Source organism: Microvirga alba, from assembly GCF_015694465.1.
Taxonomy (GTDB): domain Bacteria; phylum Pseudomonadota; class Alphaproteobacteria; order Rhizobiales; family Beijerinckiaceae; genus Microvirga; species Microvirga alba.
Genome location: NZ_JADQDO010000001.1, coordinates 461374 through 519044, shown reverse-complemented (window position 1 = coordinate 519044; position 57671 = coordinate 461374). Strand labels below are relative to the sequence as shown.

At 61.2% G+C, this 57671-nt stretch carries 47 protein-coding genes and 1 riboswitch (2 of these 48 only partly in view); of the genes, 19 read left to right on the top strand and 28 right to left on the bottom strand.

Annotated elements, in window-relative coordinates; all coding sequences use genetic code 11:
• A protein-coding gene (locus I2H38_RS02385) for an autotransporter outer membrane beta-barrel domain-containing protein (RefSeq protein WP_210324645.1) crosses the window boundary here: on the bottom strand, positions 1 to 981 show its 5' end (the start). 1860 nt of this gene lie to the left of the window's left edge; only the first 981 of its 2841 coding nucleotides appear in the window; its start codon is at positions 979 to 981; its stop codon lies off the left edge, out of view.
• Between the two features lie 449 nt (positions 982 to 1430).
• On the opposite strand from I2H38_RS02385, the gene I2H38_RS02380 reads away from it, so the two are divergent.
• A complete protein-coding gene (locus tag I2H38_RS02380; protein WP_196270186.1) occupies positions 1431 to 2021 on the top strand; it encodes a flavin reductase family protein in 591 nt (196 codons plus the stop codon).
• 14 nt (positions 2022 to 2035) lie between these two features.
• Here the strand turns inward: I2H38_RS02380 and I2H38_RS02375 are convergent, their stop codons facing one another.
• Positions 2036 to 2497, bottom strand: a complete 462-nt coding sequence (locus I2H38_RS02375) for an Lrp/AsnC family transcriptional regulator (RefSeq protein ID WP_196270185.1) — start codon at positions 2495 to 2497, stop codon at positions 2036 to 2038.
• A 166-nt stretch (positions 2498 to 2663) separates the two neighbouring features.
• Between I2H38_RS02375 and I2H38_RS02370 the strand changes: the two genes are divergently transcribed.
• Genes I2H38_RS02370 through I2H38_RS02360 form a run of 3 tightly spaced genes read left to right on the top strand, consistent with a single transcriptional unit; the run spans position 2664 to position 5198 of the window.
• Positions 2664 to 3689 carry an ABC transporter substrate-binding protein gene (locus I2H38_RS02370; protein ID WP_196270184.1) on the top strand — a complete coding sequence of 342 codons (1026 nt, stop codon included), beginning with the start codon at positions 2664 to 2666 and terminating at the stop codon, positions 3687 to 3689.
• Positions 3690 to 3699: 10 nt separating this feature from the next.
• Positions 3700 to 4443 (top strand): ABC transporter permease, encoded by a 744-nt coding sequence (locus tag I2H38_RS02365; RefSeq protein WP_196270183.1) that lies wholly within the window; start codon positions 3700 to 3702, stop codon positions 4441 to 4443.
• The gene (locus I2H38_RS02360) at positions 4431 to 5198 is read left to right on the top strand and encodes an ABC transporter ATP-binding protein (RefSeq protein ID WP_196270182.1); all 768 of its coding nucleotides are present in this window, start codon (positions 4431 to 4433) and stop codon (positions 5196 to 5198) included. The genes I2H38_RS02365 and I2H38_RS02360 overlap by 13 nt, the downstream gene beginning before the upstream one ends.
• On the opposite strand, the gene I2H38_RS02355 is transcribed toward I2H38_RS02360, so the two are convergent.
• The 7 genes from I2H38_RS02355 to I2H38_RS02325 all read right to left on the bottom strand — a co-directional run bounded on the left by I2H38_RS02355 (position 5195) and on the right by I2H38_RS02325 (position 9917).
• Entirely contained in the window at positions 5195 to 6049 is an 855-nt protein-coding gene (locus I2H38_RS02355) for a sulfurtransferase (protein ID WP_196270181.1), read from the bottom strand. The two genes, I2H38_RS02360 and I2H38_RS02355, sit on opposite strands and share 4 nt — an antisense overlap.
• Complete coding sequence (locus I2H38_RS02350) at positions 6046 to 6486, bottom strand: OsmC family protein (RefSeq protein WP_196270180.1); 441 nt, start codon at positions 6484 to 6486, stop codon at positions 6046 to 6048. The genes I2H38_RS02355 and I2H38_RS02350 overlap by 4 nt, the downstream gene beginning before the upstream one ends.
• 74 nt (positions 6487 to 6560) lie before the next feature.
• Complete coding sequence (locus I2H38_RS02345; RefSeq protein WP_196270179.1) at positions 6561 to 7382, bottom strand: alpha/beta fold hydrolase; 822 nt, start codon at positions 7380 to 7382, stop codon at positions 6561 to 6563.
• A gap of 237 nt (positions 7383 to 7619) precedes the next feature.
• A complete protein-coding gene (locus tag I2H38_RS02340) occupies positions 7620 to 7961 on the bottom strand; it encodes a DUF779 domain-containing protein (protein ID WP_196270178.1) in 342 nt (113 codons plus the stop codon).
• A gap of 48 nt (positions 7962 to 8009) precedes the next feature.
• Positions 8010 to 9527: an aldehyde dehydrogenase gene (adh, locus tag I2H38_RS02335; RefSeq protein ID WP_196270177.1), complete on the bottom strand. Its 1518-nt coding sequence runs from the start codon at positions 9525 to 9527 to the stop codon at positions 8010 to 8012.
• A gap of 118 nt (positions 9528 to 9645) precedes the next feature.
• Positions 9646 to 9765 (bottom strand): helix-turn-helix domain-containing protein, encoded by a 120-nt coding sequence (locus I2H38_RS02330; RefSeq protein WP_196270176.1) that lies wholly within the window; start codon positions 9763 to 9765, stop codon positions 9646 to 9648.
• Positions 9762 to 9917, bottom strand: a complete 156-nt coding sequence (locus tag I2H38_RS02325; RefSeq protein ID WP_196270175.1) for a hypothetical protein — start codon at positions 9915 to 9917, stop codon at positions 9762 to 9764. The genes I2H38_RS02330 and I2H38_RS02325 overlap by 4 nt, the downstream gene beginning before the upstream one ends.
• 291 nt (positions 9918 to 10208) lie before the next feature.
• Here I2H38_RS02325 and I2H38_RS02320 point away from each other — a divergent pair, with 291 nt between their 5' ends.
• A complete protein-coding gene (locus I2H38_RS02320) occupies positions 10209 to 10808 on the top strand; it encodes a hypothetical protein (RefSeq protein ID WP_196270174.1) in 600 nt (199 codons plus the stop codon).
• Between the two features lie 92 nt (positions 10809 to 10900).
• On the opposite strand, the gene I2H38_RS02315 is transcribed toward I2H38_RS02320, so the two are convergent.
• The gene (locus I2H38_RS02315; protein ID WP_196270173.1) at positions 10901 to 11266 is read right to left on the bottom strand and encodes a hypothetical protein; all 366 of its coding nucleotides are present in this window, start codon (positions 11264 to 11266) and stop codon (positions 10901 to 10903) included.
• Positions 11267 to 11305: 39 nt separating this feature from the next.
• Positions 11306 to 11413, bottom strand: a riboswitch (SAM-I-IV-variant riboswitch).
• A 218-nt stretch (positions 11414 to 11631) separates the two neighbouring features.
• Here I2H38_RS02315 and I2H38_RS02310 point away from each other — a divergent pair.
• A complete protein-coding gene (locus I2H38_RS02310; protein WP_196270172.1) occupies positions 11632 to 11991 on the top strand; it encodes a hypothetical protein in 360 nt (119 codons plus the stop codon).
• 32 nt (positions 11992 to 12023) lie between these two features.
• On the opposite strand, the gene I2H38_RS02305 is transcribed toward I2H38_RS02310, so the two are convergent.
• From I2H38_RS02305 to I2H38_RS02290, 4 genes are read right to left on the bottom strand one after another with little or no spacing between them, the layout of a single operon-like run.
• Complete coding sequence (locus I2H38_RS02305; RefSeq protein ID WP_324617331.1) at positions 12024 to 13457, bottom strand: efflux transporter outer membrane subunit; 1434 nt, start codon at positions 13455 to 13457, stop codon at positions 12024 to 12026.
• A gap of 45 nt (positions 13458 to 13502) precedes the next feature.
• Positions 13503 to 16766, bottom strand: coding sequence for an efflux RND transporter permease subunit (locus I2H38_RS02300; protein ID WP_196270171.1), 3264 nt, complete (start codon positions 16764 to 16766; stop codon positions 13503 to 13505).
• Positions 16763 to 19873: an MdtB/MuxB family multidrug efflux RND transporter permease subunit gene (locus I2H38_RS02295; protein ID WP_196270170.1), complete on the bottom strand. Its 3111-nt coding sequence runs from the start codon at positions 19871 to 19873 to the stop codon at positions 16763 to 16765. The genes I2H38_RS02300 and I2H38_RS02295 overlap by 4 nt, the downstream gene beginning before the upstream one ends.
• A complete protein-coding gene (locus I2H38_RS02290) occupies positions 19870 to 21180 on the bottom strand; it encodes an MdtA/MuxA family multidrug efflux RND transporter periplasmic adaptor subunit (protein WP_196270169.1) in 1311 nt (436 codons plus the stop codon). Before I2H38_RS02290 ends, I2H38_RS02295 begins: the two co-directional genes overlap by 4 nt.
• A gap of 411 nt (positions 21181 to 21591) precedes the next feature.
• On the opposite strand from I2H38_RS02290, the gene I2H38_RS02285 reads away from it, so the two are divergent.
• Positions 21592 to 23013, top strand: a complete 1422-nt coding sequence (locus tag I2H38_RS02285; protein ID WP_196270168.1) for a carbohydrate porin — start codon at positions 21592 to 21594, stop codon at positions 23011 to 23013.
• Positions 23014 to 23096: 83 nt separating this feature from the next.
• On the opposite strand, the gene I2H38_RS02280 is transcribed toward I2H38_RS02285, so the two are convergent.
• The 12 genes from I2H38_RS02280 to I2H38_RS02225 all read right to left on the bottom strand — a co-directional run bounded on the left by I2H38_RS02280 (position 23097) and on the right by I2H38_RS02225 (position 38226).
• Positions 23097 to 23411, bottom strand: coding sequence for a DUF4387 domain-containing protein (locus I2H38_RS02280; RefSeq protein WP_210324644.1), 315 nt, complete (start codon positions 23409 to 23411; stop codon positions 23097 to 23099).
• A gap of 10 nt (positions 23412 to 23421) precedes the next feature.
• Positions 23422 to 24780 carry an acyclic terpene utilization AtuA family protein gene (locus I2H38_RS02275; RefSeq protein WP_196270167.1) on the bottom strand — a complete coding sequence of 453 codons (1359 nt, stop codon included), beginning with the start codon at positions 24778 to 24780 and terminating at the stop codon, positions 23422 to 23424.
• Positions 24781 to 25066: 286 nt separating this feature from the next.
• Positions 25067 to 26050, bottom strand: a complete 984-nt coding sequence (locus I2H38_RS02270; protein WP_196270166.1) for a sigma-54 interaction domain-containing protein — start codon at positions 26048 to 26050, stop codon at positions 25067 to 25069.
• Positions 26051 to 26065: 15 nt separating this feature from the next.
• Positions 26066 to 27139, bottom strand: a complete 1074-nt coding sequence (locus tag I2H38_RS02265; RefSeq protein WP_196270165.1) for a C45 family autoproteolytic acyltransferase/hydolase — start codon at positions 27137 to 27139, stop codon at positions 26066 to 26068.
• The gene (locus I2H38_RS02260; RefSeq protein ID WP_196270164.1) at positions 27139 to 28131 is read right to left on the bottom strand and encodes an ABC transporter ATP-binding protein; all 993 of its coding nucleotides are present in this window, start codon (positions 28129 to 28131) and stop codon (positions 27139 to 27141) included. Before I2H38_RS02260 ends, I2H38_RS02265 begins: the two co-directional genes overlap by 1 nt.
• Positions 28128 to 29117 (bottom strand): ABC transporter ATP-binding protein, encoded by a 990-nt coding sequence (locus I2H38_RS02255; protein WP_229426497.1) that lies wholly within the window; start codon positions 29115 to 29117, stop codon positions 28128 to 28130. Before I2H38_RS02255 ends, I2H38_RS02260 begins: the two co-directional genes overlap by 4 nt.
• 1 nt (position 29118) lies before the next feature.
• Complete coding sequence (locus I2H38_RS02250) at positions 29119 to 30021, bottom strand: ABC transporter permease (RefSeq protein ID WP_196270162.1); 903 nt, start codon at positions 30019 to 30021, stop codon at positions 29119 to 29121.
• The gene (locus I2H38_RS02245) at positions 30018 to 31025 is read right to left on the bottom strand and encodes an ABC transporter permease (protein WP_196270161.1); all 1008 of its coding nucleotides are present in this window, start codon (positions 31023 to 31025) and stop codon (positions 30018 to 30020) included. The genes I2H38_RS02250 and I2H38_RS02245 overlap by 4 nt, the downstream gene beginning before the upstream one ends.
• Positions 31026 to 31062: 37 nt before the next feature.
• Positions 31063 to 32592 (bottom strand): ABC transporter substrate-binding protein, encoded by a 1530-nt coding sequence (locus I2H38_RS02240; protein ID WP_196270160.1) that lies wholly within the window; start codon positions 32590 to 32592, stop codon positions 31063 to 31065.
• A gap of 228 nt (positions 32593 to 32820) precedes the next feature.
• On the bottom strand, positions 32821 to 36075 hold the full coding sequence (locus I2H38_RS02235) for an error-prone DNA polymerase (protein ID WP_196270159.1): 3255 nt from the start codon (positions 36073 to 36075) through the stop codon (positions 32821 to 32823).
• Entirely contained in the window at positions 36072 to 37577 is a 1506-nt protein-coding gene (locus I2H38_RS02230; RefSeq protein WP_196270158.1) for a Y-family DNA polymerase, read from the bottom strand. The genes I2H38_RS02235 and I2H38_RS02230 overlap by 4 nt, the downstream gene beginning before the upstream one ends.
• Complete coding sequence (locus I2H38_RS02225; RefSeq protein ID WP_229426496.1) at positions 37495 to 38226, bottom strand: ImuA family protein; 732 nt, start codon at positions 38224 to 38226, stop codon at positions 37495 to 37497. The genes I2H38_RS02230 and I2H38_RS02225 overlap by 83 nt, the downstream gene beginning before the upstream one ends.
• Positions 38227 to 38715: 489 nt before the next feature.
• Here I2H38_RS02225 and I2H38_RS02220 point away from each other — a divergent pair, with 489 nt between their 5' ends.
• The 7 genes from I2H38_RS02220 (at position 38716) to I2H38_RS02190 (ending at position 46337) form a co-directional block, all read left to right on the top strand.
• Complete coding sequence (locus tag I2H38_RS02220) at positions 38716 to 40287, top strand: TIGR04028 family ABC transporter substrate-binding protein (protein ID WP_324617342.1); 1572 nt, start codon at positions 38716 to 38718, stop codon at positions 40285 to 40287.
• Between the two features lie 86 nt (positions 40288 to 40373).
• Positions 40374 to 41318 (top strand): ABC transporter permease, encoded by a 945-nt coding sequence (locus tag I2H38_RS02215; RefSeq protein WP_196270156.1) that lies wholly within the window; start codon positions 40374 to 40376, stop codon positions 41316 to 41318.
• A complete protein-coding gene (locus I2H38_RS02210; protein ID WP_196270155.1) occupies positions 41315 to 42232 on the top strand; it encodes an ABC transporter permease in 918 nt (305 codons plus the stop codon). Before I2H38_RS02215 ends, I2H38_RS02210 begins: the two co-directional genes overlap by 4 nt.
• Positions 42229 to 43893, top strand: a complete 1665-nt coding sequence (locus tag I2H38_RS02205) for a dipeptide ABC transporter ATP-binding protein (protein WP_196270154.1) — start codon at positions 42229 to 42231, stop codon at positions 43891 to 43893. The genes I2H38_RS02210 and I2H38_RS02205 overlap by 4 nt, the downstream gene beginning before the upstream one ends.
• 30 nt (positions 43894 to 43923) lie before the next feature.
• Positions 43924 to 44970 carry a putative FMN-dependent luciferase-like monooxygenase gene (locus I2H38_RS02200; protein WP_196270153.1) on the top strand — a complete coding sequence of 349 codons (1047 nt, stop codon included), beginning with the start codon at positions 43924 to 43926 and terminating at the stop codon, positions 44968 to 44970.
• 76 nt (positions 44971 to 45046) lie between these two features.
• Complete coding sequence (locus I2H38_RS02195; RefSeq protein WP_196270152.1) at positions 45047 to 45712, top strand: CMD domain protein; 666 nt, start codon at positions 45047 to 45049, stop codon at positions 45710 to 45712.
• Between the two features lie 16 nt (positions 45713 to 45728).
• Entirely contained in the window at positions 45729 to 46337 is a 609-nt protein-coding gene (locus I2H38_RS02190) for an alkylhydroperoxidase domain protein (protein WP_196270151.1), read from the top strand.
• A gap of 321 nt (positions 46338 to 46658) precedes the next feature.
• Here the strand turns inward: I2H38_RS02190 and I2H38_RS02185 are convergent, their stop codons facing one another.
• On the bottom strand, positions 46659 to 47267 hold the full coding sequence (locus I2H38_RS02185) for an IMPACT family protein (protein WP_196270150.1): 609 nt from the start codon (positions 47265 to 47267) through the stop codon (positions 46659 to 46661).
• Between the two features lie 187 nt (positions 47268 to 47454).
• On the opposite strand from I2H38_RS02185, the gene pepT reads away from it, so the two are divergent.
• From pepT to aspT (I2H38_RS02160), 5 genes are all read left to right on the top strand, one after another.
• On the top strand, positions 47455 to 48690 hold the full coding sequence (gene pepT, locus I2H38_RS02180; RefSeq protein ID WP_196270149.1) for a peptidase T: 1236 nt from the start codon (positions 47455 to 47457) through the stop codon (positions 48688 to 48690).
• 412 nt (positions 48691 to 49102) lie between these two features.
• Positions 49103 to 51871 carry an aminotransferase class I/II-fold pyridoxal phosphate-dependent enzyme gene (locus I2H38_RS02175; protein WP_196270148.1) on the top strand — a complete coding sequence of 923 codons (2769 nt, stop codon included), beginning with the start codon at positions 49103 to 49105 and terminating at the stop codon, positions 51869 to 51871.
• A 52-nt stretch (positions 51872 to 51923) separates the two neighbouring features.
• The gene (gene aspT / locus I2H38_RS02170; RefSeq protein WP_196270147.1) at positions 51924 to 53615 is read left to right on the top strand and encodes an aspartate-alanine antiporter; all 1692 of its coding nucleotides are present in this window, start codon (positions 51924 to 51926) and stop codon (positions 53613 to 53615) included.
• A 25-nt stretch (positions 53616 to 53640) separates the two neighbouring features.
• Positions 53641 to 55266 carry a bifunctional aspartate transaminase/aspartate 4-decarboxylase gene (locus tag I2H38_RS02165; RefSeq protein WP_196270146.1) on the top strand — a complete coding sequence of 542 codons (1626 nt, stop codon included), beginning with the start codon at positions 53641 to 53643 and terminating at the stop codon, positions 55264 to 55266.
• A gap of 129 nt (positions 55267 to 55395) precedes the next feature.
• Positions 55396 to 57081: an aspartate-alanine antiporter gene (gene aspT, locus I2H38_RS02160; RefSeq protein ID WP_196270145.1), complete on the top strand. Its 1686-nt coding sequence runs from the start codon at positions 55396 to 55398 to the stop codon at positions 57079 to 57081.
• Between the two features lie 330 nt (positions 57082 to 57411).
• On the opposite strand, the gene I2H38_RS02155 is transcribed toward aspT (I2H38_RS02160), so the two are convergent.
• A protein-coding gene (locus I2H38_RS02155; protein ID WP_229426495.1) for an AraC family transcriptional regulator crosses the window boundary here: on the bottom strand, positions 57412 to 57671 show its 3' portion. Its footprint extends 853 nt past the window's final position; the window shows 260 of its 1113 coding nt (coding positions 854–1113); its start codon lies off the right edge, out of view — the gene reads right to left on this strand; the stop codon is at positions 57412 to 57414.

Here is a 57671-nt window from a genome sequence, read left to right as displayed (position 1 = left end):
GACCTGCGCGGAGGACCAGCGCAGCGGATTATTGGCATCGATCCAGCCGAGATAATCCAGCACGGGAGTCCAGAAATCGACAGCGCCATATCCATTGCCGCCGCCGATGACCGTTCCGATCTGCACCAAGCCATTGGGCGTTGCGATGAAGAGTGGGCCGCCGCTGTCTCCCGGTCCGGGCTGCGCCTGCAGATAGGGCACGGCGATGCCGTTTTGGCTCAAGTCGAACTCGTCGGGGCTCGACGGCGATAAAGGATCGCGAAACTGCGCAGCGATGGAATCGGGCGCGTCCGTGCTGGCCGGTCTGTAGCCGCCGATATGGGTCCGCCCGATGCGCCGCAACGCATCATCATTCGCGTTCGGCTGCGAGCCGGTTCCTGACGCGCCATAGCCCGACATCACCACGAGCGTGCCGGCGCCCGGGAGCGGATCGCCCGCCTTGATCAACGTGACAGGCTTGATTCCGGCCACGGGGCGATCAAGAGACAGAAGCGCGATGTCGTTGATGCCCAGTTCGTCCGAGTTGTAGGCCGCATGCGCGAGCGCGCCGCTCAGGCCCCTGTCGTGAACGCTCGACAGCCTCGCATTTGGATCGAATTGAATTCGCATGCCGCCAAAGGCCGGGGTTGTGTATATCTGTCCTGTATTCTCATCGATCAGGCAGTGCGATGCCGTGAGGATCGTGCGCGAGTTGATAAGCGTACCGGTGCACCAATTACCCTTGCTTCGATCGAAGATCGAAACGACGTTGTTCATGGTATTGGCGGAATCCCAGTAATTGCCGATGCCGCCGGCATCCATCACAGCGGAATCGTTGAGATTGATCGCCCGGACCTCGGGCGCAGCCGCCAAAGCCGCGATGGCCGTCGTCACCGCCAGGCCATACCTGCCGGCAGTCGCGAGCGTTTTCGATGTGAGAGAGCCCTCATTGGGCCGTTTGAGGATTTCGCGCTTGTCAAGCCGCGCAGCACTGTTCGACAAACTCAATTCGCCCCACCATTCCCTTACGTAAGATAATATTCATTAGAAAATCGGTGCGGGAGGGTAAAGCTGTTATAGTGTTGGTTTTGCGGGACAAAGCTGCAAAAAGCGCGCGGTACATTTCACTCGCTGCGCCGCATTCTTTTTTGGCCAGGCGACAGCGAAATCGCCCTCCTCCGCGCACTCGGCGTGTACGTTCTGAAGAACAAGCCACGTAAGCGAGGGAGGCGCTGGGCTAGGGAATTTCGCAGAAACGAACATCCATTCCGCGACACGGCCTACTCAAGGGATATTCATCTTCCTTTTTCTGTTCTTTAAAAAGAACATTCTCGTTGACGTCGAGAAATCTCCCGCGCAGTCTAGCCATGGCCGCCAAGCGACGTTTTCCCATGCGAAGACGCCGGAACGGCATGATCGTAAGTCCTCCTTTCAATGAAAGACGAACGCGGATGACTGCGCAGCATCGCTTGGTTCCGCACGAGGGCCAGGACGGGACTTTTGCAAGGGAGTCGGCGAACTCGAATGCCGGGTTCCAATCCATCTCTCTGCAGAGCGATCAGGTCGAGACGCACGGCCCCGATGCTTTTCGAATAGGGATGCGCCGGCTTGCCTCGGGCGTCACCATTGTCACAGCGGCGGCCGAGGATGGCCTGTCCGGACTTGTCGCGACCTCTGTCGCATCGGTCTCGGTCCATCCTCCCGCCATCCTCGTTTGCGTGAACCGTTTCGGCACAAGCCATGAGGCGATCAAGCAATCCGGCCATTTCTGCATCAACGTACTGGGACAAGCAGACCGTGAGGTTGCCTATCTCTTCAGCCGGCCCAACAACCATGCGACCCGCTTCCAGAGTAGCCGCTGGTCCTCTCTGAGGACGGGAGCCCCCGCTCTCGTCGACTGCCTCGCCAGCTTCGACTGCCGTATATCGGAGACCGCCGATGCCGGGACTCACACGGTCTTCTTCGGTCAGGTCCTTGAGACCAGACTCTGGGCCGACAGCATCAAACCCCTGCTCTATTGGGACGGCGCGTACCGCGAGTAGGACAGGCGCACCTGTCATCGAGCGCCCGGCAAGGCATAGGCCGTCGTTGACTTGATGCGCTGCATCGCGAAGCGCGAGGTCACATTCTTCAAAGGGATCTCGTCGATCAGCCGCTTATAAAACAGATCGTAGGCCCCCATGTCCGCGACGACGACGCGCAGCATATAATCCACATCCCCGGCCATGCGGTAGAACTCCATCACCTCCGGCATGGCGGCGACAAATTCCGCGAAGCGAGAGAGCCACGCTCCCGAGTGATCGGACGTCTCGATGGACACGAACACTGTCAGGCCCAACCCGATTTTCTCCGGATTGACGATTGCAACCCGCTTTTCGATGACGCCGCTCGCCTCGAGGCGTTGGATGCGCTTCCAGCACGGAGTCTGGGACAAACCGACACGCTCGGCGAGTTCAGCGATCGAGATGCTCGCGTCAGCCTGCAACGACCCGAGGATTCTATAGTCGATAGCATCCATTTATCTTATTCCTCGTATTTTTGGCATAATTTTCTATTATACAGCGAAACAGTAGAATTTTTTTTCTTGGCCGCAAAATAACTTGCCACAACATAGAATTTTATTTTCTAACTGCGTCAAGAGGCATGTGATGCCTTTCGCTCAGGCAATCATTCGGAGACGGAACATGAATCGGCGGCACTTTCTCGCACAGACCGGAGCTCTCGCGGTGGCCACTGCGTTTGGCTCTCGCTCTTATGCGCAGGGGGCGGTTCAGGCTCGCGTCGGCGTGATTCCGGTTATCGGCGCGGCGCCGATCTTCGTCGCGGACAAGGAAGGTTTCCTGAGGGAACGCGGTGTCGAGCTGTCGTTCACGACCTTCGAATCCGGCCCGAACATGATTCAAGCGCTCGCCTCGGGCACCATCGACATCTACGTCGCGGGCGTCGCGCCGCTTGCCGTGGCGCGGTCCAAGGGGATCGACGTGCGCGTCGTGGCGGCGACGGCGACCGAGGAAAATGTCTTCGTCGCGACGCCGAAACTCGCGAGGTATTTTACGCCGGGAACGCCCCCCGCCGCCGCCCTCAAGGCATACCGGGCCAAGGAAGGAAAGCCCGCGCGGCTTGCCACCCAGCCTGCCGGCTCCGTTCCCAACACGACCTTGCAATATTGGCTCTGGGAAGTCGCGAAGGCCGACAAGGCGGATGTCGAGATCGTGACCATGGGCATCGACGCGACACAGCAGGCGGTGCTTGCGGGCGCAGTCGAAGGCGCCTCGATCCGTGAACCGGCCGTGACCATCGTTCAAGGACGCAACCCTGAGATCAAGCTGATCGCGCTCGGCGACGAGATGTTTCCCGGCCAACCGGGCACGGTGATCGCCGTCTCGGGCGCGTTCGTGACGAAAAATCCCGATGCGGTGCAAGCCGTCGTCAGCGGCCTCGTGCGCGCCGCCGATCTTCTTGTCAAAACACCGGATCGGACCGTGCCCGCCATCGAAGCGGCGCTCGGCAAGGGCATCGTCGAAAGCGCGACGATCCGCAAGGCGCTGTCGTCACCGGCGACGAAGTTCCTCATCGATCCCCGCGCCATCATCGAACCGGCTCGTGCCATGCAGGCCTATCAGGTGAAGCTCGGCTCGCTCGACAAGGAGCTGCCGTTCGACGGCCTGTTCGAACCGCGCTTCTTCGAACGCGCCTCGCAGGGCGGTTGATCGTCCGCTCATGCGTGCCGTTCTTCTCAGTCTCGCCGGGCTCCTCGCGTTCCTCGGGCTATGGGAGGTCGTGCCACGGCTCGGCCTCGTGAATGCGGCGCTGCTGCCCGCGCCGAGTGTCATCCCCAAAGCCTTCATCAAGGAGGTCGCGAGCGGCGCGTGGCTGCAGGCGGTCTCGAGCAGCCTCAGCCACTACCTGATCGGTCTTGCCGTCGGCGCCGGGTTGGGCGTCGCCCTGGGAATCCTCACGGGCATGTATCGCGGGGCGGAATCCTTCACCGCCTGGGTCGTGCGCGTGCTGCGTCCCGTACCGGGACTTGCCTGGGTGCCGTTCGCAATCCTGTGGTTCGGCGTTGATTCATCCGCGGCCGTGTTCATCATCGCCATCGGCGTGTTCTGGATCGTCTATTTCGCGGCGCACGGCGCGGTGCGCGCCGTCGACCGCGATCTGATTGAAGTCGCGGACGCGTTCGGATTCCATTCCGGCCTGCAGAGGCTCGCCAAGATCCTTTTGCCTGCCGCGACACCCGGCATTCTCGTCGGCCTGCGCACGGCTTTGGGCCAGGCCTGGATGGCGGTCGTCGCCGCGGAGATTTTCGGCGTGTCCGGTTTGGGGCAACGGATGATGCAGGCATCCAGCCTGCTCGCGACCGATGTGGTGGTGGTCTACATGCTGACCATGGCTGCCCTCTATGGACTTCTCGATACGGCTTTCGTGGCCCTGCAAGGATGGCTTTTGCGATGGAAAGCGTAATCGAGATCGGGGACCTTTCCCTCACCTTCGCGCGCGACGGCGAACGCACGACGGTTCTCGACCGTTTGAGCCTCGACGTGGCGCGTGGCGAATTTCTCGCCATCGTCGGCCCGTCGGGCGTCGGCAAATCGACCCTGCTGCGCGTCTTGGCCGGGCTCGCCAAGCCAAGCTCCGGGACAGCGCGCATCCGGGCCGCCAATCCGGGTCGGCGCGCGGTGGCGCTGGTGTTCCAGGACTCCCGCCTTCTCCCCTGGCGGCGAGTGATCTCCAACGTCGCCTTCGGCCTCGAGAACAGCAGCCTGTCACGGCGCGAACGCAGAGAGAAGGCGCAACGGGCTCTTGATCTCGTGGGCCTCGGACATCTTGCCGAACGCTGGCCTCACCAGCTTTCAGGCGGTCAACGCCAGCGCGTGTCGCTCGCGCGGGCGCTCGCTGTGGAGCCGGAGGTTCTGTTGATGGACGAGCCCTTCTCCGCGCTCGACGCCATCACCCGCGAGGGACTGCAAGACGAACTCGTCCGCATCTGGCAGGCGACGGGCAAGACGGTTCTTTTCGTGACGCACGATATCGACGAGGCGACTTATCTTGCCGACCGGGTCGTCGTGCTCTCCGGCTCGCCCGGCCGCATCGTTGCCGAGCATCGCATCGGCAACGCGAGGCCGCGTCGCCGGCAGGATGTATCCCTATCGGCGACAGCGAAGGCCCTGCGTCAGGGCCTGTCCTCCGACCTCGCGGCCGATGGCGGCATGATCTAGCTTTTCGGACCCGTCGCAACCGGGCGCGATGGGTCCTGCGTCCATTGAGTCATGGAGCCATCGAAGAGGCGGACATCGTCGCGTCCGAGAATTTCGGACAGAACGAACCAATTGAGCGCCGCCGTGTGGCCCGTGTTGCAATAGTTGATCACAGGCCCCTCCCCGATCCGCGCGAATTGCTCCGCGAGCTTCTCTTTCGGGAACAGGCGCAAGGTCTCGGGATCGACAACGCGGGTGTAGTCATAGGCCGATGCGCCGGGAATATGCCCCGCGACCTTGGCGCTCGGCGCCTTTTCGCGCCCTTCGAAGTAACTGGCAGAGCGCGCATCGATGAAGGTGGCGGATTTTCCGCGCCATGATGAGAGCGTCTGTTCGAGGTCGCTCCGCACGCCGTCGTCATACGACACCGGATAAGACGTCGCCGCCTTCACGATTCCAGGCCCGGTTTCGACCGCGCGGGACGGATCGGCGGCCCATGTCCTGTAGCCGCCGTCGAGAACTGCGACGCGAGGGTGACGCGCAGCCTTCAAGGTCCAATAAACCCGCGCCGCCGCCGCGAGATCCGATGCGCCGCGACCGGCCGAGACAATGACAATCGCATCATCCGGCCTCAAGCCCAAGCGCCCAAAGAGATCCGACAGGCGATCGGCCGGGGGCAGCAACCCCGCCGCGCCATCGGCCGCGACACGCCAACCGCCGGTCTCGTAATCGCTGTGACCGCTGCCAGGAATATGCCCTGCCTCGAATGCCTGCCGACCGCCTTCGCTCGTCGAGCGAATGTCAAGAACGAAGAGATCCGAAGCGCCCAGGCGAGTTTCAAGAGCATCGGGCGCGATCAGCGGCCCGATCACGCGGCTGCCTCGGCATCGGTGATTGCGTCGATCACGGTCCAGGAATGGGTGATCTTGGCAACCGCGCCGAGCATGATCGACGCCGAACAGTATTTCTCCTTCGACAGCTCGATGGCGCGCTCGACCTTCGCTGGCGCGAGGTTGCGGCCGCTGACGCGATATTCAAGATGGATCGCGGTGAAGACCTTGGGATCGGTCTCGGCCCGTTCGGCGCTGACCTGAATGTCGCAATCGGTCACGTCCTCGCGTCCGCGACGGAGAATCTGCACCACGTCGAAGGCGGTGCATCCGCCGAGGCCGATGAGAAGCATTTCCATCGGGCGAATGCCGATATTGCGGCCGCCGTATTCAGGCGCACCGTCCATCACCACCGCGTGCCCGCTGCCGGATTCTCCAAGAAACGCCATTCCATCGATCAGTTTTACGCGCGCCTTCATGTCCTGTCCTCCATTGGCTTTCGCCTATGTAAGGCATAATGGCGCGTCTTGCCCAGGCGTTCGCCGCAGGCGTGTCATGCCTTTATGAAAGACAGGAGCTCCGCGTTCACCTGGTCCTTGAGTGTGGAACACATGCCGTGCGGCGCTCCCTTATAGACCTTCAACTGTGCGTTCTTGATCAGCTTGGAGGAGAGCATGGCCGCCGTCCCGATAGGGACAATCTGATCGTCATCGCCATGGAGAATGAGCGTCGGCACGTCGAATTTCTTCAGGTCCTCGGTGAAGTCCGTCTCGGAAAAGGCCTTGATGCAATCGAACACGGCATTGAACCCTGCCACCATGCCTTGAAGCCAGAATGAATCCCGCAAGCCCTGCGACACCTTGGCGCCCGGCCTGTTCGCGCCATAGAAGGGCGCGCTGAGGTCCTTGAAGAACTGGGAGCGGTCGGCCAGAACATTAGCGCGAATATCGTCGAACACTTCCATCGGCACGCCGTCAGGATTGGTCGCCGATTTCAGCATGACCGGCGGCACGGCGCTAATCAGAACCGCCTTTGCGACGCGCTTCGCGCCGTGACGGCCGATATAGCGCGCCACTTCACCGCCACCGGTGGAATGCCCCACATGGATCGCGTTCTTCAGGTCGAGCGCCTCGACGAGCGCCGCGAGGTCGTCCGCATAGGTGTCCATGTCATTGCCGTTCCAGGGCTGGCCCGAGCGGCCATGGCCACGGCGATCATGCGCGATGCAACGGTATCCGCGCGCGCCGAGAAACAGCATCTGGTCTTCCCAGGCATCCGCGCTCAACGGCCAGCCGTGGCTGAAGACGACGGGCTGCCCCGTGCCCCAATCCTTATAATAGATCTTCGTCCCATCCTTCGTCTTGATGTTCGGCATGTCGCGCGCTCCTCGGGGCCCTGACGAATGGAATCGCGGGAGGCTCATCCGAGATCGCCGTTACGGCGCGCGCTCCTGCGGCTGTCGAACGGCTTCGCCACGTTCGAGGCCACAGCCGCTCGTTGACAGTGGACTATCTGGAGCGAGCGCTGTTTGCGGCAACAACTCTGCGGTGGCAATGGAGGAGGAGGAGAGCGGCGAGCAGGTCCTTCGACGCGCGGCGAAAGCTGCCGCGCATCAGGTCTTCGGCATGAGGCGGGATCTCGTGAGGAAACGCCGTTCGCGGCCATTGTCGAGGGAAAACATGCCGCCGCGTCCTGGCACGACGTCCAGGATCAACTGGGTATGTCGCCAAGCCTCGAACTGGGACTCGCTGATATAGACCGGGACATCGGAGATCGTGCCAAGCAGCACGTCCCGGTCGCCGACGATGAAGTCACCTTGTGGGTAGCACATCGGAGAGGAGCCGTCGCAGCATCCTCCCGATTGGTGGAACAGGATCGGGCCGTGATCGGCCTTGATCTCCTCGATCAACGCCAATGCCGCCGGTGTCGCCTCGACCCGCACAGGTTCCGTCATGGTGCTGCTCCGGTTTAAGGCGCGGGCCGGAGCCCGCGCCGTAAATCATTAGAAGAAGCCGAGTTTCTTCGGGCTGTAGCTGACCAGCATGTTCTTGGTCTGCTGGTAATGGTCGAGCATCATGCGATGGTTCTCACGGCCGATTCCTGATTGCTTGTAGCCGCCGAACGCCGCATGCGCGGGATAGGCGTGGTAGCAATTGGTCCAGACGCGCCCCGCCTTGATCGCACGGCCAAAGCGATAGCACCGGTTCGCCTCGCGGCTCCACACGCCGGCGCCGAGGCCGTAGAGCGTGTCGTTGGCGATGTGCAACGCCTCGTCATCATCCTTGAAGGTCGTGACCGAGACCACGGGGCCGAAGATCTCCTCCTGGAACACGCGCATCTTGTTGTGCCCACGCAGGACGGTCGGCTTCACATAGTACCCTCCGGCGAGATCGCCCGGCAGATTATTACGCTCGCCACCGGTGAGCACTTCCGCACCTTCCTGACGGCCGATATCGAAATAGCTCAGGATCTTTTCGAGCTGCTCGGAAGATGCCTGCGCACCGATCATGGTAGCGGGGTTGAGCGGATCGCCTTGGACGATTGCGTCGACACGCTTGAGCGCCCGCTCCATGAAGCGGTCGTAGATGCTCTCATGAATCAGCGCGCGGCTGGGACACGTGCAGACCTCACCCTGATTGAGCGCGAACATGACGAAGCCTTCGATAGCCTTGTCGAAATAGTCGTCATCCTCGTTGGCCACGTCCTTGAAGAAGATGTTCGGCGATTTGCCACCGAGTTCAAGAGTGACGGGGATCAGGTTCTGGCTGGCATATTGCATGATCAGGCGGCCAGTCGTGGTCTCGCCCGTGAACGCGATCTTCGCGATGCGCGGGCTCGATGCCAGAGGCTTGCCTGCCTCGAGACCGAAACCGTTGACGATGTTGAGAACGCCCGGCGGCAGAAGATCACCGATCAACTCTGCCCAGACGAGGATCGAGGCGGGTGTCTGCTCGGCCGGCTTGATCACGACGCAATTGCCGGCGGCCAACGCGGGAGCGAGCTTCCAACAGGCCATCAGCAGCGGGAAGTTCCAGGGGATGATCTGACCCACGACCCCGAGCGGTTCATGGAAATGGTAAGCGATGGTGTCGTGGTCGATCTCCGAAATTCCACCTTCCTGTGCGCGGATGCAGCCTGCGAAATAGCGGAAATGGTCGATGGCGAGCGGCACGTCGGCGGCGGTCGTCTCGCGGATCGGCTTGCCATTGTCCCAGGTCTCGGCCTCGGCAAGCATCGCGAGATTGTCTTCCATGCGCTGCGCGATGGCGTTCAGGATCACGCCGCGCTCGGCCGGGCTGGTGCGCCCCCAGGCATCCTTGGCGGCGTGCGCCGCATCGAGGGCGCGCTCCACGTCAGCGGCTTCGGAACGAGCGATCTCGCAAAGAACCTGACCATTGACGGGGGAAGTGTTCTCAAAATACCGGCCGCTGGCGGGTTCGACCCATTGCCCGCCGATATAGTTGCCGTACTTGGCCTTGAATTTCGGCTGCACGACCCGCGTAAATTCCGGCTTGTTCATCGTTTCCTCCTGATCGCGCCGTCAAGCGGCGTCTCAGGAGCAGAATTGGCGCGGCATCGGCACTTGTCATCGCCTGCCCATGTGGGAACTTCGAGAAAGTGTCTCAGATCTGTGACACTTACTTGCGCCGAATGCCCAGGCGCTTCATTTTGCGGTGCAGCGTGGCGCGGCTGACATGGAGCGCCGCAGCCGCCTCGGACACATTGCCCCTGGCGCGAACCAGCGCCCGGCCGCTCAAGGTCCGAGGTGGACGGGATTCGAGGGGGGGGCGAGCCCGTACCGCGTGAGAGACCGCTGCGAGGAAGCGGCAACGACCGAGCGCGCCGGCATGGACCGTTCCAGCACTTGCGCGATGCGCGCGGCGTGACCGTCTCCGAGGGACAAACCCATGGCAATTTCCTCGCCGTCGTCCTCATTGCTTGAACAAATGATGCACAAATCGGGGGCCCACCCAACCTCTCCTTTGGGGGCATCCTCCCTGAGGCGGCTTGGCGCGACCGAGCTGAAGCACCTGCACGAGCGCCTCTTAGACTTGATGATCGCCGTTCACCGGGTCTAAAGGACGCAAGAACTCTGCCGCATCCGTCGGCGTAAGGATATGGATCGACCGCGCCATCTTGCGTGGCGCATGGACGGATAGGCTGTCAGGTGACGATGACCCCTCTTAACAGGAAGAGGCCCATGGAATCGGGCGGCTCCGAAATTTCATCACTGAGGATAACGACACCTCCCGATGTCGAAGCCTTGATCCGCGAACTGAGCGCCCGCATCGCCCACGCCAGAACAGCAACCGCGACGCTTCAGGTCTGGTGTGAGGAACACGGTCTCTCGCAGGGACCGATCACAGCCAAGCGCCTTCACGAGGACCGAACGTCAACCATCGGCGACGAACAGCTCCCGGAACTCGGCGCTCTGCCTGACGAGTCTATCTGCCATCGGCGCGTTCAACTCGTCCGTGGTGGCCTGCCTCTCGTCGAGGCGGACAACTGGTTCATGCCCAGCCGCCTGCCGCCCGAAATGAGAGGCATCCTGGAGACGACCGATCTTCCTTTCGGGGTGGTTATCGCGCCGCTCAACCCCTCTCGCCGCACCTGTTCTATTCGCTTCCGCGCTCCGGGTGACGGTCGACGCGGTGAAACATCTCTCGCGGCGCACGGCGATGAGCCATGGAGTCCTGAAACGATCCTGGAGCACCGGGCTGTCGTCATCAGCGGACGAGGCATCCCGCTGGCGGTGGTGCGAGAGTACTTTCGGGCGGAGCTGGTCTCATTCGCTCATTAGACCGCGCCGCTGCGAATGCTGGCTGGCGGCCTGAGCGGCCTTCACGCCCGTCATGCCCCCCCGGGAGAGGCAGTCCTCCCCGATTCTGACGTTTACGCCGCCGTCCTGCTGAGGACCTGCGCAACGCTGGAGAGCCCATCGCCTCGTTGATGTCGCATTTGGTCGTCGAGCATCCGTAGGGCCTTGTCCCGGCCCTTATCCACACATGCCCCCTCGAGCGTCGCTTCGAGATACACAAGAGCGCGACGGGAGGACGGATCTTGGGCGACCCGGTAAATGTGCGTCCAGGGTTCCGGCGAAAGCCCTGGGCGAGGCGGGCGTCCACGATGGACGACGACATAGAGTGAGGATGGCTCGGCTCGACCGAAGCGGCTCTTCCAGGCGCAGTTGCCAACAAAGAGAACTTGGTTGTCGGATCCCACGATCAGCGGCAGATAGGGCTCGCTGCCTTCCGGCATCAGTCGACTCCTTCAAGATGAGCAGACTGGCGCAGTGGCAGGATACCGTTTGGTTGCCGGTTCGGCCACATCCTCCCTCGCGGAAGCACCACCTTGCTCGGTAAGCAGGTTGGCGTTGGACCAAAGGCCCAACTCTTGATGTGCTGTCAGTCATAGCGCGACGGTTGGCGTTCTTCAACCCGGAAACGTCGACAATCACCGCATCGCGATCAGACCTCGCTTTACCAAGCGTGCCTGCGGGCAGTCCTCCTGTCTTTCCCTTTGACCATGCTCGGGGCGTCCTTGTGCCGCTATACCGGTGCTTGCGGCGCCGTTTTCACACCTCACGTTATGGCAAGAGAGGGTTTTGTGAACGGAGACTGGCCATGAAACTGAGCCTGTTGCGGATCGGTTTCGTCATGATCGGCTTGAGCGTTTTATCAGGAATCGCACTCGCTCACGGTGGCGGGGGCGGTGGCGGGGGCGGTGGTGGAGGCGGCGGCGGCCATTCAGGCGGGGGTGGGGGTGGGGGTTCCCATTCAGGCGGTGGCGGCGGGGGCTCCCATTCAGGCGGCGGCTTTGGACGCGGCGGTCCCGAACACGGGGAATTCTCCGGTGGAGAGCGCCATGACCGGGTATCCCATTTCCGTGGGGAGTTTCTGCAAAATGCCGAGCCGGGCGACCAATGCTACGCGGTTACACCGTATTACTACGGCTATTACTGGACCTATCAATGTGACCGATAGGTTGGGGAAAAGCCTCTTGATCGTGTCGCGGATCAGCTTCTCAAATTTGGGCCTGCACGCTCCGGCCAACCGCCGCCGAGCGCCTGATAGAGGCTGATGATCGCCTGCAGGCGCGCCAGCTTTACTTGAACGAGGGTGCTCTCCGCGGTGAAGAGCGTCTGCTGTGTCTGCAGCGTCGTGATGAGATTGACCGTGCCGGCACGAAGCTGCGCTTCCGACAGCGCGAAGGCCTGACGCGAAGCTCTGACAACCTCCTGCTGCAGGCGCTCCTGTATGGAGGTCTGCTCGATGGCGATAAGCGCTTTCTCGACATCTGAAAAAGCCGAGATCACAGCTTTGCGATAGCTCTGCAGAAATTGGAGTTGCACGCCCCGCGCTTGATCGAGTTGTCCTTGCAGGAGAAAGCCGTCGAAGATCGGCTGAGTCAGGTTGGCGGCGAGCGTGTAGTACCAAGCCCCCGGTGTAAAAAGCGTCTTCAGGGCGCTGCTCTGGAACCCGCCGAGGCCGGTGAGCTGAATCGTTGGAAAGAACGCGGCGCGGGCGCTCTCGACGCTGAAATTCGAGGAAGCCAGTTGCACCTCGGCCTGCCGGACGTCAGGACGCCGCACCAGCAATTCCGAGGGCAGGCCTGGCGTCACGCGCGGGATCGCGAGACCTGACAGGCTCCCGCCCTTGAGTTTGAACCGCTCTGGTGGAAGTCCGAGGAGAACTCCCAGAGCCACCGTGTTCTGGCGCAGCGTGATCTCCAGCGGAGGGATCGTCGCGCGCTGGATTCCGACAAGGCTCTCCTGCTGGGATACCTCGAGCTGCGACGTGGTTCCGGCGTTGAATTGCTGTTTGACCAGATCGAGAATGCGCTCGGCTGAGGCCACGTTTTGACGCGCGATGCGCAGGCTGTCCTGGGCGGCGAGAACTTGAAAATAAGTGTTGGCGACAGTGCTCGCGGTGGTCAGGGCAACCACGTCCCTGTTGTATCGGCTGGCGACGGCGGTTTCCGTCGCGGCCAGCGTCGCCGACTGGTTCTTACCCCAGAAGTCGAGCGTATAGCTGGCATTGATCGCGACGTTGTAGACCGATGATACCGGCGAGATGGTTGAACCGACCGTTCTGGAACCTCTGACGGCTACGGATTGCCGCATTTCCTCGGCATCCCCGGCAAAGCCGATGCTCGGAAAGAGCGGAGCGCCCGCAATTCGAACTTGCGCATCGGCCTGCAGAATCTGGGCAACCGCCACCGCGATGTCGAGATTGGCGTTCTGCGCCTCCTCCATCAGGGCGGAGAGTTCGGACGATCGGAAACCGCGCCACCAGCCGAAGACCGGAAGCGCGGCCTCCGGATCGCCGCGCGCAGCGCTATACTTGGCAGGGACATCAAGAGCGGGATCTGGATGTTCGGACCCGACGAGGCAGCCGGACAGCATGAGTGTCAGGCCAGAGCCCACAATGGCACGAACCAGACTATGCACTCACAGGCCTCCCCCGCCCTCCGCGTGGAGGCATTAGTCGAAGACTCAGGCGTACGCCCCCGTTAGGCGCCGCCAGACCGAGATATACCACGCCCCCAGACGGTCAAGATAAACATAAATCACGGGGGTCGTGTAGAGCGTCAGCATCTGGCTGACGATCAATCCCCCGACAATGGCGATTCCGAGGGGCTGCCGCAGTTCCCCACCCTCTCCGAGCCCCAGTGCGAGGGGCAAAGCGCCGAGCATGGCCGCCATCGTGGTCATCATGATGGGCCTGAAACGGAGCCGGCAGGCTTCGTAGATGGCGTCCTGGGCCGACAAGGCCCGCTGGCGCTGAGCGTCGAGGGCGAAATCGATCATCATGATCGCATTCTTCTTGACGATGCCGATCAGGAGAATCACCCCGATCAGGGCCATGATGTTGAACTCCATGCGGAAGACCAGCAGGGCCAGGACCGCCCCCAACCCTGCTGAGGGCAAGGTCGAGAGAATCGTGATCGGGTGGATGTAGCTCTCGTACAGGATGCCAAGGACGATATAGACGGCGATAATCGCCGCCAGGATCAGATAGGGCTCGTTGGCGACGGATTCCTCGAAGACCCTGGCGGTGCCCTGAAAACTGCCGTGGATGGACGCGGGCACGCCGATGCGGGACATGGCCGCGCCAATGGCGGCCGTCGCATTGCTGAGCGACACGCCCGGCGCCAGGTTGAACGAGATCGTCGTTGCCACGAAGAGCCCCTGGTGGTTGACCGCCAACGGCGTATGTCCCGGCCCGAAATGGGTGAACGCGCTCAACGGCACCATGGTCTCCGGGCTCGTGCTCACGGCGGAACCGGTCGATGCGAAACCACGGCCCGTGTTGGCGAGCTCGTTCGTGGCCTGGTTGCGCGCCGCGTCCGAGGCGACGGCTGCAGCGCCGGTTGGCTTTCCTTTTCCCTGGACCGTCCCCGCCACGGCATTCGTGCCCTGCACACCGCCGACCGATCCTCCGGAGGTGCTGACGTAGATATTCTTGAGTGTCTCCGGGCTCTGCCAAAATTCGGGCGCGACCTCCATCACCACATGGTACTGATTGAGGGGGTTGTAGATCGTCGCCACCTGTCGCTGCCCGAAGGCGTTGTAGAGGGTATTGTCGATTTGATTCGTATTGATCCCGAACCGGGCAGCGGTCGCTCGGTCGATGACGAGTGCGGTCTCCAGTCCTTTGTCCTGTTGGTCGGTGTTGACGTCGCTCAATTGCGGCAGGCCCTGCATGGCCCTCAACGCGCGCGGCGCCCAAGCGTTGAGGACAGACAGGTCATCGGACTGAAGCGTGTATTGGTATTGCGCATTGGTCTGACGGCCACCGACGCGAATATCCTGGACCGCCTGCAGAAACAGGGATGCTCCCGGCACCTGCGATGCCTGTCCCCGCAGGCGCGCTACGACCTGATCCGCGGAGACGTCGCGCTCGGAGCGTGGCTTCAGCGAGATGAAAAGAAAGCCGGAATTCGTTTGTCCGCCGCCGGTGAACCCGGCCACGCTTTCAACGGCCGGATCCTTGCGCACAATCGCGCTGAACTGCTCGAATTTCTGCCGCATGAGCTGAAAGGAAATACTCTGGTCCGCCTGGATTCCTCCGATCACGCGGCCGGTATCCTGCTGTGGAAAGAAGCCTTTGGGGATGGCGACGAACAAGTACCCGTTCAGGCAGATGACGGCGAGGAGCACCAGTGCCAGCAGCGGCTGATGACGGAGCGACCAGGCCAGGCTTCGGCCATAGCCATTCAGCATGGCGTTGAAAAATCCCTCGCTGATCCGATAGAGACGCCCGTGCCGTTCGCCTTGCGAGCGCTTCAGCAGCAGCGAGCACATCATCGGCGTCGTCGCCAGCGAGACCGCAAGCGACAGGAGCACGGCCACCGAAAGCGTGACTGCGAATTCGCGAAAGAGCCTGCCTACGATTCCTCCCATAAGGAGGATGGGGATGAACACGGCGACGAGCGACACGCTCATGGACAATACCGTGAAGCCGACCTCCCCCGCGCCGACGATTGCGGCCTGCATGCGCGACATGCCGGCCTCGACATGGCGCGAGATGTTCTCGAGAACGACGATCGCATCATCGACGACGAAACCTGTAGCAACCGTCAGCGCCATCAGCGACAGGTTGTCGAGGCTGTAGCCGAGGAGGTACATCACGGCGAAGGTACCAACCAGCGAGACCGGAACCGCCACCGTCGGTACCAGTGCCGCGCGTACGTTACGTAGGAACGCGAAAACCACGATGATGACCAGAACGGTCGAGAGCACGAGCGTTCGCTCGACGTCTCGCAAGGAACCGCGAATGGTCGTCGATCGGTCGACTGCCAGGCCGATGTCGATGGCTGGCGAGATCGACGCGCGCAGTTCGGGCAACAGCGCCTTGACCCTGTCGACGGTGTCGATGATGTTCGCCCCCGGTTGCCGATAAAGGATGACGACAACGGACGGCTTGCCGTTGAATAGCCCGGCGTTGCGAATGTTTTCTACAGAATCGACCACCTCACCAACGTCGGACAGGCGAACCGGCGCTCCATTGCGATAGGCAATGACGAGGGACCGATATTGGTCGGCGATGCGGGCCTGGTCATTACTGTAAATCTGGTAACGCCGGTCGCCAACCTCGATGGCGCCCTTTGGACTGTGGGCATTGGCCGAGGCCAGCGCCGCGCGCACGTCCTCCAGGCCGATCTGGTATTTGAAGAGCGCTGTTGGATTGAGTTCGACCCGGACCGCAGGGAGCGAGCCTCCCCCCACGGCCACCTCGCCGATGCCGCTGACCTGCGACAATTTCTGCGACAGGATGGTGCTCGCGGCATCATAGAGATTGCCGGTCCGCATCGTGTCGGATGTCAATGCGAGAATGAGGATCGGCGCTTCGGCCGGATTCACTTTGCGGTATGTTGGATTGCTCCGCAGTTCTGTCGGCAGGTCCGCCCGCGCGGCGTTGATGGCGGCTTGCACATCCCGGGCCGCCCCGTTGATGTCGCGATTGAGGCCGAACTGGAGCGTGATGCGGGTTGAGCCAACGGTCGACGAGGAAGTCATCTCGGTCACGTCGGCGATCTTGCCGAGATGGGATTCGAGCGGTGTCGCGACGGTCGCGGCAACGATTTCCGGACTCGCGCCCGGCAAAAGCGCTTGCACGGAAATGGTCGGAAAATCGACCTGCGGCAGCGGGGAAACAGGCAACTGGAAAAAAGCGACAGCGCCCGCCGCTGCGACTCCGAAGGTCAACAAGATTGTCGCAACGGGGCGCCGGATAAAGGGCGTCGAGAGGCTCATGGCGCGGCGCTCCCCGCATCGAGGTTGCGCTCGCTGGCGGGCGCAAACCGCGCAGCCACGCGCTCGAACCACAGATAGATCACAGGCGTCGTGAACAGCGTGAGCACCTGGCTCACCAACAGGCCGCCGACGATCGAAATGCCGAGCGGGTGGCGCAACTCCGAACCGGCCCCAGTGCCGAGCATCAGCGGCAAGGCTCCGAGGATCGCCGCCATGGTCGTCATCAAAATGGGGCGGAATCGCAGCAGGCAGGCCTGAAAGATCGCCTCACGCGGATTTTTGCCTTCGTTCCGCTGGGCGTCGAGCGCGAAGTCGATCATCATGATGGCATTCTTTTTCACGATGCCGATCAACAGAATGATGCCGATGATGGCGATAACCGTCAGATCCTGACCGACCGCGATCAAAGCAAGCAGCGCACCGATCCCCGCCGAGGGAAGCGTCGAGAGGATGGTGATGGGATGAACGAAACTCTCATAAAGCACACCCAGAACGATATAAACCGTGACGATCGCCGCGAGAATCAGCAGAAGCTCGTTGGAAAGAGCCGATTGGAAAGCCAGTGCCGCGCCTTGGAAGCGGGGAATCATGCTTTGTGGCAGATTGATCTCCGCCTGCGCTTGTTTGATCGCGGTCACCGCCTCACCGAGCGATGCGCCTGGGGCCACATTGAACGAGATGATAGCCGCCGGAAATTGACCAAGATGATCGATCCGCAACGGAGCTGTTTCTTCCCTGACGTGAGCGATGACCGACAGAGGCACCTGGCCGTTGCCGGTGGAGGACGGCAAATAGATCGATGAGAAGGTTTGCAGAGACGACTGAAACTCCGGGTCCGCCTCCAGGATCACGCGGTACTGGTTCGAGCTGGTGAAAATCGTCGAGACGATGCGCTGTCCGAACGCATCGTAGAGAGCATTGTCCACGGTTGCGGGCGTAATGCCGAAGCGGCTCGCGGTATCCCTGTCGATGTCGACGAATGCCGACAACCCATCGCTGCCGATGTCACTTGTCACGTCAGCCAACTGGGGCAAGCTCCTGAGCTTTTCCAGCAATCGGGGCGTCCACTCGGCAAGTTCGTCGGGGTTGGCGTCTTCCACTGCGAATTGGTATTGCCCGCGGCTGACAATCGTATCGATCGTCAGATCCTGCACGGGTTGCAGGTAAAGCGTGATGCCGGAGACAGTCGCAGTGACATTCTTCAGGCGGTCGATGATCGTGCTGACGGTGTCCGCGCGCTGATCGTGCGGCTTGAGGTTGATCAGCAGCCGGCCGCTCGTCAGGGTCATATTCGTGCCATCGACGCCGATGAAGGAGGACAAGCTTTCCACGTCAGGATCGGTCAGAATCGCCACCGCAAGGGCCTGCTGCCGCTCGGCCATCGCCGCGTAGGACGTGGACGGCGGCGCCTCCGAAATGCCCTGGATCACTCCCGTGTCCTGCAAGGGGAAAAAGCCCTTCGGAATCTCGACATAGAGCACGACGGTGAGCACCAAGGTCCCCACGGCCACGAACAGGGTGGCGACCTGGCGATTCAGCACCCAGTTGAGCGCCCGCCCGTACGCGGCGACCAGTCGATCGAAGGATTCCCGGCTCACGCGCTGGAGGGCGTTTTCATGGACCTCCGAACGCGGCTTGAGCAATCTGGCGCACGCCATGGGCACAAGTGTCAGGGACACAACGGCCGAGATCAGAATCGTCACCGCGAGCGTGACTGCAAACTCACGAAAGAGCCTGCCGACGACATCACCCATGAAAAGGAGCGGGATCAGCACCGCGATGAGAGAAAGCGTTAGCGAAATGATGGTGAAGCCGACCTGCTCCGTGCCGCGCAAGGCTGCCTCGAGAGGCGAGAGTCCCTTCTCGATATAGCGGGCGATATTCTCGATCACGACGATGGCGTCGTCCACGACGAAGCCGGTCGCAATGGTGAGCGCCATCAACGAGAGGTTATTGAGGCTGAAACCCAAAAGGTACATGGCGCCGAAAGTGCCGACGAGGGAGAGCGGCACCGACAGGCTGGGAATGATCGTCGCCCGCGCACTCCGCAGAAAGACGAAGATCACGAGGACGACGAGCAGAACGGACAGCGTGAGTTCGAACTCCACATCGCGAACCGACGCGCGGATGGTAACGGTACGATCGGTGAGAACCGCGACATCGATTGCCGGAGGGAGGGCCTCCTGCAAGCGGGGCAACAGCGCTTTGATGCGATCGGCGACTTCGATGACGTTCGCCCCGGGCTGGCGCTGAATGTTGAGGATAATGGCGGGAGTGGTGTTCATCCACGCGCCAAGCTTGTTGTTCTGCACGCCGTCGATCACATCGGCGACATCGACAAGCCGGACCGGCGAACCGTTGCGGTAGGCGATGACGAGATTTTTGTAATCGTCGGCGTTTTCCAGTTGATCGTTGGCGTTGATCGTGTAGGCGCGCATCGGCCCATCGAAGCCGCCTTTGGGCAGGTTTACATTGGCGTTCGCGAGTGTCGTGCGCAGGTCATCGATATTGAGACCGTAAGCCGCCAACTTTCGAATATCGGCCTGAACCCGAACCGCAGGACGCTGCCCTCCGCTGATGCTCACTAGGCCGACGCCGGGAAGCTGCGATATCTTCTGCGCCAGGCGCGTTTCCGCGAAATCCTGAACCTGTGGCAAGGGCAACGTCTTCGACGTCAGCGCGAGAGTCAGGATCGGCGCATCCGCTGGATTGACCTTCGCGTAAATCGGCGGTGCCGGGAGGTCGGACGGAAGCAAATTCCCAGCGGCATTAATGGCCGCCTGCACCTCCTGCTCGGCAATGTCGAGGCTAATGTCGAGACCGAACTGCAGGGAAATGACGGAAGCGCCTGCCGAGCTGACGGAACTCATCTGATTGAGGCTCGGCATCTGGCCGAGTTGGACCTCAAGCGGCGCGGTCACCGAGGAAGCCATCACATCCGGGCTGGCTCCGGGGTAGAACGTCTGAACCTGGATGGTCGGATAATCGACTTCCGGCAAAGCCGCCAAGGGCAGGAACTGAAAGGCGACGATGCCGGAAAGCATGATCGCGAGCATCAGGAGCGTGGTGGCGACTGGACGCAGGATGAAGAGGCGGAATGGGCTCATCTCTTGCTGCTCCGTGCCGGGGCAGGTGTCGGCACGGGACCCGGTGCCGGGGCCGGAGCGGTTGTCTGCGCGGGTACTGGAACGGACGACTGTGCCGGAGCAGGTACCGTTTGTTGACTTCGCAAACTGACCTTGGCGCCTGGGCGAAGCTTATCGGCGCCATCGATAACGACCTGATCACCCGCAGCAAGGCCGCGTCGTACAGCGATGTGGCCGCTGTCGCTGGGGCCAATGTCGACCGGGCGAACCGAGACTGTATCGTCGGACCCGATGAGGTAAACGTAGGTCCCCGGCACACCACGCTGGATCGCCGCACTCGGCACCACGATCACGTCTTTCAAAACGTCGACCAGAAGGCGCACATTGACGAACTGGTTGGGGAACAGCGTTTCGTCCGTATTGGCGAACTGCGCTCGTAACTTCACCGTGCCCGTGGTGGTGTCGATCTGGTTGTCGACCGTCATCAACGCGCCCGTTGCAAGCTGCGTCAGACCGTTGCGGCTAAACGCGGTTACGGCGAGCGTCGCGCCGGAACGCAGCCGTTTGACCACATCCGGCAAATTGTCTTCAGGCAATGTGAAGATGACCGTAATGGGCTGCAATTGGGTGATCACGACGATCCCGTTGGAATCTCCCGGTGTCACGTAGTTCCCTTCGTCCACCTGGCGAAGCCCGACGCGACCGCTGACAGGTGCGACGATATGGCAATAGGTGATGTTGAGCTTTGCCGTGTTGATCTGGGCCAGGTCAGCGGCCACTGTCCCCTCATACTGGTGCACCAATGCCTGCTGGGTATCGAGCTGTTGCCGCGGGATCGCATTCGCGGTGGCAAGTTTCTGATAACGGGCTAGGTCAAGCTGTGCGTCCTGGAGCAGCGCCTGATCGCGCACGAGCGCGCCCTGCGCCTGTTGCAATGCCAATTCATATGGGCGGGAATCGATCTCAGCCAGAAGATCGCCTCGATTGACGACCTGTCCTTCCTTGAAGGCAATCCGCACCAGTTGGCCGCTGATCTGTGTCCTGATCGTAACGGTAGCCAATGATGTGACAGTGCCGAGAGCGCCTAAAGTGACGTCGATGTTGCCCGTCTGAGCCGTCGCGGCAACAACGGATACTGGCCCCCCGCCAGCACTCCTGACCGGGGTCGGGGTCGTTGTCAGGCGAGTTTGCAACCACCATGCGAGAGCGGCACCGACCATTGCGATGAGGACAATCCGCAAAAGCCAATTTGCTTTGCGCTTCTCCAGCGTCGCGCTTGAACGCTCGTGAAGTGTCTCTCGGAGATCATCTGGTACCTGATTGTCCATGTCTCTCCCTTCGAACGGACAAGCGAGACTTAACAACCAAGACGCGGGCAAATATCGCTTTGCCGATACCGAGATGCCAACGCACTCAAATGAGTGGGCTGACAATGACGATACAAATAAAACTCACCCCTCTTGCTTCAAGAGTGCGCGCTTGGCTTGGCTGTGATGACGTTCATCAACCGGCGGCCCCGATAAGCCGAGTAATTCACTTGTGATGAAGGGGCCGAAGTTTTCACGCTCGAGAAGACACGTTGCGAGATCATCAGGGAGCGGATGGCCTCATTCAAACAGTCCTTACGCATTGCAAATTAGCGGCATATTTTCTTCGAAAGGCTGGAAACCGATCCGAAGAACACTAGCTTGACCATGCCATCTATCCTCTCCTCAATGAAAGCAGCTCGAGGCAAGGCGATGAGAGCATCGTCCGTAAGCGTCATCTGGCTTCTGCTCGGAGCGGTCAGTATCGGCGCTCCGGCCTTTGCGGCTGGGAATGAAAGCGGCGGCAAAGGCGACCAGCAGGCGCAAGAGACGTCGGAAAATCCGCCCGCTCCCCCCTCGCCTCCCTCGATCGCGAGCTCGCTCGGAGGCCGTGGAGACACTCGCAGCGCTCTTGAACGGGCCGGGATCACCTATAGCTTCACCTATATCGGCGAAGGTCTGGGCGCAGTAACCGGGGGCCTGCGCAAAGGCACCATCTACGAAGGCAATCTTCAGGGCGTCCTCGATGCCGATCTCGATAAGCTCTTAGGCTGGTCCGGTGCGAGCCTCCACGCCACCTTCTATCAGATTCATGGCCGTGGGTTATCGCGCTTCTATATCGGCAACCTCATGCCGGTAAGCGGGATCGAAGCTCTGCCATCGACCCGGCTTTACGAACTATGGCTCGAACAGAAATTCGCCGGGGATAAGGTCGCGCTTCGCGCAGGGCAACTCGGCGCCGATACCGAGTTTCTGGTGAGCCAGTATGGGACTCTGTTTTTGAACGCCACCTTCGGGTGGCCCGCTATTGCGATGATCGATCTGCCGAGCGGTGGGCCATCCTATCCGCTCGCGACGCCGGGCGTTCGGTTCAAGATCACTCCGACAGATAATCTGACAATTCTCGCTGCCGTGTTCGACGGCAACCCTGCCGGACCCGGACCCGGCGACCCGCAGCGCCGAAACCATACCGGACTTGCGTTTCGGACCTCGGATCCGGCCTTCCTGATAGGCGAAATCCAATATGCGTATAATCAGGGCAAGGACGCCCCTGGATTGCCCGGTACGATCAAGTTTGGCGGTTGGCACCATTTCGGAAGCTTCGCCGACCAGCGATATGACATCGGCGGGTTGCCCCTGGCGGACCCGAGGAGCTCCGGCCTTCCAAACCAGCTGCGGGGCAATGACGGCCTTTATGCCGTTATCGATCAAATGGTCTATCGCACCTCTGGAACCGATCAGGGGATCGGCGCCTTTGCCCGCATCTCGGCATCGCCGTCCGACCGCAACCTGATCAGCTTTTACGCAGATGGCGGATTGACGTGGAAAGGAATGATCCCCGGCCGCGAGGATGACACCTTCGGCCTGAGCTTCGCCTATTCCCGCATCTCCAACGGGGCGCGCGGGTTCGATCAGGACATCAATTTCTTCACCGATAGCGCCCGGTCGGTCCGTACCAGCGAAGCCGTGATCGAAGTGACCTATCAAGCCCAGATCGTTCCCGGCTGGACGATACAGCCCGATTTCCAATATGTCTTTCGTCCAGGCGGCAATGCGTCGAACCCGCGCGATCCGACCGGCGCCCGGATCAAGGACGCCGCCATCTTCGGCCTCAGAACGACCATCCGCTATTGACCGTCTCCGGCTCGGCGGCGCTGGTGCGGCGGCGCCATTTTCCGGTCTTCCGCCGCACCGCCCCCACTAGGACCGCACCTAGGCTAGATGTCGATCCTAATATCCAGAAGAGGCGCGTATTGTTGCGCGCCGAAGATGTCAGAGTCACCCGCGCTGCCGCTCGGCCGAAGACGATACAGCGTGAACTTGATGGCGCAGGCCGGATCGTACTCGACAAAGTCGGCGATGCGGCTTTGCTCGATCCCGTAGAGCGTGGCGACCGTCTCTGGCGTGATCGCCTTGCTCCTTCGGACCTGATCGTAAACGTCTCGATCCGTGAAGATGATGTCGAAGGTGATCTTGTCGACACCAGCGTTCTTGCTGCGAATGGTCTTTGCGAGGTCCGACAGCTTTTTCATGATGATGTCCTCAGGCGCCGATGGTGACGGTGTGGGTGGGGAAGAGTTCGAGCGGGTCGTCGACCGCAAGCGTGTGGTTGACGGTCCAGCGATAGGCCGGTGAGGCCTTCAGAACCTCGTCGAGGACAAAGGCCACGCCGCCAGCCGTGCCCTTCACTTCGGGCAGGCGCGCGTAGAACATCTGGCGCGTTCCGGTCATGCAGACCTCCTCCGCCATCTCCGTCGTCCCGGCGACGCCTTGCACGACGACACAGAGTTCGTGGCCGGGAGCCTTCACCGTTTCCAGATCGCCCATCACGCCGTTCTTGCCGAAAACGTTGTAGTACAGCTCGTAGCCGGATGCGCCGAAGCGCTCGACCACCTGCTCCTTGGCCCAGTCGATGACCTTGTCGATATTGGCGATCGTGTAAGGATCGCGCACCGAGGCGATGCCGACGAAGCGCTCGCCGACCTTACCCGCGCCTTCGAGCTTGACGCGAACGCGCTCGGCGGGCTCGAAGCGCTGTCCCGTCACGCGAGTCGTGCGCGGATCGATCTGCTCGTAATGGCAGTCGCGCATGTCGAGACGGCCGCCCGCGACGAACTCGTCATAGGGATTGGACCGCTCATACATGGCGTGGCCGGCCACCGAGGCGATCGTGCAGCGCTGATCGGGATGCATGGCCGTCACCGTCACGCCAGACCCATTCACGGCGCCGAGCACAGTCTCCTTGGCGCCGTAAGGCTCAGCGCAGAACGAGGCGCATTCGAGCACCTTTCCGAGATAATAGGCGTCCGCCTCGCTTGCCCCACGATGGAGCGCGGCGGCCGCGAAGATCGCGCAATCGCTTGAGCGGCCGCCGATGATGACGTCGCAGTTCTCTTCCAGAAGCTTGCGGAAGGGGTGAACCCCGGCCATGGCGACGATCCGGTCCGTGGCGTCGAGTTCGGCCTCATCGAGCGCGTCGCGGCCATCGAGCCCGAGCACCGGCTCGTCGCTTCCGATGGCCTTCCGCACACGCTCCTTGTCCACCTCGGAATAGAAATAACCGAGTTTAAAGGGCGCAAGGCCATGCTTCTTTGCAACCTCGCGGATGATCTCCACATAGCGGTCGACGCGGCTGTTCGTGCCCGTGTCGCCGGATGATCCAATGATCATGGGCACGCCGATCCGGCGCGAGGCCAGAAGCATGGCCTCGAGATCCTGCCGCTGCCATGCCTCGGGCGATGTCGAGGTGTCCGACCCCAAGGGGACTGGACCGATATCGTCACTTCCGGAATCGGCCGCGATGAAATCCGGTCCCGCCTCGACGCCGCGCAGGAAGCTGTCTGGTTTGAGCGGAGCAAAACCCAAATGACCGTTTGGGCAGATGATTTTGATGGACGACATGGAAGGCATTTCCCCGGTAGGCGTCATGAAGTGGCGACCCGGTCTGAGCAAATTCCATGCCAATGGCCAAACGAACCCATAAGTTACTGTAATAAAATCAAAATTACGGGACGTGGAAAGCAAATAACCGCCGCGTCTTTCGGGCGTAGGCGCGTTCCACGCATGGACGCGCGGGATACGCGCATGACGACGTCCTTCCGCGGATGAAATACCGGTTCGCCCGTCGAGGCATCGCGACAGGACGGTTTCGCGAGCGACGTCCGATCCCCATGAGATCGCGCTCGCTTCAGGCGATGTCGAGCTTCAGCATCTGGTGGCGCAGGGCGTGGCGGGACAGCCCCAGCCGCGCCGCCGCCTCGGTGAGATTGCCGTTCGTCACAGTGAGCGCATGGCGGATGAGCTTGATCTGAAACGATGCGGTCGCCTCGTAGTAGTCGAGAGGCCCCTTGTCGACCGCATCGGCGTTCTCGCTGGGTTGCGCCGCCTTTTCGGCCTCCTTCACATCACGCAGGATGCGGGCGGGCAGATGCCGGAGCAGGATCGTGTTTTCATCTTCGAGAATGAAAATGCGTTCCAGAAGGTTCTCGAGTTCACGAACATTTCCCGGCCAGCGATAGCGCCGAAAGACATCGACGACCTCGGGATCGAGCCCTCGGATGACGCGGCCGTACCGGCTGCTCAGGCGTCGGAGGAAATGATCGGTGAGGACGAAAATGTCATCGCCCCGCTCCCGCAGAGGCGGCGCGTTAATGGCGACGATCTGCAGGCGATAGTAAAGGTCCTCGCGAAACCGTCCCGCATTGACCTCCGACAGCAGGATGCGGTTCGTCGCGGCGATGAAACGAACATCGACTTCGACAGGGGTGACGGCTCCGACCCGCCGCAGGCGCTGCGTATCGAGCAGCGTCAGCATTTTCGCCTGCATGACAAGATTCATATCCCGGATCTCGTCGAGAAAGATCGAACCTCCATTGGCGGATTCGATCAAGCCTGGTTTGCGCGCGACCGCCCCCGTGAACGCCCCCTTCTCATGCCCGAACAACTCGGACTCGAGCAGCTGATCTGGAATGGCTGCGCAGTTCACATCGATGAATTGCTGGGAGGCCCGGACGGATTGCTGGTGCACGAGGCGTGCGATCAGGCCCTTTCCGGTTCCGGTTTCACCATAGATGAGGACGGCGCGGGCCGCGCTCTTCGCAACGCGCTCGATCAGCCGTCTCACCTCGACGACTGAGCTGTGTTCGCCGATCAGGCCCGCTTCATACGCCACACTCTTCAATCCCGCTTAGGGCCGGCACTCGTAGGAATTCCACTCGCCGGCACAAGGTTCGCGGGATGAAAAGTAGAGGCGAAGTTCGGCAGGCGCAAATATGGCGCACGAGATCGTCCGCGAATCCCCATCCTCGCCGTGGCGGCACAGGGCTTCCTCGCCGTCGTCATGATGCCCCCCCATGAGCGCGGCAACCTCGGCAAGGGTCGGACCGCCGGCCCTCGCCTCCAGCCACATTCGAAGACGCTTGTAACGCCCCTTGGTGCTTCTCCCCATCGGGCCGTCTTCTGTCGAAGGCCCTTCCGGCGCCCGCTCGGGGCATAGAAAATGGTTCGTTCGCACCACATAAGGGGTGCTTATCTGGGCAGATTGGGTCCGGTGTCCCAGCTCGACTGCCGCACAAGAGCCCGACGCGTCGGCCATGACGATCGCGCCCCCTCCCGCATGCGGCGTGTCCGCTATGACCCGCAAGGCCTCTTCCACGGTGCGGCAATTCCATAGAAGGCGTGTCATGAGGAAGTATCGCAACAGCCCAGGGCCATGATCGCGCGTCGCGACGTGAGTATCGACGAGAGCGAAGCCTCGCGCGTTCATCCCGCTGGAAAACGCGCCGGGGCTTCCGAGGCTTCCCACGCAGAGAACCGCCTTGCCGGGCCGGTCAGGGTCGCGGTGGAGAAAGACCCGCTGCAGCGCGGCGTGCTCCCCGCGATAATCACGGTTCTTGACGAGGATCGGGCCGGCCGAGGCCGATGCGGTCCAGCTCCAGGCAGAACAGCCATCCGTCGCGAAATCAGCGAGAATTCCCAAGTGGAGATAGGCGAGGATGGTGTCGAAAGGGCGCTCGAAGCCATCGGCCAGCCCCGCGACCTCCGCGGCCGATTCAGGATCGAGGGTCTCAAGAAGTCGTGACTGCTCAAGGAGAAAAGCACGGACAGACGGCTTTTCCAGTAATGGCGCTGCCCGCGCGAGACGCGTATCGATGGCGCTTTGCACCGCCGCGATCAGCGGTTCTCCACACAGAGCCTGCGCCCGCCCCCGCGCGTAGGCGTCGCCGACAAGCAGGATCGGGTCGGCTGGATCGATGTGCATCACGCCTGCTCCAGATGGCAGGCGACCATCCCCTGGCCTGCCACCTTGCGAAGAGCAGGCGTTTCCTGACGGCATCGTTCGACAGCGAAGGGGCAGCGCGTGTGAAACTTGCAGCCCGGCGGTGGCGCAAGCGGTGAAGGCAGATCGCCCGAGAGTTTCACCCGCTCGCGCTTGGGCCCGGCATCGATTTGCGGCACCGCCGACAGCAGAGCCCTGGTGTAAGGATGCTGCGGTGCGCGCAAAAGCTCGCGGGCAGGCCCGATCTCCACGATATCGCCTAGATACATCACGGCAATCCGGTCGCTCACGTGACCGATCACGCCGATGTCGTGCGAGATGAACAGATAAGTCAGCCCCAGCTCGCGCTTGAGGGACCCCAGAAGCGCAATGATCTGCGCCTGGACCGATACGTCGAGCGCGGAGACCGGCTCGTCGCAGACGACGAAGCTCGGGTTGAGGATCAGCGCCCTCGCGATTCCGATGCGTTGGCGTTGGCCGCCGGAGAACTGGTGCGGAAACCGGCCGAGATGCGAGCTTTTCAGACCGACGCTTTCGAGCATCGCGACCACCCGGTCGCGGATCTCACTGCGCTGCGCGATGCGATGGAGTGACAGCGGCAGCCCCACAATCTCCTCCACCGATTTGCGCGGATTGAGCGAGGCATACGGGTCCTGAAAGATGATCTGCATGCGGCGGCGCAGGGCCGTCATTTCGCGATGGGGCAGTTTCGTGATGTCGCGGCCATCGAAGGTGATGCTGCCGGAGGTCGGTTCGTGCAGGCGCAAAACCGTCCGGGCGAGGGTGGACTTGCCGCACCCGGATTCGCCGATGAGGCCGAGCGTCTCGCCGGCGTTGACGGAGAAGCTCACCTTGTCCACGGCGCGCAGGTTCAGCGCCGGCTGACGGGCGATCCGCTGCAGCAAGCCGCTGTTGAGATGATAGACCTTTTCGAGATTCCTGACGTCGAGGAGAGGAGACTGCGTCTCATTCATTGCAGGCTCTCCTCCACGCGAACACACCGCACTTGATGATCTAGTCCCGCCGCTTCCATCGGAATGTCGGTTCGGCATCGGGAGGCCCTGAAATCGCAGCGATCGTAGAAGCGGCAAGTTCCACCGAGGCCGATGAGTTCGGGCACCTGCCCCTCGATCGGCTTGATCGGCGCATCGAGATCCGAGAGACGTGGGATCAGGCCGATGAGCCCGCGCGTATAGGGGTGGCGCGGCCGGTCGATGAGCTCCCGTGTCACACCGGCCTCGACGATCTGCCCGGCATACATGACCGCCACCCGGTCCGTGTGCTCGGCCACGATGCCGAGATCGTGCGTGATGAGCACCACGCTCATTCCCAATTCGCGCCGCAGATCGCTGATGAGATCGAGCACCTGGGCCTGGATGGTCACATCAAGGGCGGTCGTCGGCTCATCCGCGATCAGGAGCTTCGGGCGGCAGGACAAGGCAATGGCGATCATGATGCGCTGGCGCATTCCGCCCGAGAACTGGTGCGGATAATCGTCAATCCGTTTGTCGGGGGCGGGAATCCCCACGAGCCGCAGCATCTCGATGGCCCGCGCGCGCGCCGCGTCCCGGCGGCCTCGGCGAGGCAGGTCGGTGGCATGCGCGAGCAGCACTTCCTCGATCTGTTCCGCCACCGTGAGCGCAGGATTGAGCGCGGTGAGCGCGTCCTGCATGGTCATGGCGATGTCGCGTCCGCGCAAAGTCCGCCAGCCGTCCGCGTTCAAGCCTCGAAGATCGATGCCGTCGAACTGCATCGAGCCGTCGGCCACATAGCCCGGTGAGCGCACCAGACCGATCACGCTGGCAAAGGTCACGCTCTTGCCCGACCCGCTCTCACCGACAATGCCGAGGCATTCGCCGGGATAAACATCAAGATCGACCCCGTCGACGGCCGTCACCAGACCGGCGCGTGTGGGAAAGCAGGTCTTGAGACCACGTATGGAGAGAAGAGGCGTTGACATCTCAGTCACTGAACTTCGGGTCGAATGCATCGCGAAGGCCCTGACTGGCGACATTGATCGAGAGGACGAGGAATAGAATGGCGATGCCGGGGAAGGTGCAGACCCACCACGCATCGAGAATGAAGGCGCGGCCATCGGCCACCATCGAGCCCCAGGAGGCTGTGGGCGGTTGCACGCCGATGCCGAGGAACGACAAACTCGCCTCCAGGATGATCACGTGCGCCATCCGGATCGTCGACACGACAATCACCGGCGACAGGATGTTGGGCAAAATTTCCCGAAACATGATGTGGAGGCGCGGCGCACCGACCGCGCGGGCGGCTTCCACATATTCCATCTCGCGCGCCGCAAGCACCTCACCACGCACGACACGGGCAGGCACAACCCATTCCTTGTAGACCAGCGCCAGAATGATGTTCTGCAGGCCGGGGCCCATCATCGCCATCAAGGCGATGGCAAAGATGAGATAGGGGAAGCCGAGCAGAATATCGACGAGCCGCGAGATCCCGATATCGACCCAGCCGCGCATGTAGCCGGCGGCGAGGCCGAGGACCGTTCCGATCACGGTGGCGATTAGGACGACCGCCAATCCGATGGTGATCGATACCTGAGAGCCGTAGATGATCCGCGAGAGAATATCGCGGCCGAGCGCATCGCAGCCGAGAAGATAGCTCCACTCTCCGCCTTCCATCCAGGCCGGAGCCTGAAGTCGGCGCAGAAGGTCGGTCTCGTAAGGATCGTGCGGGGCGAGCCAGGGCGCCAGCACAGCCATGAGCACGAAGGCAAGGACCACGATCGCTGCGACCATCGAGAAACGGTCCGCCGCGAACCGGCGCAGGCTTTGCCATGTCGGCGTCTCGATCCGCTCGGCGGTCATCACGGGCACGCGCACTGCGATACTCATAGGCGCACCCTCGGGTTAAGCATCGTGTAGAGCACGTCGGCGATGAAGTTCAGCAGCACGTAAGTCACGGCGTAGAACAGCACGGCGGCCTGCACGAGAGGATAGTTGCGCACGAAAATGCTCTCAACGACGAGGCGGCCGAGGCCCGGCCAGCCGAACACCGTTTCAACCACCATGTTACCCCCGAGCAGCGAACCGGTTTCGATCGCAGCGACCGTGACGGTCGGCACAAGTGCGTTCTTGAGGGCGTGACGCCAGAGCACCCGCCGACGGGAGATGCCTTTGGCCTGCGCGAACACGATATAATCCGACCGCAGAACTTCGAGCATGGCCGCCCGTTGAACGCGGGTCAGAACGGCAGCCATGGGGAGTGCCAGGGTGAGAGCCGGCAAGATCAGATGCGACAGCGCGTTCGCGAAACAATCCGGCCGTCCGCGGAGGAGACTGTCGATGGTCACCAGGGTGGTGATGGCGGGCACTTCGCACGCGAACTCCATCCGCCCTGAAACGGGCAGGAGTTTCAAATGGACGGCGAAGAGAATGATCAGGATGATCCCGAACCAGAAGCCGGGCAAGGAAATGCCGAACAGCGACCCCAACGCGGCCAGCCTGTCGACGAGCTTGTTCTTCTTCACCGCCGCGACGACGCCGAGCGGGACGGAAATGGCAATAGCGAGGAGCAAAGCCGCAAGCGTCAGTTCGACCGTTGCCGGCAGACGCTCCGCGATCACCTCCGCAACCGGACGGCGGTGAAAGAAGCTCAGGCCGAAATTGCCGGTCAGCGCATTTCCGAGAAACACGCCGAACCGCTCCAATGCGGGGCGATCGAGCCCCATATCGTGGCGCATCGCCTGCACCTGCTGAGGCGTTGCCTGCTGATCGGCAAGCATGATCTCGACGGGATCTCCGGGCGTCAGCGCCATCATCACGAAGACGATGACGCTGACGCCAAGAAGAACCGGCACGAGTTGGGCGATACGCCCCACGAGCGCCAATGGCTTCATGAGGCTCTCTCCACTGAGCAGATGCCGCGATGGTTCATTACTTCACGCAGGCGTCGTGAAGGTTGATGCGGCTGTCGGCGCTCGGCTCCCACCCGCTGACACGCTTCGACACGCCGTAGATGTCCTGCGGCAGCCACAGGAACATCCAGGGGGCGTCCTTGTTCACGATCACCTGAGCCTTCTTGTAGAGATCCGCGCGCTTGGTCTGGTCCAACTCGACATTGGCGGCGTCGAGCAGGGCATCGACTTCCTTGTTGGAGTAGAAGGCGCTGTTGCCGCGATCCCCGGTCCGAAGGGTCGGAACGAAGATGTCCGCCGGATCGAGCGAGCCGTTGCCCCAGGATGTGAAGTACATGTCGCCGGTCTTCTCGCTGGTCGGCAACCATTTCGCGCGCAGCGTCGAGCCTTCGACCACATTCACCTTGGCCCGGATGTTGGCCTTGGTCAGCATGGCGGCGACGGCTTCCACCATCTCCTTGAACGCCCCTTCCGTGTCGAGCGTCACATCGACGCCATTCGGGTAACCCGCCTCGGTAAGGAGCTTCTTGGCTCCTTCGGGATCGAAGGGATAGGCCGGGAGGTTGGGATTGTAGCCGAACGCGTCCGGGCTCATGACGCCGTTCAGCGGCTCGGCTGTCCCCAACAGAACCTTTTCGATGATGAGGGCCTTGTTGACCGCCATGTTCGCGGCCTTGCGGACGCGCACGTCATCGAACGGCTTCTTCGTGTTGTTCAAAGCGACAAAGAAAGTGCGCGTGCCGTTGACCTTCATCACCTTCGTGTTCGCGCTCGCCTCCACCTTCTTCATGTCGTAGGGCGGCAGCTCGTTGATGATGTCGACCTCTCCGGCGAGCAGAGCCGCGACGCGCGACGCGTTTTCCGGGATGATCTTGAAGATGGCGCGATCGACACAAGCCTTTCCAACCGGAGGAATGTCGGTCGCACCGCCGTAATATCCGTCATAGCGCTGGAGAATGATGGAATCGCCCTTGCGCCATTCGACGAGCTTGAACGGACCCGTACCGTTGGTCTGGGTCGCCAGCCCTTGCGAGCCGACCTTCTCCGTGAAGGCCTTGCTGACCACCTCTTGGACCGGCAGCATGGCGGGCAGGATCGGCCAGGGCTCGCTCAAGGTGAAGCGCACGGTCTGGTCGTCCACCTTCGAGATTGCCTTGACCGGCCCCACGAGATCCTTGCGCGGGCTGGTCTGTCCTCCCATTGCGCCGTCCTTGGTCAGGCGCTCGAAGGTGAAGACGATGTCGTCGGCCGTCATCGCCGAACCGTCGTGGAAGGTGACCCCCTTCCTGATCTTGAAGTCATAGGTGAGCGGATCGACCTGCGTCCATGACTCAGCCAATTCCGAAACAACCTTCATTTTGGCGTCGCGGGTCAGGAGGCCGTCATAGATATTCCGGATGATGGTTTCCGTTTCGCGTTTGCGATGATTGGCGGGATCCAGCGTCAACGCATCAAGCGTGAAGCCGACCCGGAGCTCACTTGCCATGACGTGAGCGGGGATCGCCACAGTCATTGCGAGCGCCGTGATAGCGAGAGTCTTGCGAAGCATTCTTCCCCTCCTTGCCGCGACCAGCGTTCCCTAGATGTTATGCGCGCGGATGGAATAAGGCATGGCAAAAAACATGCCAGGTTCCATTTGACGCAAATTTCGCAAATTTGTCCGCGACATAGTATGAGGCTAGCGAAAAAAATGCGCTACGCGCGAGCGTGAAAATCCCGCGTGACGCGCAGATTCTTCACGCGTTAAGGCATGTCTCTTCGGCCCGGCGCTGCACCATCAGCGAAAATCCCTCGTCTTCACCTTGATCCCGCTACCGGGCCGGAGGTCGGGAATGTAGATGTCGCGGGGCTTTCGGCCGAGTCCCTCCCGGTCGCGCGGATCGGGGCCGCCGGTTTTGGCTTCATCGCCACGTCCATGAGGGAGCGGGAAAGGCTCGTCCCGTTCGCCGACGCTTCGCAAAAGGTCGGAGAGATCGATAAGGTGTTCGGCAACCACATGGATCACCTCCCCTTCCCGCTGCACGCGCCCCCGACAGGCAACCATGCCCGCAGATAGAATGAGATATCGTTGTTTTTCGAACAGGGACGGCCAGATAATGAGATTCGCGACGTCCGTCTCATCCTCGATGGTCATGAACAAGACGCCTTTGGCGGAGCCCGGTTTCTGACGCACGAGAACGAGCCCAGGAACCGTTACGCGGAGTCCGTCGCGGGTGGATTTGAGGTCGGAACAACGGATCATGCGTCTTTGCTCCAGATCATCGCGCAAGAACGCGAGCGGATGTGAGCGCAGGGTCAGGCCCTTCGAGCGATAATCTTCAACGACCTCCCGGCCCAGCGTCATGGACGTCAGGGAGACCACCGGTTCGATGACCTCCGCACGTAATTGCGCATCGCGTTCGTCCGCCGCAGCGAAGAGCGGCAGAGGCGCATCGCTCAGACCCTTGATTGTCCAGAGCGCATCGCGGCGGTTGCTGTCGAGAGAGCCGAAAGCATCCGCCTCGGCCAAGCGTTCAAACGCTGAGACCGGCACCCTCGCGCGAAGCCACAATTCTTCGACGGATGAGAACGGCATGTCGCCGCGCGCAAGCACGATGGAAGCGCCGTCGGCATTGGAAAGGCCCTTCGCCAAGCGCAGGCCGAGGCGCACGGCGAAACGGCTCTTGTCATTCGTCCGCTCGAGCGTGCAATCCCATCGGGAATGGTTCACATCGACTGGACGAACCTCGATGCCATGCTGGCGGGCATCGCGCACGATCTGCGCCGGGGCGTAGAAACCCATCGGCTGGGCGTTCAGAAGCGCACAACAGAACACGTCCGGGTGATGACACTTCATCCAGGACGAGGCATAGGCGATCAACGCGAAGGAAGCCGCGTGGCTCTCGGGGAAGCCATAGGAGCCGAAGCCTTCAAGCTGCTTGAAGATACGTTCGGCGAATTCCTGGGTGTAGCCCCGATCCAACATGCCGTTCGTCAGCTTCTCCTGGAATTTTGACACATCGCCCTTGAACTTGAAGGTCGCCATGGAGCGACGGAGTTGATCGGCCTCGGAGGGCGTGAAGCCAGCGCACTCAATGGCGACCCGCATCGCCTGCTCCTGGAACAGTGGCACGCCGAGGGTCTTGCCAAGCACCCGCTCCAGCTCCGGTGTCGGGTAGGAGACCTCCTCCCGCCCCTCGCGACGGCGGATATAGGGATGCACCATATCGCCCTGGATCGGACCGGGACGGACGATGGCGACTTCGATAACAAGATCATAGAAGGTCTTGGGCTTCATGCGGGGCAGCATGGCCATCTGCGCCCTACTCTCGATCTGGAACACGCCGAGCGTGTCGGCCTGCCTGATCATGGCATAGGTTTTCGGGTCCTCCGGCGGGATCGAGGCCAGAGTGTGCGAGATGCCTTTCTGCTCACGCATAAGATCGAAGGCGCGGCGCATGCAGCCGAGCATGCCGAGGCCGAGCACATCGACCTTCATGAAGCGCAGAATCTCGATGTCGTTCTTGTCCCATTCGATAACCTGCCGGTTTTCCATGGCGGCGGGCTCAATGGGCACGAGATCGTCGAGGCGATCCTGCGTCAGCACGAAGCCACCCGGGTGCTGGGAAAGATGGCGCGGCGCGCCGATCAGGTCGCGGGCGAGTTCGAGCGTGAGACGCAAACGCGGATCGTCCAGGTTGAGGTTGAGATCCTTCGCCTCGCGCTCGCCCACCCCTTCCGCGCTCCACCCCCAGACGAGACCGGACAAGCCTCCCGTCACATCCTCTGGCACGCCCAGAACCTTGCCGACTTCCCGCACGGCCCCGCGCGCGCGATAGCAACTCACCACGGCGGTCAACGCGGCGCGATTGCGACCGTAGGTGTCGTAGATCCATTGAATGACCTCTTCCCGCCGCTCGTGCTCGAAGTCGACATCGATATCCGGCGGCTCGTTGCGCTCTTGCGAGATGAAGCGCTCGAACAAAAGTTCGGAACGCATCGGATCGATGGAAGTGATGCCGAGCACATAGCAGACGGCGGAATTCGCCGCCGAGCCACGCCCCTGGCACAGAATTTCCCGCGAGCGCGCAAAGTTCACGATGGAATGGACGGTGAGAAAGTAAGGGGCGTAGTTGAGGCTCTCAATCAGGTTCAATTCATGCCGCAATTGCGCGGCCACCTTGTCGGACAAACCTTCGGGATAGCGGCGTTTTGCACCATCCCAGGTCAGGCGCTCCAGCTTTTCCTGCGCCGTCTCGCCAGGTTCGGTTTCGCTTGGATATTGATAGCGCAATTCATCGAGCGAGAAGCGGCAGCGCCGCACGATCTCGCCCGTCCGCGCGACCGCTTCCGCGTGCCGCTCGAACAGGCGTTTCATCTCGGTCGGATCTTTCAGAAAGCGATCCGCGTGCCGTTCCAGATGGAACCCCGCCCGATCGATGGTGCAGCCCTGGCGGATGCAGGCCACCACATCCTGCAACATGCGGCGCGCGGGATGGTGATAGAGAATATCGCCCATCGCGACACTCGGCACGCCCTCGCCTTGAGCGGCCTGCTCCACCTGCCAGAGGCGCAAATATTCGTTCGGCGCGAAGCGGCGGATCAGCGCCATATAGGCGCGGTTGCCGAAAGTGCGTTTCAAACGCTTTAGATTGGACGAAAGAGCTTCATCCGCATGATCGCCCAAAAGAACCGCGAGAAGACCTTCGCTCCAGACTTCCACGTCGTCCCACGTGAGCGCGCATTTGCCCTTCCCTGCCCGGCCCTTGCCGAGACTGAGCAGGCGACACAGGCGCGAATAGGCGGCCTTGTCGGTCGGGTACACGAGAAGCGATGTTCCATCGGTAAGATCGAGCCGACATCCGACCACGAGACGAATGCCGGTTTCCTTCGACGCCTCATAGGCGCGCACGATCCCGGCCAATGAATTCCGGTCAACGATACCGAGGGCCGACAGGCCGAGACGCTTCGCCTGCTCGAACAATTCGCGTGGGCTCGAGGCACCCCGCAGGAACGAGAAATGCGTTGTGATCTGGAGTTCGGCATAACTCATGCGAACACCCCATGCAGCCACCAGCGGCCGCCCTGATCCGCCGGTGCATCGCGAAAGAGCCAGAAGCGCGCGCCCTGTTCGTTCTCAACCCGGTAGTAGTCGCGCAAGGACGAGCGCTCTTTATCGGAGAGCCACCATTCCCCGGTGATGCGCTCCGGCCCATCGGCCCTCACCACACGGTGACGCACGCGCCGCCAGATGAAGAAGGCAGGCGGATGATCCGGCAAGAGCGCCGTCGCGGTGACGGATTCCGGTGGATCGAGCAGGCGCGTTGGACGCGGCAGGCCATCCGGCCATGTCAGCCCCGTCATCGGCGCAAGCGCGGGAATACGTTGCATGGAGCGTTCCGGCAAACGGCTCTCGACCGGCGCAAGGCGATAGACGTGTTTTGGGCCAAGCCGCGCCCCGAGCCTGTCAACGAGGCGGCTGAGATCGACACCGGAGGCGCCGTCGCTCCCGAGTTCGGCCGCCTCCACCTGTTTATCGCTCAAAGGCTCGACCTTGCTGGCGATCAGGATTGCCGCCTCGATACCGAAGCCGGGATCGACCGTTTGCAGTCGCTCATCGAAGAGTTTGGCGAGATGTTTTGCATCCCGCGTCGCCTTCGCGGTTCCGACCCGAAGCGCGACGCTGCGGCGGTCCACGCGCTCGAAGATCAGATCGAGACGGCGAATGCCGAGCGCAGAGCGCGTGAGATCGTGACACAGCAATTGCGCGAGGCGCTGCACGACGGCGGCCAGATCCTCAAGCCGTCCGATCGGCTCAGTGAAGCCCACGCGCCGCAGGGGCGTCTCTTTTGGCAAGAGCGGATTGAGCGGTTCAAAGACCTGCCCGAAGGCCTGGTCAAGCCTCAACGCCACATCCTTGCCGAACCGGCGTACCATCGGCGCACGCGGCATGGCGGCGAGTTGCCCGATGCGTTCGACGCCAAGACGATGCAGTCCGTCGACTGTCTCAGCCGACAGCCGCAAAGCTGCAACGGGAAGACCCGCAATGGCATCGATAGCCCGCCCCGGCGAAACAAGTGCCTGATGGCCGTAGCGGGCCACGGCCCAGGCAGTACCCGGTGCATCGGCGACACTCGCCATGGCCTGAATGCCTTGCGTGGTCAGCCGCCTCACCAGATGGGCAACGAGCTTTTCTTCTCCGCCGAAGAGGTGCGCGGCTCCTGCAATATCGATCCAGATTCCATCCGGCGGGTTCGGCGCGACGATGGGGGAATAACCGATGCACCAGCGCGCCAATTCGTTGAGAGAGGCTCTATCTTCTTCCGGTGTCGCATCGACGATATGCAGGTTCGGCACAAGAGCTTGCGCATGCGCGATGGTTTGCCCCGCGCGCAGTCCGAGCGCGCGGGCTGCCCGATCGACCGCACCGATGAGACGGCGGGAGCCCTCAGTGATCACGGTGACAAGCGGCTCATCTGGTGGCGGCGCGCCGAACCGGCGTCTGATCCGGTCGGTCGGCCAGGTCGGAAGGTAGAGCGAGACGACCCTTCTCATTGCAGGCCTCCAGAATCCAGGAATGAGGTTCACCGCCTCGGCAACGCAGAAGTTCGACATGCCAGCAGACACGGCCTAAGCCCGGTGTCGGCAAGGCGAGCGACGGATGAGGTGAAATGCGCCAGCGCGTCACGGCGGCGCTCGGCAAGCTGGCAAGTTCCTTTTCGGCCACCGTCCACCATCGCCGCAGCACGAAAGCCGGTACGTTCGAAGCCTCGGCGGCAAGTTGAAGCCGCCGCGAAGCCGTCAACCCGAGCCGCGTCACCTCCCCGACAACGGCGGCAAGTCCCTTCTCTCGCAGCCCCTCCTCCATCACGGCCAAGACGTCGCGCTCACGAAACGTCTCTGCATAGATCACCCTGTCCGGGTGAAGCCCGGCATTCATAAATCCTGGCGCGAACAGGTCGCGGCGGTTGAGGCACCACAGCACCGGGCCTTTGAGGCGCGCCACGACCCCCGCCACGAAAAGCGTCGCCGCCCCGGCGAACTCGGAGCCAGGTCCGGCCTCGATCAACTCGTGCAAGGCCCCGAGAGCAAGGCCTTCACCGGGCAATCGACGGTCGATGGGCGCGAGGCCGAACGGCAAAACCGCGCGGCTACGACGCCCATGTTCCAGGCGCTCGATCCGGTGCCGTAAATCGGCAAGCATCCTCTGTCGCCCGGTACGCATGCACCTTGCCCAAAACCTTATTTCTCAACCAATGTTCCTATTATGTTCTAATTTCGAAAGGAGTCAAATGGGCTCTTGTCGGGGCCCGTTGAAGCGGAAGCGTCCGCAAAAGCGTTTATCACTCCGGATTGTCTCGTTCTATATACAGAACGATTTCCACCGTCCGCTTTAAGATTCGCCACAAACTCCGGTTGAATTCTGTCGATTTTAGCCGATTTGTGAAGATTTTTCTTTCAGATCAATCATTTTTAGAAGGTGTCATTCGCCAGCGTCGTTCTAAAAAAAGAACATTCTCGTTGCCGTTTCGGACCATTCCCCGGATAATCATCCCCATCAAACGGTTATCCGAGCCGGCCTGGCAGGGAAGGAACGATCTTGTCTCTCAATCTACGCTTCAGAACGAAATCCGGTCTCACCGCCCTGGCGACGGCCTCGCTTCTTGCAGGGTTCGCGGGCGCAGCGACAACAGTGCTGGCTGCCAGCCAACCCGACAAACCGGTCATCGGCGGCACACTGGTCTATCTCGACCAGCAAGCCCACACGAACCTTTATCCGCCTGCCGGGGGCTTCTATCCGAATGGCGGGGTCCTCAACCAGATCACGGACAAGCTGACCCATCAGAACCCCGAGACGCTGGAAATCGAACCCTGGATCGCCGAATCCTGGACCGTCAACGCTGACGCGACCGAGTACACATTCAAGATCCGCCCGGGTGTGACATTCTCCGACGGCACGCCGCTGGATGCGAACGCCGTCGCCAAGAATTACGACATCTTCGGCCTCGGCAACAAAGCCCTGAAGCTTCCGGTCTCGGAAGTAATCAACAACTACGACCGCAGCGAGGTGATCGGTGCTCGCACGGTGAAATTCTACTTCAAGAAACCATCGCCCGGGTTCCTTCAAGGAACTTCTGTGATCGGGTCCGGCCTCGTTTCGCTGGCCACGCTATCGCTGTCTTACGAAGAACTCGGCGATGCGACGAAGATCATCGGGTCCGGTCCGTTTGTGGTCACTGGAGAAAAGCTCGGTCGTGAACTCACGCTTGCTGCGCGCAAGGACTACAACTGGGGACCCGCAAAGCTGGCTCACCAAGGCCGTGCCTATCTGGACGCCATCAAGATCATCGTCACGCCGGAGGACAGCGTGCGCATCGGCGCGCTCCTCGCCGGCCAGGCGGACTACATCCGCCAGATCCAGGCCTACGACGAGAAACAAGTCGAGGCGCAAGCCTATCAGATCTATGCGCCCTCGACCCGCGGCGTGAACAATAGCGTCGTTTTCCGCCCGGACAATCCGCTCGTCTCGGATGTCCGCGTCCGCCGTGCGCTGCTGAACGCAACGAATGCCGATGAGATCGTCACGACGCTCTTCTCGTCCAATTATCCGAAGGCGACTTCGATCATCGCCAAGACGGCCCAGGGCTATGTCGATTTGTCCTCGAAGCTGACTTACGACGTCGCAAAAGCCAAGACTTTGCTCGACGAGGCCGGTTGGCGTGTGGGCACCAACGGCATCCGCCAGAAGGACGGGCAGCAACTCGTGCTGGCGGCGTATGAATCCCCGCCGCAACCGCAGAACAAGGAGACGCTCCAACTCGTTGCCCAGCAATGGGGCAAGGTGGGTGTGAAACTGAACGTCCTCGCCGGAGACGCCGGCAGCAAGACCGTGGACAGTCTGGACCCGCTCAAGACAGCGGTTGCGCCAGGAATGGTCGGGCGTGCGGACCCTGACGTGATCAAGAGTCAGTACTACCCCACCAATCGCAACGTGCTGCTGCAGAAGGGCGGCAACAGCGACAAGGTCAAGACATTCCTCGACGACAAGCTGAACACGCTCTTGGACAACCTTGCATCCGAGCCGGACAGGGCCAAGCGTCTCGCCATCGTCGGTGATGTTCAGAGCTACGTGCTGGATCAGGCTTACGTCATTCCGATCTTCGAAGAACCACAAGCCTTCGCCGTGGCCCCTTATGTCAAAGGGGTGGCCTTCGAGGCTGTCGGACGTCCGAGCTTCTACAACGTTTGGCTGGCACCTCGCTGACCGTCGCACGAACTCGCCCGGATCTCGCTGAACGCCGAGGTCCGGGCAACCTTCACGGATCTGCTTCTTCCGGAATGGAGCCTTTCATGTCGAGATATCTGATTGGTCGGATCGGGCAGGCGGTGATCGTGCTTTGGGCAGCCTTCACGGTCTCGTTCATTCTGCTGCAGGCCTTGCCCGGCGACGCCATCCTCATCAAGTTCCTGAACCCCGAACTGGGCTTGGGGCCCGAGCAGATTGCCGACATCCGCGCATCCTACGCGGTCGATACTCCGATCTGGACGCAATATGCGCACTCCCTCGGCAATTTCCTCACCGGGAATTTCGGATATTCCGTGCACGCCGGCGTTCCGGTCAGCCACGTTCTTCTGGCCAACCTGCCCTCGACGCTGCGCCTCGCGACATTCGGGTTTCTGATTGCGGCTCTCCTCGCCGTCGCGATCTCCTTCCTGTCGACATTGATCGGATTTTCGTGGATCCGCGCGGTCATTCAATCCCTGCCGGCGCTGTTCATCTCGGTCCCGGTGTTCTGGCTCGGGATCATGCTGATCCAGATTTTTTCGTTTCAGCTGAAACTCATCCCGGTCATCAATCCTGGTGAATGGGAGGCGCTCATTCTTCCGGTGGCAGCGCTGGCGCTCCCGATCTCGGCGCCGTTGGCGCAGGTGCTGATGCGCAACATCGATCACGTCCTGACAGAGCCCTTCGTGGCGGTGGCGCGAGCCAAAGGCGCGACGCGAAGCTGGGTTCTATGGCGGCACGTCACGCGAAACGCGCTGCTGCCGACGCTAACGATCGCGGGCATCCTGTTCGGGGAACTTCTGGCCGGTGCCGTCGTCACCGAAGCGGTCTTCGGACTCAACGGGATCGGCAGCGTCACACAGCAGGCGGTGGGCAATCAGGACATAGCCGTCCTTCAGGCCATCGTCGTTTTCTCCGCCACCGCCTTCGTCATCATCAACCTTGTCGTGGATCTGCTCTACCCCGTGTTCGATCCACGCCTCAGGAGCAAAAGAGAGGCATCAGCATGACGACCTTCGACACGACAGAGCGAACTCTCCTGCAACCCGAAGGAGGCTTTCTCGGAAAAGTCTCTGCGGCCCTTCCTTTCCGTCGCCAAGCGGAGGCTAAAAGCTGGTCCCATCGTCTCAAAGGGGCCCAGATCGGCTTGGTGCTGGCTTGGTTCATGATTGCCATTGCAATCCTTTGGGCTGTCTTTCCTGAATTGTTTACAAGCCATAGCGGCACCGTCGGCGTGGCCGGCACCCAACTCCGTGCCCCCAGCGCCGCGCATTGGCTTGGCACCGATGCGCTCGGTCGCGATGTGTTCGCACGTATCATCTATGGGGCCGTGAACTCGCTGTCCGGCGCGTTCGTCTCGGTGACTGTCGGCTTGCTGTTCGGAACCGCGCTCGGCCTGATTGCGGGCTCGGTCAGAGGCATGATCGGCGATGTCATCATGCGGATCGTCGACGTGCTTCTCTCCATCCCGAACCTCCTCCTGTCTCTTACCATCATCATTCTGCTGGGTTTCGGGACGATCAACGCCGCAATCGCGGTCGGCATCACCTCCGTCGCCAGTTTCGCCCGGCTCGCCCGGTCCGAGGTCGTCCGCGTACGTAACAGTGATTATGTCGAAGCGGCCTTCGGCAGTGGTGGCACATTCGGCCGCGTTCTGTTGCGCCACATATTGCCCAACTCCCTGACGTCCGTGATCGCGCTCGCGGCGTTGCAGTTCGGGTCCGCTATCCTGGCCATCTCGACGCTGGGCTTTCTGGGGTATGGCGCGCCGCCGCCGACGCCGGAATGGGGCCTGCTCATCGCGGAAGGACGCAATTACATCGCAAGGGCCTGGTGGCTCACCGCCGTCCCCGGCTTCGTCGTGATCCTTGTCGTGCTGTCCGCAAACCGCATCAGCCAATCCTTTGGAAAGGTCAGGACATGACTCTCGCCCCCGACCTTGCAGCCCCACCAGCAAGAGCGCTGGACACACCGGTGCTCGAAATCGACAATCTGGTCCTCGCCTACAAGGATGACGAAGCGTTTCACCCGGTCGTCCACGGCGTCTCCTTTCAAGTGCGGCCGGGTGAGGTCGTTGCGCTGGTGGGCGAGTCCGGCTCCGGCAAAACCACTACGGCGCAAGCCGTCATCGGGCTTCTGGCCGAGAACGGCCGCCTGGAATCCGGCGCGATCCGCCTCAACGGCACCGACATTTCAACGTGGTCGCGAAGGCAGCTCGACGCGATACGCGGCAGCAAGATCAGCCTGATCCCGCAGGATCCGACGAGCTCGCTCAATCCGGTCAAGACCATCGGCGACCAGGTTGGCGAGATCCTGAAGATTCACGGCCGCGGCGATAAGAAAGCGATTGAGGCGCGCGTCATCGAGCTATTGGCCCGGGTCGGCCTGTCTCGCCCGGAATTGCGCGCCAGGCAATATCCGCACGAATTGTCCGGCGGCATGCGTCAGCGCGTTTTGATCGCCATCGCTATCGCACTCGAACCGGCGCTGATTATTGCCGACGAGCCAACCAGCGCGCTCGACGTGACGGTGCAAAAGCGCATTCTCGATCTCATCGACGACCTTCGCCGCGAATTCGGAACCGCCGTTTTACTTGTGACCCACGATTTGGGTGTCGCCGCCGACCGGTCCAACCATCTGGTGGTCTTGCAAGGCGGGCGTATTCAGGAACAGGGACCCACGGCTCAGGTCCTTGCCGCGCCACGCAGCCCCTACACCCGCAAGCTGCTGACGGACGCGCCCTCGCTCACCAAGGCGCAGCGCCCATCGAAGGGGAAATCGACATCGGCCGCGAGCGACGAATATTCCATCGTCGTCGAGGACCTCGTCCAGGATTTTTCACTTGGAAGCGGGCGCGAAAAGTTCAGAGCCGTCGATGGCGTCTCGTTCAAAGTGCGCAAGGGATCCACTCACGCAATCGTGGGGGAATCCGGCTCGGGCAAGACGACCACAGCTCGCAGCGTGGTTGCGTTTCAGAAGCCGACCTCGGGGCGCATTCTCGTCGATGGAATCGACGTCACGACTCTCCACGGCGAATCCCTCCGCCAGTTCCGCAAGAAAATCCAGCTCGTCTATCAGAACCCCTTCGGCTCCCTGGATCCGTTGCAAAGCGTTTTTCAAATCATCGAGGAGCCTCTGCTCAATTTCGGCCAGATCGCGAGGAAGGATCGCGCCAGGAAGGTTCACGATATCCTCGGGCGCGTCGGCCTTCCCCAATCGGTGCTGACCCGGAAACCCCGCGCCCTCTCCGGAGGTCAGAGACAGCGCGTCGCCATTGCCCGCGCGCTCGTCCTCGACCCACAAGTGCTCGTGTTGGACGAGGCGGTTTCCGCGCTCGACGTGACGGTTCAAGCCCAAATCTTGAACCTTCTGGACGAACTCCAGCAGGTGCTGGGACTGACCTACCTGTTCATTTCGCACGATCTCGCGGTGGTCCGCCAGATCTCGGACACGGTCTCGGTTCTGCGCAATGGACGGCTGGTCGACAGCGGGACGGTCGAAGACGTGTTTCTGCGCCCAGGCAGCGAATACACGCGTGAGCTCATCGAGGCGATCCCGGGCACGAAGACCCTTTCCCATGCATGACAATTCAAACCTGTTTCTCGGAGCTTACGAATGACGATAACTGCAACAACAAAGCGGCTCGGTTTCTTCACTCGCCTTCTCGATGAAGGGAGCGCCGCGGAACGCTATCGGTTTGCGACCGAACAGATCCTCCAGGCCGAACGGTTCGGGTTCGACTCCGCATGGGTCGCCCAGCACCATTTCCATGAAGCGGAGGGAGGACTTCCCGCTCCGTTGGTCTTTCTCGCCCAGGTGGCGGCGCAAACATCCAGAATCCGCCTTGGAACGGGCATCATCACACTGCCGCTTGAAAACCCGATCCGGGTTGCCGAGGACACCGCCGTGCTCGATCTCCTCTCCGGCGGACGCCTCGAGGTTGGTGTCGGCTCAGGCGGAACGCCCTCCTCTTTCACCGCCTTCGGCCTGGACAGCGCGAACCGCGGCGAGATTTTCGGGCGATACCTCAAAAATGTCCGCGACGCGTGGAACGGCCAGCCGTTCGAAGGCGGCGACACGCTTTATCCGGCCGCGTCTCAATTGAGCGACCGGATCTGGCAGGCGACGTTCTCGGTCGCGGGCGGTGCACGAGCCGGCGAGGCTGGAGACGGTCTGATGCTGTCACGCACGCAGCCACGATCCAAGGACGCGCCGCATGCCTCGCTTGCGGACCTCCAGCACCCCATCATCGACGCCTATCTCGAAAAGCTGCCTCCTGGCCGGGAACCGCGCATTCTCGGCTCACGTACACTCTTCGTCGCGGATGACCGGGAAGAGGCGCTGCGTTTCGCGGAAAAGGGATTGCGGCGCATCGCAGACCATTTCCAGGAAAAGGGGCACGTCCTGCCGGGGAATTCCCTGCCCGACCTCATTGCCGCTTTCGACACCCATGTCGGCACGCCGGAAGACGTGATCGCCTCACTCACCGCGGACACCACCCTTTCGCGCGTCACGGATGTGGTCTTCCAGGTGCATTCGGTCGACCCGCCGCATCCATACATTTTGCGTTCCATCGAACTGATCGCGAACGAGGTCGCACCTGCTTTCGGCTGGCGGAAACCGAGCGAGAAGCTGGAACGGCGCGTCGCTCTGTTGAGATGAGACCCCGAGCGCATCGGCGGGCGCCGGGCTTGAGGTTCCGAAAGCCGACCAATTTGAGAGAGAAAGTGAGAAAGCAATGAGTGCATCGACGACCGACGTCATCGACCTCCTTTCCGGCATCGAGCCGGATTCGTATCTTCAAGGCATTCGAGACCAACGCCCGCAGGCGCGGGAGAATGCGCAGAAAAGCTATCAAGCTCTGTTCGAGCCGGAGTTTCCGGGAAATGTCACGGCGCTCGAGCGCTATGCCGTTGCAACCTTCGTCGCAGGCCTTCATCGCCAACCAACCGTGACCGACTTCTATGCGTCGGCTTTACGCAGGGCGGACCGATCCGGCATCGCCGACGCGGTCGATGCGGAGGCCGCACGCGGCGCGACGCGAGGCCCCTATGGCAGCTACCCGAAAGGCCCCCTGACCATCGAGAACAAAGATGGCTTGGTCTATCGCGTATCGGATGACGCCCGAGCGCTCCTTGGCCACAGGCTCGCGGCCGCATTCGAGCACGCCCATCTGCTGGTTTTCCGCCCGCGCGATGCGAGCCCGGAAGCGCTGCAAAGGCTGTTGGACGCGGGTTGGTCGACGACCGATATCGTCACCCTGTCGCAGCTGGTGTCGTTCCTTGCATTCCAAATCCGCGTGATCGCGGGACTGCGGACACTCGCGGCGGCGCCTGATCGGAAACTTGCCGATGTCGGTTCCAAGACGCTTTTCACCGGCGCCTTGGCGTCCGGGCACATCTAGGCGGGAGAAAGCTCTCATGACCAAGTCAACCATCACCTATGCCGACAACCTTGAGCCCGTTTCCTTCACCCAGGAGGAACTTGGCTGGCTGCCATGGCTGGAGCCTTTTCCCGCGGACGAACTGACGGAGCGACACTGGGCGGGGCTTGTCGACGCGTCTCGCGCCAAGTCCCCTTACTTTCTCCTGCTGGCACGCGATCCGGACATTCTTCAGGCCAGAACCAAGACGGATAAGGACATTTTCTACAACACGAGTTCCGGCCTGCCACGCGCGGAACGCGAGCTCTCGGCCACCGCGACATCGCGATATAACGGCTGTATCTTCTGCGCGTCCGTTCATTCGCGCTTCGCCACCCAGTTCTCCAAGCGCAAGGACGATGTTCAACGCCTTCTGGATGAAGGTATCGGCGTGGAAATCGACACGCGCTGGAGCGCCATCATCGCGGCCTCGATCGCGTTGACTGCGACACCCGGCGAGTTTGAGGCTCAGCATATCGAGCGTCTGCGCGCTGCCGGACTTGATGACATCGAGATCGTGGACGTCATCAATGGCTCCGCGTTCTTCAACTGGGCGAACAGATTGATGCTCTCACTCGGAGAACCAACGCGCCCAGCCCCACGCTAGCAACGAAGCGGCGACGGTGACGTCACTGGGGGCCCCGTCTCCAATGGGCGCAAGGCTTTGCGCCCATACAGGCGCCCATCGTGACACATCATGTCCCTGCCGGCGGTGCCGCGCACACAAATGCGGCACCGTCGCTGCCACTCTACGAAGAGTGGAGGCAACCATCCCCTCACCACGGAACTCCACCGCGCATGTGAGCCGATGCCCCTGCTCGTCCCGCCGAGGCGGATTGCGAAGCCGAACCGGTCCTTGTGACCGATCTGTCCTGCGTAACCGCCTTCCGCTCGCCGGGGGATGCACGCTTGGGCGTGTCGGGTGACGTTAATCCGCGGTTCCTGCCAGCGTGACGGGTCGTGAGATGCGAGCACGTCCACTCGTGACGTCAGTGATCATTTGAACGATCTGCTGGGCAGCTGCCTCAGGAAGAGCCGCTTTGATAACCGCACCTGTCTCTGTGAAACTTTCGCCCAGGACTTGAACACCTCCGACACTTGCAAGCCGCGCGCGTACCAGTGCAAGGTCGGAGAACGTCGCGATGATGGTTGTTTCCTGAACGGCAAGGATCTCTACCAGAGGTGATGCGCGCAGGCAGGCCGCCGCAACCCCGCCATAGGCGCGGATGAGACCGCCGCTCCCAAGAAGGATGCCTCCGAACCAACGGGTCACCACGACCGCAACGGTATCGAGCTGAAGGCGATCGATGGCTTGCAGGATCGGCTTGCCGGCCGTGCCGCTGGGCTCGCCATCATCGCTGGACCGACAGGTCTGGCCTACCCGCCACGCCCAGCAGTTATGGTTGGCGGCAGGATGGGAATGGGCGGCGATCAAGGCTTTTGCTGCCTGCTCGCTCGCAACCGGTCCGGCGAAAGCAACAAACCGGCTCTTCTTGATAATCTGCTCGAGAGATGTGGCTCGTTCCAGCGTGAACATATGCCCACATAGCGCCGAAGTTGCGGTCCGGGCAACTGGAGGTCCCCCGGATGACTGATCCCTGGCATCAGTGGCCGGGGCGACCGATAAGGGCGCTCCAAAACAAGGATTTTCCGACAACCCATTCACGAGACAGCTTCGCCCCGCTACAAATCGGTTGTCATCCTTACCCATTCGGATCGTCCCCATGGCCACCAGCGTTACAGATCGTTTTCTCCGTTACGTCGTCATCGACACTCAATCCGACGCCAAGTCCTCGACACAGCCATCGACCGAGAAGCAGAAGAACCTTGGCCGTCTGGTGGTCGAGGAGCTCCTCGAGATCGGTATCTCCGACGCTCATCTCGACGAGCACGGGTATGTCTATGCGACCATTCCGTCGAATACGGCCAAAAACAACGTTCCTGTCATCTGCTTCTGCGCCCACATGGACACGGCTCCTGACTTCAGTGGCACCAACGTCAAGCCGCAGGTCGTCAGGAACTACCAGGGCGCTGACATCCCCCTACCGGGCGATCCGAGCCAAATCATCCGGGTCGTTGAAAATCAAGTGTTGAAGGACCTGATCGGCAACGACATCATCACGTCGGACGGCACGACGCTCTTGGGCGCCGACGACAAGGCCGGGATTGCCGAAATCGTGGCGGCGACCGAATTCCTGATCAACAACCCGGACATCAAGCACGGCACGATCCGCATCCTCTTCACCACCGACGAGGAGATCGGCCGCGGGGTTAACAAGGTCGACCTCAAAAAGCTCGGTGCCGACTTCGGCTACACGATGGACGGCGAGACGGCTGGCACCATTGAGGACGAGACCTTCTCCGCCGATGCGGTGGAGATTACCATCAAGGGCGTGGCGATCCATCCGGGGTTCGCCTACGGCAAGATGGAAAACGCCATCAGGATAGCCGGGGCCGTCATCGCGCGTCTGCCGAAGGACATGGCGCCCGAGACGACGAAGGGCCGTGATGGTTTCATCCATCCGACCGGCGTTTCCGGAGTGATGGAAAAGGCGACACTCAGCTTCATCATCCGCGACTTCACGGAGGATGGCCTCAAGAGCAAGGAGGCCCTGCTGGAAAAGATCACCAAGGAGGTGATGGAGGGTTATCCGGGTTCCAGCTACACCTTCACCGTCAAGGAACAGTACCGCAACATGAAGGTCGTGCTCGACCGGCATCCGGAGATCGTCGACTACGCGGTTGAAGCGATCCGCCGCGCTGGAATGACGCCGGTGCGCGGTTCTATTCGCGGCGGCACGGACGGTTCGCGCCTCTCGTTCATGGGGCTTCCTTGCGCCAATATCTTCGCTGGCGGCCATGCCTTCCATTCCCCACTGGAATTCGTCAGCAGCCAGGACATGGAAAAAGCAGCGAAGACTATTGTCGAGCTCGCCAAACTCTGGGAGGAGCGCGCGTAAGCGCCGCTTCTCCTTGGGACCATGTGAAGGACTGTTTTTGAGGCAGACACTTCGACTCCCCCTGCCCTTCACGAAGATCTGGTTAGGCCGACGAACCAAAGCCTTGCTTCGGCTTCGTGCCATGTCCGGACGTTGAATGAGGCCCCTCTGCGCGGGAGTCCGGCATTTCAGACTATGGTGCGGATAGGACTGGGTCTCCGCCTGAACTCGTTTGAATTTGAGCTATGTCACTAAATGCCAAGAACCTGTCCCCATGTGTCAAGCTGGGAAACCCCTCCTCGTGTAAACTGAACCATGGAGGCACCTATGCGTATATTCTCTGAGCCCTGATCAGGTTGCGGGCGCTCGGTTGGCTTGTGTGCAGAGGTGTAGGCTTCAGGCCTGACAGCGGTCGTTCTCGAAGGAGGAGTCCATGACAGCGGATTCGAGCCCGGACGCATACTCAGTCGACCACTTTTTCTCCGCGCCGTCTGCCCGACTTGATCGCTGGCGCGATGTTCATGCGGCTGCCAGAGCTTGGGTCAATCGCGAGGTTGAGCGGCATGCCGTCGAGGCAGCGCTCGACGAGGTTGGGGTCATCGAGGAGTATTACGCATTCCCTGGCCCGGAGCTGATGGCGGCGCTGCGTGAGCAGCTTCAAGACGAAGACCCAACCGGCTTCTTATCACTTTCCAAACGGATATCGCTTGCCATTATCACTGGGAACTACAAGCACGATCCCAAAGAATGGGAAACGGCGGACGACATCTTCGCGAAACCTGCCGATCTTCTCCCACCCGCGATCGGGGCACAGCCGCAGACCCGCCCCTACTTCGAGCTCTTGCTCGTAACGCCCGCCCCCGCTCCGCGATGGCCGCACATCATCGCTGAGTTTCGCCGATTGCGTCGGCCGGAAGACGCATTCGTCTACGAGGTCGTTCCCGTGGCCAGCCTCGAAGATGCGATCTGTGCCATCGTGCTTAATCCTGACATAGCGGCGGTGGCCCTCTATGAAGGCTTCGCCTTGAAGTCGCGCTACGATGCCCCGGTTCTCCGCCGGGTCATTGCAGCTCAAAAAGCAGCATTGGAGAAGGCCGGTGAAGCCGATCTGGCGCTTCTTCTTGCGGACAGACTAAAGGCAATCCGGCCGGAGCTCGATATCTACTTGTTGTCCGACAGGCGGGTGGAAAGGCTTGCCGGCGATCCGCGCGCCACGATCTTTCGCCGCGTCATGTATCAGATCGAAGAACCGTTGGAACTTCACCTGTCCATTCTAGAGGGCATCGAGGCGCGATACGAGACACCGTTCTTCGATAATCTCAAGCACTACGCTCAACGTCCGATCAGCACGTTTCACGCCCTCCCGATTGCTAGGGGCAAGTCTGTCTTCCGATCACCGTGGATCCGCGACATGGGCCAGTTCTACGGGATCAACCTATTCCTGGCGGAAAGCAGTGCGACCACGGGCGGCCTTGATAGTCTGCTTGAGCCGACCGGCAACATCAAACGAGCGCAGGAAATGGCTGCGCGCGCGTTCGGCGCCGACCGTGTATTCTTTGTAACCAATGGAACCAGCACGTCCAACAAGATGGTGCTTCAGGCGCTCGTGGCCCCGGGCGACATCGTTATCCTTGACCGCAATTGCCACAAGTCGCACCACTATGGGCTAGTGCTGTGCGGCGCCCAGCCTCTCTACGTCGAGGCATTTCCGATGCCGGAATTCTCGATGTACGGAGCGGTGCCACTGCGCACGATCAAGAAGGCACTGCTGGATCTGAAGGCGGAGGATCGGCTCGACCGCGTCAAAATGGTCGACCTGACCAACTGTACCTTCGACGGCCATATCTACAATGTCCGTCGCGTGATGGAAGAATGTCTCGCGATCAAGCCGGACCTCATCTTCCTCTGGGACGAGGCGTGGTTTGGTTTTGCGCGGTGGTCGCCGTTCCTCCGGCCGCGAACCGCCATGGGGGCCGCAGCCGACATTGAAGCCTGGATGAGAAGCGCTGACGCTCTCGCCAAGTATGAACGTCACCGCGCCGAAATCGGCGAAAGCCCATCGCGGGAGACCCTGCTGGACACCCATTTAGTGCCAGATCCCCGCGCCATTCGGTTGCGGGTTTACCAGACAAATTCGACCCACAAGTCGATGTCAGCCATCCGCCAGGGGTCGATGGTTCTGGTCAAAGATGTCGACTTCCCCACAGTAGAAGCGCAGTTTCACGAGGCCATCTTTACGCATGCCTCGACCAGCCCCAATCAGCAAATCATCGCGAGCCTTGATGTCGCGCGGCGGCAGATGGAACTCGAAGGTTACGGCCTCGTGATGAATGCGATGGAGGTTGCGCTGGATATCCGTCGCGAGGTCAACGCTCATCCGCTGATAGCGAAATACTTCCGCATCGTCGGAGCGGATGGAATGATTCCTGAAGAATACCGCACCAGCGGCTTCATCGATTTTCTGGCTCCCGGTACTCGATGGGACGATCAGTTACGCAGTATGCGGGAGGACGAGTTCTGCCTCGACCCGACGCGTATGACATTGGTCTGCGGTACTGCGGGCTTCGACGGGACATCCTTTAAGGGATTGCTTGCATCCGAGTACAATATCCAGGTCAACAAAACGTCCCGAAACTCCGTCTTGCTGCAATCGAACATCAATAACACGCGCAGCGACGTGGCTCAGCTGATCAGCATCCTCCTGAGGATCTGCAACAGCATCGAGACCCGCCTCATGCAGGGCGGTGAAGGCGAGCGACAGGCGTTCGCGGCCCGGGTGCACAGCCTGATGAAAGACGTACCTGATCTGCCGGACTTCAGCCGATTTCATGAAGCGTTCCGCTATGACGCCGGGGCAACAACGCCTGAAGGTGATATTCGCGGTGCATTCTTCGCCGCCTATGCGCCGGAGGATTGCGAATACGTTCGACTGGACAGCCCAGAGTGCGACAAACGTCTCCGCGAAGGACCGGAGATGGTTTCGGCCAACTTCGTGATTCCCTACCCGCCAGGGTTTCCGATCATGGTGCCGGGTCAGGTAATCACCCAGGCCGCCATCAATTTCATGCGTCAACTCGATGTGAAAGAGATCCACGGCTACGAGAAAGCGAAAGGGCTCAAGCTGCTCAGGCCAGACGCGATCATGAGCAAGAACGATGCTCGCGCAACCTCGAGCGCCCGCAGACGGTCACAGGCAGCATAAAGGATGCACTAAGTCTCGCGCGGGGTTTGCACTCGAATGAAAGGGAAGGGACATGTTTGCATGGTTCGCCAATACGCTTCGTACCTATCCTGAAATCGCTCTTTTTCTCTCTCTGGGCATCGGGTACTACGTGGGGAGTTTTTCCTACCGCGGTTTCAGCCTCGGCGCGGTCACCTCGACCCTCATCGCGGCCGTCATTATCGGACAAATCGGGATCACGATTTCCCCGAACGTCAAAGCGACCTTCTTCCTGATGTTCTTATTCGCCGTAGGTTACGGCGTTGGTCCGCAATTCGTCCGCGGCATTGCCAAAGACGGAACTCCACAGGCGTTGTTTGCAGTCGTCGTTGCCGTGCTTTGTCTTGCCGCTTCCATTGTGGCTGCGCGCGTCGCTGGGTACGACATCGGATACACTGCGGGTTTGTATGCCGGCTCGCAGACCATCTCGGCGTCGATGGGGCTCGCTACGGATGCCATCAATCGCTTAGGCCTTCCATCGGATCAGACCAAGGCCCTTCTCGATGCCATGCCGGTTGCTTATGCCGTCACGTACATATTCGGAACAGTGGGCTCAGCCGTCATTCTCGCTCTGCTCGGCCCGAAGCTGCTCGGCGTCGATCTCGTCCAAGCTTGCAAGGATTACGAAGCCCGTCTGGGAGGCGGGAAAGAACTTGGGGGAGAAGGCTCCGTTTGGCACCGCTGGGAGCTGCGCGCTTTTCGCCTGCGGTCGGGTGCTCGCGCCGCCGGAATGAAGGCGGTTGAGGCGGAGGAGCTCGTACCCGACGCCCGCGTCTTCATCGAGCGCATTCGCCGCAACGGAAAAATCGAGGATGCGACGGCTGATACCGTGCTGCAGGAAGGCGATATCGTAGCGGTGGCCGGTCCCCGCGAAACGCTGGTGAACCTCATCGGGCGAGCAGCCGACGAGGTCGAGGACCCAGAACTCCTCGACGTTAAGGCAGAGGGCTTCGACGTCTATGTCACCAACAAGGATGTGGATGGAAAGACGCTTTCTGAACTTGCCCAACTCCCGCAGGCTCGCGGGGTTTTTCTTCGTCGCATCTTACGCGGTGCACTCGCCACACGCATTCCCATTCTTCCGAACACAGTGATCAATCGCGGTGATATTCTGACGATCGTGGGTCGCTCACAGGATACGGCGGCGCTCGCCAAACTTCTCGGCTATCCCGACCGGCCGAGCGATGTCGCAGATGTCGCGTTCATCGGGGGAGCCATCACGCTCGGCGCCCTCATCGGCGCCCTTGTCTTCAAGGTAGGCGGATTGCCACTCACGCTGTCGACGGCTGGGGGCGCTTTGATCGCAGGACTTGTTTTCGGCTGGCTGCGAGCAGTGAGACCCATGTTCGGCCGGATTCCGTCGTCAACCGTCTGGTTCATGAACTCAGTCGGCCTCTCCATGTTCATCGCCGTGGTCGGCATATCGGCAGGTCCCGGTTTCGTCAAAGGGCTTCAAACCCAAGGCATCGGTCTCTTCATCTGGGGCATCTGCGCGACATCGGTGCCGCTGATTCTCGCGATGTTTGTGGGCAAATACGTCTTCCGCTTCGATCCTGCGATTTTGCTTGGATGCTGCGCTGGGGCGCGCACGACGACGGCCGCGCTCGGCATGATCTGTGAAACCGCCAAGAGCCAAGTACCGGCGCTCGGCTATACCGTCACCTATGCCGTCGGCAACACGCTACTCACCATCTGGGGGATGATCATCGTCATGTTGATGACCTAGCATTCGCGAATTTGGAGAGAGAACCATGGACCTCGTGAGATTGCGCAGCTTCGAGAAGTTGAGCCCGTTCGAGATCAAGGATGAACTTATCGAGATAGCAAAACAGACGGCGCAGACCTCGGCACTGGCGTTTCTGAATGCCGGTCGCGGGAACCCGAACTGGGTCGCCACCACACCGCGCGAGGGCTTCTTCCTGCTTGGTCAGTTCGCCATCACCGAAAGCCGGCGGGTGATGAGCAAGGCTGCGGGAATTGGCGGAATGCCTAAAGCCGACGGTATCGCTCATCGTCTTGACGTCTGGCTTGCGGAGCGCAAGTCATCGCCCGGCGCCGCCTTTCTGACCGCGATGGTTGCGTTCGCCGTCGAGAAGTTCAACTTCAAGCCGGATGCCTTCGTCCACGAACTCGTCGACTCGATCATTGGCGACAACTACCCGGTCCCAGACCGGATGCTCGTCCACAACGAGAGGATCGTGCATGAATACCTCATGTGGGCGATGTGCGGCCAACCCCGCCCGGCTGGCCAGTATGACCTTTACGCAGTTGAGGGCGGCACGGCCGCCATGTGCTATATCTTCAAGTCGCTAAAAGCGAACCGGCTGCTCAATCCTGGCGATACGATAGCGCTTGGCACGCCGATTTTTACGCCGTACCTCGAAATGCCTCATCTCGAGGATTATGGCCTGAACGTAATCCATGTCGCGGCGCACCAAGAGAACCGGTTCCAGTTCACCGACGCCGAGCTCAAAAAGCTCGAGGATCCGAAGGTCAAGGCGTTCTTCGTGGTGAACCCAGGCAATCCCTATGCGGTCGCCATGAGCAAGGAGACCATCGACAAGATCGTGACCTTGGTGGAGACGAAGCGGCCAGATCTGATGTTGCTGACCGACGATGTCTACGGAACATTTGTTAAGGGGTTCCGCGGATTGCTGGGCGCCCTTCCTCGCAACACAATCGGGGTTTATTCCTATTCCAAGTATTTTGGCTGTACAGGCTGGCGGCTGGGCGTCATCGCGATCCATCAAGACAACGTCTTCGACAAAGCCATCGCCGAACACCCTGAAAGTGTTCAGGCCGCATTGGACGCACGCTACGGCGCATTGACCCTGAAGCCACGGGAGATCAAGTTGATCGACCGCATCGTCGCAGACAGCCGCGACGTTGCGCTCAATCATACGGCCGGGCTCTCCTTGCCGCAGCAGGTGATGATGAGCCTGTTCTCACTCGCCGAGATGATGGACGAGGCCAAGACCTATCAGAGGGCCTGCATGGAGATCGTGCAGGCCCGCTTGGACCGGATGGTTGAAGGGCTTGGCATCGAAGTGCCCGACAACCCTCTCCATGACAGATACTATGGGCTGGTCGATTTCGAGTTCTGGGCGAACAAATATGTCGGCCCGGAGGTCGTAGCGTACATGAAGGAGCATATCCACCCGCTGGATATCGTGTTCCGCTTGGCTGAAGATTACGGAATTGTGCTGCTGAACGGAGGCGGTTTTTCCGCGCCGGACTGGTCCGTACGCGTCTCATTCGCCAACCTTGACGATGAAGTCTACAGCCAGATCGGCCGCGCCACCCGGGCGGTGGCCCGCGGTTATCGCCAAGCCTTCGAGGCTTACACCATGGCATCCAAGAAGGCGCGGATCGCCTAGGCGTGAAAAGGGGTGCTCGAACACTTGGAGTCAGGAGTGCCGCGACGGCACTGGGATTCTGGTTTCTGACCGTGAGCGGCAGGTTGCGTGCGCGTCAGCTTGACTAGACAGGCGTGCGGAGGGTGCAACATGGATTTCTTCGTATCGGCCATGCGGCACAATCCGGAGCTTGCTATCTTCCTGACGATAGCGATCGGCTTCCTCATCGGCCGCATCAGGTTTCGAAGCTTCAGCCTCGGGATTGTCGTTGGCTGCCTTTTGGCCGGGGTGCTGATCGGCCAACTCGACATCAAGATTTCGCCTTTGGTCAAAACGGTCTTCTTCGACCTCTTTCTCTTCACCACGGGATATAAGGTTGGGCCGCAATTCTTCCGCGGGCTGAAAAGCGACGCAATCCCTCAAATGGCTCTAACCGTTCTTGTGTGCGTCGTTTGCCTGCTCACGGCGTTCGGCTTTTCAAAGCTGTTGGGATATGACGTCGGAACGGCGGCCGGCCTTCTTGCAGGTGCTTTCTCGGAGTCGACTGTGATTGGCACTGCTGGGGAGGCAATCCAACGTTTGGCCATTCCCGAGACGGAGAGGACCACGCTGGTCAACAATATCCCCGTTGCCTATGCAGTAACCTACCTCGTCGGAACGGCCACGCTGGTTTGGTTTCTGCCCACGATCGGTCCCAAACTCATGGGAATCAATCTTCGGGAAGAGGCTATTCGATTCCATGCGGATACTATGAAGTCTGATGAAACTGCGGAAGGCGTCATGTCTGCCGCTCGTTCATTCGACGTGCGAGCTTATCGTGTCACCTGTCCGACGCTGATCAATAAGACGATAGCCGAGCTTGAGAGCCTCCCTCAGCCCACCCGCGTGTTTATTGTGCGTGTTCGTAGCGGAGACCAGGTCATGGAGTCAGCACCAGATCTGGTCATCCGGGAGGGCGACGTCATTGCGGTGATCGCGCGACAGGGAATCCATGCAACGCGCGGGAGCACAATCGGTCCCGAAGTCAGCGACCCCGTCCTCCTCGACATTCCACTGGAGGCCTTGGATGTCGTAATCACGAACCGATCCATACAAGGCAAGTCGCTGGCGGACTTAGCGCGTCTTCATTTTGCCCGGGGCGTGTTTCTGTCCAAGCTCACGCGAGCTGGGCTTGAAATGCCAATCTCGCCGGAAACCCGCGTCGATCGGGGGGACGTGATGCGCGTTATTGGAACCTTACCCGAAGTCGAGCGCGCGGTTCAGGAGCTGGGCTATCCCGATCGACACACAGCGGCGACAGACATGGTTTTCGTCGGGATCGGTATCTTTCTCGGCGGCTTGGTCGGCCTCCTTTCCGTAGTGGTCTGGAGCGTGCCGCTTACCCTTACCGCGAGCGGCGGCGCGCTGGTCATGGGTTTGGTCTTTGGATGGCTCAGGTCAGTCTATCCTTTTTTCGGCCGCATTCCGGAACCAGCGATTTGGATATTCGATACCGTTGGGCTTTGTATATTCATCGGTATTGTCGGCCTGAGCGCCGGGCCGAGTTTTATCTCGGGTTTGCAGACAGCCGGCCTGAGCCTGGTCGTCGTCGGCTTGGTGTCAGCCCTGCTTCCTCATACGCTGGGGATCCTCTTCGGCCGCTACGTCCTGAAGATGAATCCCCTTATTGTCCTGGGTGCCTGTGCTGGGGCCGGCACGATTACCGCTGCCCTTCGTGCGTTACAGGACGAGGCGCAAAGCAGCATTCCGGCCCTAGGTTATACGGTTCCCTATGCCATCGGAAATATTCTTCTAACAGCCTGGGGGCCGGTTCTCGTTGCGATGATGACTATCTGAAAAGAGGAACCGCAATGAGCCCGGACCGGGCTCGGCATGCGGGTCGCGGTGTCACCGATGGGCGCTGGGCCGCAAGCGCAGGACTGGCCGACCATGTCATGTGTCCGCAGCCGTCCGCTCAAACCTGTGATCGTCCGACACGCGGGTTCCGACCCGTTGACAGTGCACGAGTGATCTTGAGCGGGACAGGACAGGTGAAATGCGCCTGCAATTCCCAACCGTCACTCGCTGAGCAATCCGAGGGGCTCGCCGCATAGGCGTTTACAAGCCGCTCTGGCCTCCTCGATTTCGCCGTCGGAATTTGGGATGAAACCATCCAGATCGGTAGGCTTATCGTCGGCGATGCTCGGCGCGCCACGATTTCGGGGTCTGGCCCGACCAGCGCCGGAAGGCCCTTGTGAAGGCGCCGGCCTCCGAATAACTGAGCGCGGCCGCGACCTGGCCAAGGGTTATGTTGGTGGCGGCGAGCAATTGGCGTGCAATCTCGAACCGCATTTCATCGACAATCGCGCTGAAGTCGGTCCCCTCGGCAACCAGGCGTCGGTGCAGGGTACGGCGGTGTATTGCGAAGTAGCTCGCAACCTCGCCGG

Coding starts and splice junctions, on each gene's coding strand:
- I2H38_RS02380 (WP_196270186.1), top strand. CDS start 1,431: ATGACTGCGCAGCATCGCTTGGTTCCGCACGAGGGCCAGGACGGGACT.
- I2H38_RS02375 (WP_196270185.1), bottom strand. CDS start 2,497: ATGGATGCTATCGACTATAGAATCCTCGGGTCGTTGCAGGCTGACGCG.
- I2H38_RS02370 (WP_196270184.1), top strand. CDS start 2,664: ATGAATCGGCGGCACTTTCTCGCACAGACCGGAGCTCTCGCGGTGGCC.
- I2H38_RS02365 (WP_196270183.1), top strand. CDS start 3,700: ATGCGTGCCGTTCTTCTCAGTCTCGCCGGGCTCCTCGCGTTCCTCGGG.
- I2H38_RS02360 (WP_196270182.1), top strand. CDS start 4,431: ATGGAAAGCGTAATCGAGATCGGGGACCTTTCCCTCACCTTCGCGCGC.
- I2H38_RS02350 (WP_196270180.1), bottom strand. CDS start 6,486: ATGAAGGCGCGCGTAAAACTGATCGATGGAATGGCGTTTCTTGGAGAA.
- I2H38_RS02345 (WP_196270179.1), bottom strand. CDS start 7,382: ATGCCGAACATCAAGACGAAGGATGGGACGAAGATCTATTATAAGGAT.
- I2H38_RS02340 (WP_196270178.1), bottom strand. CDS start 7,961: ATGACGGAACCTGTGCGGGTCGAGGCGACACCGGCGGCATTGGCGTTG.
- adh (WP_196270177.1), bottom strand. CDS start 9,527: ATGAACAAGCCGGAATTTACGCGGGTCGTGCAGCCGAAATTCAAGGCC.
- I2H38_RS02325 (WP_196270175.1), bottom strand. CDS start 9,917: ATGGGTTTGTCCCTCGGAGACGGTCACGCCGCGCGCATCGCGCAAGTG.
- I2H38_RS02320 (WP_196270174.1), top strand. CDS start 10,209: ATGGAATCGGGCGGCTCCGAAATTTCATCACTGAGGATAACGACACCT.
- I2H38_RS02315 (WP_196270173.1), bottom strand. CDS start 11,266: ATGCCGGAAGGCAGCGAGCCCTATCTGCCGCTGATCGTGGGATCCGAC.
- I2H38_RS02310 (WP_196270172.1), top strand. CDS start 11,632: ATGAAACTGAGCCTGTTGCGGATCGGTTTCGTCATGATCGGCTTGAGC.
- I2H38_RS02300 (WP_196270171.1), bottom strand. CDS start 16,766: ATGAGCCTCTCGACGCCCTTTATCCGGCGCCCCGTTGCGACAATCTTG.
- I2H38_RS02295 (WP_196270170.1), bottom strand. CDS start 19,873: ATGAGCCCATTCCGCCTCTTCATCCTGCGTCCAGTCGCCACCACGCTC.
- I2H38_RS02290 (WP_196270169.1), bottom strand. CDS start 21,180: ATGGACAATCAGGTACCAGATGATCTCCGAGAGACACTTCACGAGCGT.
- I2H38_RS02285 (WP_196270168.1), top strand. CDS start 21,592: ATGAGAGCATCGTCCGTAAGCGTCATCTGGCTTCTGCTCGGAGCGGTC.
- I2H38_RS02280 (WP_210324644.1), bottom strand. CDS start 23,411: ATGAAAAAGCTGTCGGACCTCGCAAAGACCATTCGCAGCAAGAACGCT.
- I2H38_RS02275 (WP_196270167.1), bottom strand. CDS start 24,780: ATGTCGTCCATCAAAATCATCTGCCCAAACGGTCATTTGGGTTTTGCT.
- I2H38_RS02265 (WP_196270165.1), bottom strand. CDS start 27,139: ATGCACATCGATCCAGCCGACCCGATCCTGCTTGTCGGCGACGCCTAC.
- I2H38_RS02260 (WP_196270164.1), bottom strand. CDS start 28,131: ATGAATGAGACGCAGTCTCCTCTCCTCGACGTCAGGAATCTCGAAAAG.
- I2H38_RS02255 (WP_229426497.1), bottom strand. CDS start 29,117: ATGTCAACGCCTCTTCTCTCCATACGTGGTCTCAAGACCTGCTTTCCC.
- I2H38_RS02250 (WP_196270162.1), bottom strand. CDS start 30,021: ATGAGTATCGCAGTGCGCGTGCCCGTGATGACCGCCGAGCGGATCGAG.
- I2H38_RS02245 (WP_196270161.1), bottom strand. CDS start 31,025: ATGAAGCCATTGGCGCTCGTGGGGCGTATCGCCCAACTCGTGCCGGTT.
- I2H38_RS02240 (WP_196270160.1), bottom strand. CDS start 32,592: ATGCTTCGCAAGACTCTCGCTATCACGGCGCTCGCAATGACTGTGGCG.
- I2H38_RS02235 (WP_196270159.1), bottom strand. CDS start 36,075: ATGAGTTATGCCGAACTCCAGATCACAACGCATTTCTCGTTCCTGCGG.
- I2H38_RS02230 (WP_196270158.1), bottom strand. CDS start 37,577: ATGAGAAGGGTCGTCTCGCTCTACCTTCCGACCTGGCCGACCGACCGG.
- I2H38_RS02225 (WP_229426496.1), bottom strand. CDS start 38,226: ATGCTTGCCGATTTACGGCACCGGATCGAGCGCCTGGAACATGGGCGT.
- I2H38_RS02215 (WP_196270156.1), top strand. CDS start 40,374: ATGTCGAGATATCTGATTGGTCGGATCGGGCAGGCGGTGATCGTGCTT.
- I2H38_RS02210 (WP_196270155.1), top strand. CDS start 41,315: ATGACGACCTTCGACACGACAGAGCGAACTCTCCTGCAACCCGAAGGA.
- I2H38_RS02205 (WP_196270154.1), top strand. CDS start 42,229: ATGACTCTCGCCCCCGACCTTGCAGCCCCACCAGCAAGAGCGCTGGAC.
- I2H38_RS02200 (WP_196270153.1), top strand. CDS start 43,924: ATGACGATAACTGCAACAACAAAGCGGCTCGGTTTCTTCACTCGCCTT.
- I2H38_RS02195 (WP_196270152.1), top strand. CDS start 45,047: ATGAGTGCATCGACGACCGACGTCATCGACCTCCTTTCCGGCATCGAG.
- I2H38_RS02190 (WP_196270151.1), top strand. CDS start 45,729: ATGACCAAGTCAACCATCACCTATGCCGACAACCTTGAGCCCGTTTCC.
- I2H38_RS02185 (WP_196270150.1), bottom strand. CDS start 47,267: ATGTTCACGCTGGAACGAGCCACATCTCTCGAGCAGATTATCAAGAAG.
- pepT (WP_196270149.1), top strand. CDS start 47,455: ATGGCCACCAGCGTTACAGATCGTTTTCTCCGTTACGTCGTCATCGAC.
- I2H38_RS02175 (WP_196270148.1), top strand. CDS start 49,103: ATGACAGCGGATTCGAGCCCGGACGCATACTCAGTCGACCACTTTTTC.
- aspT (WP_196270147.1), top strand. CDS start 51,924: ATGTTTGCATGGTTCGCCAATACGCTTCGTACCTATCCTGAAATCGCT.
- I2H38_RS02165 (WP_196270146.1), top strand. CDS start 53,641: ATGGACCTCGTGAGATTGCGCAGCTTCGAGAAGTTGAGCCCGTTCGAG.
- aspT (WP_196270145.1), top strand. CDS start 55,396: ATGGATTTCTTCGTATCGGCCATGCGGCACAATCCGGAGCTTGCTATC.